Source organism: Nonomuraea sp. NPDC049129 (assembly GCF_040648495.1).
Classification (GTDB): Bacteria; Actinomycetota; Actinomycetes; order Streptosporangiales; family Streptosporangiaceae; genus Nonomuraea.
The window spans coordinates 285438-343108 of sequence record NZ_JBEZDU010000009.1 but is presented as its reverse complement, the minus strand read 5'-3'; the positions used below and the strand labels follow the sequence as shown (position 1 = coordinate 343108).

Below are 57671 nucleotides of genomic sequence, written 5' to 3'. Positions count from 1 at the left end.
ACTTCGGCGCCTGCTACCAGGGCTACCACGCCGACATGACGCGTACGGTCGCCCTGGGCGGCCCGGCCGCCTGGCAGCGGGAGATCTACGACCTGGTCGCCGAGGCGCAGCGCGCGGGCAGCCGGGCGCTGGCGCCGGGCGCGACGGCCAAGGAAGTGGACGCGGCCGCCCGCTCGGTCATCGAGGCGGCGGGTCACGGCGGCCACTTCAGACACGGCCTCGGTCACGGCGTCGGGCTGGAGATCCACGAGGACCCGTTCCTGGGCCCGTTGAGGACCGGTAGACTTGAGGATCGAGTTCCTGTCACCGTCGAGCCGGGGATCTATCTCCCGGGCCGGGGCGGTGTTCGCATCGAGGACACCCTTGTGACACGCACGGGCGGGCCGGAACTCCTCACGAAGACGACCAAGGAGCTGCTCGTCCTTTGAGCGGCCACACGCGGGAGAATACGAGTGGCGACGACCAACGACCTCAAGAACGGCATGGTGTTGAAGCTCGACGGCGGTGAGCTGTGGGCCGTTGTGGAGTTCCAGCACGTCAAGCCGGGCAAGGGCGGCGCGTTCGTCCGCACCAAACTCAAGAACGTGCTCTCGGGCAAGGTCGTCGACAAGACCTTCAACGCCGGCGTGAAGGTCGACGTGGCCAACGTCGACAAGCGCGAGATGCAATATTCCTACAAGGACGGCGACGACTTCGTCTTCATGGACACCGAGACCTACGACATGGTCAACGTGCCCTCCGCCACGGTCGGCACCGCCGCCAACTACATGCTCGAGAACACCCTGGCCACGATCGCCTTCAACGAGGGCTCCGCGCTCTACATCGACCTGCCCGCGGCGGTCGAGCTGATCATCTCCAACACCGAGCCCGGCCTGCAGGGCGACCGCTCCACCGGCGGCACCAAGCCCGCCACCCTGGAGACCGGCGCCGAGGTCAAGGTTCCGCTCTTCATCACCACCGGCGAGAAGATCAAGGTCGACACCCGCAGCGGCGAATACCTCGGCCGGGCCTGAGGTGTCGGCGCGAGGCAAAGCACGCAGGCGTGCGCTCGACATCCTCTTCGAGTCCGAACTGCGCGGCGAGGATCCACTGCGGATCCTCGCCGAGCGGGTCGAACGGCAGGAGCCCCCGGTCAACGAATACACCTCGACCATCGTCGAGGGCGTGGCCCGTCACCAGGCCCGCATCGACGAGCTGATCACCACCTACTCCGAGGGCTGGACCCTCGACCGCATGCCCGCCGTCGATCGCAACCTGCTGCGGGGCGGCACCTATGAGCTCCTGTGGATGCCCGGCGTCCCCGAGGGCGTGGTCATCAGCGAGTGGGTGCACCTGGCGGGCGAGCTGTCGACGGATGAGTCGCCCCAGTTCGTGAACGGGCTGCTGGCCCGCTTCAAGCAGCTGAAGCCAAGTATCACTCTTTAGACAGCCTCTTCGGATGCATCGGGTTCTACCTCCGGCGGATACCGGCCCCACCGAGTAGAAGAAGTTCCTACTTCTGATCCGAAGTCCGTCCATATTCGCGAGGTACGTTCCACATACGCGGCCTGCACGGCTTGCGCTAGGCGAGGGACGTGTATGCCGCACGGTCAACCGTTCGACGCCCGCCGGGCGCATGGTTGACCGTGCGGCTCGGCCAGGAGCCCACCCGCCCCGGTCCCGTCCCGAGCCAGGAAGACAGCGCCGGCCATGGGCGCCGACGCCCCACAAAAGGCCCCGCCGGACCATCCCAGCCGGCGGGGCACCAGTGTCCTACCAGGTCCAGTCGGAGTGCGCCTCGGCCCGCCACGTCTTGGGGAAATACTGCTGGATGGCGAAGGCCATGCCGATGCCCCGGGCGATGAACTGGTCGCGCTCCAGCTTCCTGGTGATCGGCTTGCCGGGCGCGCCCTGGTTGTCCCACCAGGACTCCCACTGCTTGACGCAGGTCTTCCGGCCGTACTTCGCGTTGGAGCAGGGCGCGGGCGGCGACCAGATCTGCGTGTGGCCGAAGTCGACCACCTTGCCCGAGGACTCCTCGGTGATGGTGCCCCAGGCCTTGAGGCAGTACGCCTGGCCGGGGATGTCCCACTTCACGTAGTGCTGCCGGCCGCTGGTGGCCAGCGTGCGCAGGTCGTCGCACTTGGCGTCGCCGATCTGCTCCTTGGTGACCCGCACGCGGTAGTAGGTGCCGTTGTCGCGCCAGCCGTCGAGCATGACCCAGTCGCCGTCGTGGACGAACTTCTCCGCGTAGTTCGGCGGCCACTTGGCGGGATCGCCCCAGCTGATCTCCGACGTGGTGTCCGACAGCGGCTTCCAGGCCCACTGCCCGGCGGCCTTGCCGTCGGCCCAGAACTGGCCGGCGCTGCGGGACATCATGCGCGAGTACGCGCCGTAGACCTCGCCCGCCGTCTCCGCCTGAGCCGGTACGGACGGCAGGAGCCCCAGGGCCACCACTGCCAGCGCAATATACCGAAAAGTCCTCATACGTCCCTCTGTGCATAGATCGTCGGCGGCAAGTCCATCGCAGCAGGTGGCACCCGTGGGCGCGCTTCGACGATCCTGGAAGCGAGGAGGCGGAGCGGGCGATCTCCCACACCGCGTAGGCTGGGGCGGGAGCTTTAGGGGACGGAGCTTTAGGGGCATGGTCGGGCGACATGGGTTCGTGGAGCAGAGGGAGGCGAGCCGAGGTTGCGTTCTGAAGGGCGTACCGCGGGCGTGACGAGGACTCCGGCGGTGCGGACCGCCGTGGTCTGGGCGGCGCTGCGGGCGGTGCTGGCCGAGCGGGCGGCCGCCACGGGGCGCGACGCTCTCGACATCGTCGACGCCGGCGGCGGGACCGGCGGGTTCGCGGTGCCGCTGGCCGAGCTTGGCCACACGGTCACCGTGGTCGACCCGAGTCCCGACTCGCTGGCCGCGCTGGAGCGCCGGGCCAAGGAGAAGGGCGTGGGCGTGCGCGCCCTGCAGGGCGACGCCGCCGACTTGGGCGACCTGCTCGACCACGACAGCGCCGACCTGGTCATCTGCCACAGCGTGCTCGAATACGTCGAAGACCCGATCAGCGCCCTCACGGCCGTCGCCGGAGTGCTGCGCGCGGGCGGCGCGGTCAGCGTGCTGGCCGCCAACCCGGTCTCCAGCGCCATCCACCGGGCGCTCGCGGGCCAGTTCGACGAGGCCAGGGCCGTGCTGAGCGACCCGAGGGGCAGCTGGGGCGACCGTGACCCCACCCCGCGCCGCTACACCGCGGAGACGCTCGCCCAGCTGCTGGCCGCGACCGGGTTCACGGTCGGCGAGGTGCACGGCGTGCGGGTGTTCGCCGACCTGGTGCCCAGCAGGCTGGTCGACGGCGAGCCGGGCGCCGCCGAGGCCCTCGTGGCGCTCGAACAGGCCGCTGCCGTCCATCCCGTGCTGCGTGACATCGCCACGCAGCTCCATGTCCTGGGCCATCGCGGCTGACCTGCCCCTACCATGGAACACGTGTTCGGATAGAATGGTGGCGTGTCTCGCAAGCAGATCACGGGCATCGGCCCCGCTCCTCAGACCGGGGCCGATGACGGCGGCTGCCCGATCCTGCACGTCGACATGGACGCCTTCTTCGCCAGCGTCGAGCTGCTCGACCGCCCGGAGCTGCGAGGGCGCCCGGTGATCGTCGGCTCGCCGGCCGGGCGCGGCGTGGTGCTCAGCGCCACCTACGAGGCCAGGGCTCACGGCGTGCACTCGGCGATGCCCATGAGCAGGGCCCGCCGGATATGTCCTCAGGCCACCATCATCCCGCCCAGCCACGGCAAATACTCCGAGGTCTCCAAGGGCGTCATGGAGATCTTCCACGCGATCACCCCGATGGTCGAGCCGATCGCCTCCGACGAGGCGTTCCTCGACGTCGGCGGCGCGCGGCGCCGGCTGGGCCCGCCCGCCGTGATCGCCGCGATGATCAGGGCCCAGGTGCTGGAGCGCTACGGCATCACGTGTTCGGTGGGGGTGGCGAGCAGCAAGTTCGTGGCCAAGCTCGCCTCGAAGCAGTGCAAGCCAGACGGCCTCCTGGTGGTCCCCGAGGGCGAGGTGGTGGATTTCCTCCACCCGCTGCCCGTCTCGGCCCTGTGGGGCGTTGGCGAGCGCACGGAGCAGTCCCTGACGCGCCTCGGCATCCGCACGGTCGGCGATCTGGCCAAGGTCCCCGTCAACACCCTGCGGCGCGAGCTGGGCCAGGCCGTGGGAGGTCATCTGGCGGCGCTGGCATGGGGGCGCGACGAGCGCCCGGTGACCGCGCACGTGCCCGACAAGAGCATCGGCAACGAGGAGACCTTCGCGGCCGACATCGACGATCCCGAAGTGATCAAACGCGAATTGCTGCGCCTGTCCGAGCGAGTGGCCGCCCGGATGCGTAAGGCCGGTCACGTGGGCAGGACAGTGAGCGTGAAGCTGCGCCGAGCCGACTTCTCCACGATCAACCGGTCCAAGACCCTCAGAGAGCCGACCGACGTGGCCCAGGAGATCTACGCGACCGCCTGCGAGCTCTTCGAGGCCGCCGGGCTCGAGCGGGTGCGGCTGCGCCTGGTCGGGGTCAGGATGGAAAACCTGCGCCCCGCCGATTCATCCTCCCGCCAGCTCGGTCTGGGCGAGCGGGAGACCGGCTGGCGAGAGGCCGAACAGGCGATGGATCGAGCAATCCGGAGATTTGGTCCCGATGCGGTGCTCCCGGCGTCGCTTGTACGCGGCAGACTTGATGAAATGGAGGCATGACGTCGATGTCACGATTTCTGAGGAGGGGCGCTGGATGACCCACAATGGAGTCATGACGTCACCTCCGGTTTGGTCTGCGTTGGGCGTTCGCTTTCGCCTACGTCTCCGGCCTCGTATTCTGGGGATAACCGACCGCGAGGTTCGGACACCCCGTGTCGTCCGTTGCCGTCTTCCCCGTCCTGGGGCCGTCCTTGGGAGGCGCCGTGCCGCTCTCTGACCACGAGCAGCGCTTGCTCGACCAGATCGAGCAGGCCCTCTACGCCGAGGACCCGAAGTGGGCCAACACCGTAAGGATCAGTGATCCGCGCAGCCATTACAAACGTCGCCTCATCAAGGCCTCCATCGGCTTTGCGCTCGGCGTCGTCCTGCTGATGGTCGGCGTAGTGATCAATTTGATTCCCCTCGGCGTCGGCGGTTTCGTGGTCATGCTCGCCGCGTGTCTGTGGGGTCTGTCCAGCTGGAAACGCATGAACGGGTTCGGCGACGCCGCGCCCGCCTCTGGTGCCTCCGTCTCGGGCAAGCCGGGCCGCCGGGGCAACCGAGGCAGCTTCATGGAGCGCATGGAGGAGCGCTGGCGCCGTCGTCACGACGAGCGCTGAGCGCCGGACGACCTCCAGACGACCGTGCGGCCGCCCCCGGGAAGGGGACGACCGCACGGTCGATTCGGACGTTCACGAGCCCTTGTGGGCCGCCGTCCGCCGCCACCTGATGTTCTCCAGCCGGTCGAAGCCGTCGAGCACTCCCTCGCCCATCCGACGCAGCCGCCGTAGCGTCGACGGGGGCAGCAGCAGGGCCCGCACCCGCCTCCAGCGCGACACCGTGGCCGCCAGCGCCTGCCGTACCTTGCGAAGGTCCTTCCTCATCGGCGCGATCTCTCCGGCGTCCCGAGCGAACAACGCCCGCTCGACCGCCGAGGCGATCGTCGCGATGGACGCGGCCGGCTCGGCCCCGAACTCATAGCGCTCGGTCAGCCGCCGCGCCAGCGCCCGGGGCGTCTCGCTGGGCTCGCGGGCCATTCCGTAGTCGAACAGCACGTCGTCCAGCTCCGCCCAGGCGGCCGCCACGGCCGGGTGGCTGCCCGCCACGACCCTGGCCGTCATGTCGTCCGACGGCTCGGACACCTTCCAGCCCAGCGCGCGGACCCGCCTGCTCCTGGTGATCAGCCGGATCCCCGCCGGGATCAGCAGGATGAGCAGGAGCACCCCCACGCCGATGCCGATCTTGCCGATCAGCGGCATCGAGTCGTCCACCGGCAGCCCGCTGTCGGCGATGGTGGCCTCGCGGTCGAGCGCGCGGGGGTTGTCCCGGTTCTGCGGGCCGAGCGGCGAGTCGTCGGTCGTGCTGGTCGCCCCGGGCGTCGGCGTCGAGCCGTCACTCGTGGAACGGGGGAGCGGCTGCGTGTAGGCGGGCACCCGGGCGCTGCCCTGGCCGAGCGAGCCCGTCGGAGTGGGCTCGAACGGCAGCCAGCCCACGCCGTCGAAGTACAGCTCCGGCCACGAGTGGGAGTCGTTCGTGCCGACCGTCCACCTGTCGCCCTCCTTCGTGCCGCCCGTGTAGCCGATCGCCACCCTGGCGGGGATGCCCCTCAGCCTGGCCAGCACCGCCATCGACGCGGCGAACTGCTCGCAGTAACCGGCCCTGCTGCGCAGCAGGAAGTCCTTCAGCGCGGAGTTGCCGGAGCCCTGCGTCTTGAGGCTGTAGGTGAAGTCACCGGTCTTGGTGAAGAACTCCTGGATCTTCACCGCGGCCTCGTAGCTCGTCCGGGCGTTCGCCGTCACCTTGGCCGCCAGGTCCCTGATCTCCGGGGGCAGGTTGTCGGGCAGCTTGAGGTAACGCGGGTCGCTCGCCGAGGCCCTGGCCTGCGGCAGCGCCTCGAGCAGGTCGCTGGTCACCGCGGGCTCGGTGGTGAAGACCTCGTAGCCGAGTCCGGCGGCCTCGTCCCTGGTGGAGAAGACCATCAGGGTGGTGGTGTCCGCGCGCCAGTCGCCGTCGATGTTGATCTGCCGCGGCGGGTACGGCAGGGGCAGGAACGACAGCCGCTCGATCTCGTCACTGAGCTGGATCTTGGTCGTCACGTTCGAGACCTTGGTCGCCGGTGACAGGCCGGGCGGAGTGGGCAGCGGGCCGTTCTCCGTCCTGTTGTCCGGCGAGCCTTTGGGCTCGGTCATGCCGAACTGCTCGCCGTCGAAGGTGTCGAGTGAGTAGATCCGCAGGTAGCGGGGCTTGTCGTCGGTGTTGGTGTAGGACAGGACGACGCGCCGCTCCGGCAGCTCCAGCTGGCCCTTCAGGCCGGCGATGGGGTTCGGGATGCTGATCGAATTGCCCCTGCCCGACCCGTTGCCGCCCACCCCGAAGGTGAAGAACGACACCGGCTCCATCGCCGGCAGCGCCGCGGGCACCAGGACCGCCAGCGCGATCGCGGCGAACCCGATGCGCTTGCCCGACAGGCGCAGCCCCCGGGTGTCGGCCGTCTCGCGCTCGGCGCCCGGCACCGGTGAGGTGGCGACGCGGGTCCGCCTGACCAGCACCGCGCGTCCCCAGTGGCCGACGCGTTCACGGCCGTCGGCGATCAGCAGACCGGTGAAGCCGAGGGCGGCGATGATGAACGCGGGCCAGCTGATCGGATCCGCCAGGATCGTGGCCGGCACCGTGGCCAGCGCCAGCATCGGCAGCCCCGCCAGCGCCGCCCGCCGCAACCGCGCGGCGAACAGGTCCACCACGAGCGCGATGAGCCCCACGCCGCCGGTCGTCAGCAGCGCGATGCCCTCGGTGGCGGGCACCGGCGCGGCGAAGCGCTGGATGTCGGCCCAGCCGGTGCCCAGCAGCTTGGCCAGCTCCACCACCGACCCCTTGGTCGGCACCACCCAGGCCCACGCCTTGTCCGAGGCGAAGGCCATGGTCAGATAGATCCACAGCGCGGCCACGTTCACCAGGGCCGCCGCCCACGCGGGCAGCGACAGCCGCCCGCTCACCAGGCCACCGCACATCACCGCGAGCACCGCGCCCAGCGACCCCCAGAACCAGGAGCCGCCCTGGAAGAGCGGATAGAGCAGGACGGCCGCGCAGAACGTGGCCACCGCGGAGGCGATCGACAACCTCATGCCGCACCTCCCGCCGAGTTGAGCGCGTACCTGCCGCGGTTGGCGGCGTCCTGCCAGACCGAGGCGATCGGGACGCCGGCGGGCAGCCGCACGATGCGCCACCCGTAACCGGCGAGGACCGCCTGCACCGCCTGGTAGTTCTCCGTGGAGCCCGGCTCGCCGCCGTCCCACGTGCCCACGTCGAGGAGTACGGCCACGCCGGTGATGCCGCTGTGCCTGAGCCTGGCCAGCTCCCTGGCCTCCTCCGGGTCCAGCGAGCCGAGCACGGCCACGATCAGCCCGTCGCCGCCGCCCTGACGCAGCGCGGACACGCCCAGCTCCAGCGAGCGGGCGGGGCTGTTCCGTACCACCGCGAGGGTGTCGAGCAGCGACCAGCTCAATCCGGTGTCGGTCAGGTGCTCGGCGCCCTGGTCGGTCACCAGCCGCAGGCCGAGGCCCTCATGGGCGAGATGCACGCCGATCGAGGCCGCGGCCGAGACCGCCACCTCGAAGGAGGAGCGCGGGCCCTCGCCGCGGTGGGCGTAGCGGCGCGTGTCGAGCAGCAGCGCGCCGCGGCTCTGCCACTGCTGCTCCTCCCGCCGCACCATCAGCTCGCCGTGGCGGGCGGTGGAGCGCCAGTGCACCCGCCGCAGGTCGTCGCCCTGCCGGTATTCACGCGGCGCCACGTCGTCGTCGCCGGCCGCCGCCACACTCCTGGTGCGGCTGTCGCCGCCCCCGGTCCACTCACCCGACAGCCGTACGTGGGGCAGCGCCACCACCTGCGGCGTCACCACCAGCGTGTCGCTGATGGTGAACCCCCGGGTGAGCTCCACCAGCCCGAACGGGTCGGTGATGCGCACGGACAGCGGGCCGATCGTGTAGCGGCCGCGCAGGTCGGAGCGGACCCGGTAGTCGATCTCCCGGATCCCGCGCGACTCCACCCGGTCCAGAACGAACCGGGGCCGCACGCCCAGCGCGTACGGCACGGTGTCCTCGATGAGCAGCAGCCCGGTGGGCAGCCGGGTGACGTTCTCCAGGCGCAGCGTCACGGTCGCCTCGCCGCCCACCTCCGCCCTGGCCGGGTCGAGGCGCCGCGCGCAGCTCAGCCGGTAGCGGGTGCGCGCCACCACCATCGCGGCGAGCAGCGGCAGCGCCGTCACCAGGACCCCGATCCTGAACAGGTCGTTCTCACCCAGGAGGAAGGCCATCAACATGGCGGCCACCCCGGAGGCCAGGAACGAGCGTCCCCGGGAAGTCAGCGCCCGCAGCCCGTCTCTCACGACGCTCGCGTCTCCGGCACGGGCACGCGCCTGACCAGCTCGGTCACCACCTGCTCGGGCAGGCGGCGCTGTCCCTGGGCCTCGACGCTGGGCAGCAGCCGGTGCGCGAGCACCGGCACGGCCAGTTCCTGCAGGTCGTCGGGGATGACGTAGTCGCGCCCGGACAGCGCCGCGTTGGCCCTGGCCGCCCTGACCAGCTGCAGCGTCGAGCGCGGCGAGGCGCCCAGCCGCAGGTCGGGGGAGTGGCGGGTGGCGACGGCGAGGTCGATGGCGTACTTCTTGACCGGCTGCGAGACGTACACGCCGCGGACCGCCTCGATCAGCGCGCGCACCTCGGCGGTCGTGGCGACCGGCTGCAGCTTGTCCAGCGGCGGGGTGCCGCCGTGCACGTCGAGCATCTCCAGCTCGGCCGAGGGCTCCGGGTAGCCCATCGCGACCCGGGCGGTGAAACGGTCGCGCTGCGCCTCTGGGAGGGGATAGGTGCCCTCCATCTCGATCGGGTTCTGCGTGGCGATCACCATGAAGGGCGCGTCGAGCGGGTAGGTCACTCCGTCGACCGTGACCTGGCGCTCCTCCATGCACTCCAGCAGCGCCGACTGCGTCTTGGGCGAGGCCCGGTTGATCTCGTCGCCCACCACGATGTTGGCGAACACCGGCCCCGGCTTGAACTCGAACTCCCGGGTCTGCTGGTTGTAGGCGCTCACACCGGTGATGTCGCTGGGCAGCAGGTCCGGCGTGAACTGGATGCGCCGGACCGGGCAGTCGATGGACCTGGCCAGTGCCTTGGCCAGCATGGTCTTGCCGACTCCCGGCACGTCCTCGATCAGCAGATGGCCCTCGGCCAGCAGGACAGTCAGGGTGAGGCGGACGGCGTCCCCTTTGCCCTCGATCACCGACTCGATCGCCTGCCGAATCCGGTGCGCGGTGGAGACCAGCTCGTCGAGCCGGCTAGGGACGTCATGGGTTACTGCCACCAGGCCTCCATGAGAAGTGCTACGGCAGTCCCGCGTGCCAGGGCGTGATTGCGGGAGCCATGCCATTCCTTTTCCATTGTGTGTACGACCCTACGACGCTGGGGGTTCTTGGGCGACTTTTACCGATATTCCAGAGAACCTGCCCCCAGTTGCGGTTCTTGTGCCATACGGGTGCGAATCCCGTGACAGTGGCCACCGCGATGCGCTCCACTTTCCACCACGCGGCGCTTCGTGAAGCGCTTGATCCGCTAATTCCATGGTCATTCCAACCCTCGACACGCCCATGAGGGTTGGACCGCGCCCCACCGCCCCCCACCCGACGGCATGGCTCTGACCTGCACTAACGCGCGGCGATCTAGTGACGAAGCGGCTGGGAATCAGTTGACGGTGGGGAGAAGTGGAGTATGGTGGTGCGCAGTGGAGGGCCCGGTGCGCCAGCGCTGAGCGCTTCGCTAGGCACGGGAGGTGGGGCCGATGTTCCTCGGCACCCATCAGCCGCGTCTGGACGACAAGGGACGGCTGTTCCTGCCGGCTAAGTACCGTGAGGAGCTGGCGGAGGGTCTTGTGATCACCAAAGGCCAGGAGCGATGCCTCTACGTCTTTCCCGTAGAGGAGTTCCAGCGCATTACCGAGGCTCTCAGCACCGCCCCGGTCACCGCCAAGGCGGTGCGCGACTACAGCCGCGTCTTCTTCGCCAGCGCGTCCGACGAGACGCCTGACAAGCAGGGGCGCATCACGATCCCGCAGAGCCTGCGCCAATACGCGGGCCTCGTGCGTGACTGCGCGGTCATCGGGGCCAACACCCGGTTGGAGATCTGGGACGCCCAAGCCTGGGACACCTATCTCGACGCGCAGGAGCAGGCATTCGCCGATCTGTCGGAGGAGGTGCTGCCAGGGATTCTGTAGAGCCACGGTCGATCCGTCGGAGATGTCGTTCGGCGAGGTCTCCACCCGCAACCACTGCCGGCCAGCTGATGCACCTTCCCCGGTGTCAGATGGCGGGCGTCCACGAAGAGGGTGCGGATGGGGACCTGGCCGGACGGCGCCGGGTGGGGGCCAGGTGGGCCGATGATCGTCCGGACGCGTCATCCGCGAGCAAGGACGCGAGAGGGGGGTTGGAGATGTACGACAACGCAGGCACGGGCGGTCACGTTCCGGTCATGCTCGACCGCGTTCTGGAGCTCTTGGCTCCGGCGCTGACCGGCCAGGAGCCCGTCGTCGTCGACGCCAACCTCGGCCTCGGTGGCCACTCGGAGGCCCTGCTCGCCGCTCATCCGTCTCTGCACCTGATCGGCATCGACCGCGACCCGTTCGCGATCGAGTTCTCCACGCGCAGGCTCGCCCCCTACGCCGACCGGACCACGCTGGTCCACGCCTCGTCCGACGAACTGGCCGACGTGCTCGCCCGTACGGGCCGCGCCACCGTCGACGGGGTGCTGTTCGACCTCGGGGTGTCCTCGCCGCAACTGGACGAGGCCGAACGCGGGTTCGCCTATTCCTATGACGCTCCGCTCGACATGCGGATGGATACGGATCAAGAGCTCACAGCGGAGAAGGTGGTCAATACCTACTCGGCCGCGGAGCTAACCCGCATCCTCCGCGATTACGGAGAGGAACGGTTCGCACCGCGTGTCGCGCGCCTAATTATCCAGGAAAGGGCCAAGGACCCCATAACGTCGACTAAGCGGTTGGCCGAGATCGTTCGTCAGGCGATTCCAGCCGCTACTCGGCGCACTGGGGGCAACCCCGCCAAGAGAACTTTCCAGGCGCTGCGCATCGAGGTCAACGCGGAGCTCGCCGCCCTGGAGGCGGCGCTGCCCGCGGCCCTCGACGCGCTGGTGCTCGGTGGGCGAGTCGTCGTGCTCTCCTACCACTCCCTGGAGGACCGGCTCACCAAGCAGGTCCTCGCGGCGCGAACCAAGGACACCGGCCCCCCTGGGTTGCCCGTCCCGCTGCCGGCTCATCAGCCGCGGTTCCGCCTGTTGACGAGGGGAGCCGAGCTCCCAAGTGAAGAAGAGTTGGCCCGCAACCCGCGGGCGACCTCGGCCCGGCTACGGGCGGCAGAGAGGATCCGTGTTGACCACCAGGACTGAGCAGGAGAGCAGGCGGGGCGCGGCCGTCCGCGGCGTCCCGCAGAAGACGGCGCCCAAGCCCGGCCCGCGCAGGCCCGGCGTGCCTCACCAGTCCAAGCCCATCCCGCGTTCGCGCCCCGACGGTCCCGAGACGACCGGTCCCGGCGGGACTTCGGCGAGCCAGGAGCGGGCGCGCCCGGCACTCAAGCGACGTCCGTCGCGGGGGCGCCAGCGGGCCCCGTTCGTGCTGCTGGTCGTCGGGCTGATGTGCGGCGGCCTGATGAGCCTGCTGCTGCTCAACGTCGTTCTGGCGCAGGACTCCAACACCGCGGCCAACCTGCGCAAAGAGATCGAGGTGGCACGGCAGGCCAACGAGGACGCCAAGCTCGTCAACGAGACGAACATGGGTCCCGGCCCGGTCGCCGACCAGGCCGAGATGCAGGGTCAGCACCGTGACTGGGACAAGCCCAACGTGCTGACCGAGGCGGGCGCCGACACCAGCCAGGTGGACCAGGGACGGTGAGAGACACAGGCGGCAGGGGGCAGGGTCCCGGCCGCGGCGGCGCCGGTTCCCAGGGAGGGCCCGGCGCCTCTCGCCGTACCCCCGGCGGGCCGGGGCGGCAGGGGCGGCAAGCGGGGTCGGCTCGCTCGGAGGGGGCGGGCCGGCCCGACGATCCACCCAAGGAGCCGAGAAAGCGGCCGGACCCGCTCGACCTCCCGTTCGGGCCGTTCGTCAGGGACGAAGGCCGCGACGACGGGGACGACCGCGGGGCCCGGCGCCCGCAGGACCCGGCTGACGGGCCCCGCGGCCGCTCTCGCGAGGACGAGCGTGACGGTCCGCGCGGTAGATCCCGAGAGGACGACCGCGACGGCCCGCGTGCCCGGCCTCGGCAGGGTGGTGACGGGCCGAGGGGGCGTTCCCGGCAGGACGGGGACGACGCCGCCAAGGAGCGTGCCCGCCAGCGTTCCGTGCGTCCGCGCCCGGAGGCCGGCCGCCCCAGGGATCGCATCCCCCCGGCCAGGGACGAGCGCTCCCGGGCCCGCCAGGACGACGGGCCGCTCCGCCGTACCCGCGAAGAGGTCCCCCGTGACGTGCGCCGGGCCCGCGACGAGGGTCCCGGCGACGGCGGCAGGCTTCGCCGTACCCGCGATGACGAGCACACGCGCGTGCAGCCCGGGCGGCGCGGCGGCGAGGGGCCGCCCCGCAGGCCCCCGGCCCCCCCGCGCCCGCCCAAGCCGTCGCCTGTGCTGCGCCTGGGCAACCCGCGCCGGCGCATCAACATCGGCCTGATCGGCATGACGTTCATCCTGTCGATCTTCGGCGGGCGGCTCGTCCAGATGCAGGGTCTTGACTCCAAGGTCTACGAGGCGCGGGCCGTGGGCCAGCGCACGCAGACTGAGGAGATCCCGGCCAAGCGCGGGTCCATCACCGACGTCAACGGCCACGCGCTGGCCGTCACCGTCGAGGCCCGCGAGATCGCCATCGACCCCAGCAAGATCAAGGATGAGGTGCGGCCGAAGATCACCGCCGTGCTCGCCGCGCAGCTCGGCCGGCCCCAGGAGGAGATAGCCGCCAAGCTGGCCAAGAAGGACACCCAGTACCAGCTCCTGGCCAGGGACGCCGACCCGCTCGTGGCCAGCCGCCTGCTCAAGGCGGAAGTGCCCGCGATGACCACGAAGAAGACCTACCGCCGCGTCTACCCGGGCGGTGACCTGGCGGGCAGCCTGATCGGGTTCGTCGGCGACGAGCAGAGCGGGCTGGGCGGCATGGAGCAGGCGCGGGACACCCTGCTGAAGGGGCGAGACGGCCAGCAGCGCGTCGAGACCGGCCGCGACGGCCAGCGCATCCCCATGACCAGCAGCCAGCGCACGGTCCCGGTCGACGGCCGCGACGTGCGGCTGACCATCGACCGCGACATCCAGTGGGCCGCCCAGCAGGCGGTGGCCAAGCAGGTGAGCGACTCCGGCGCGAGCAGCGGCACGGTCATCGTCATGGACGTGCGCAACGGGCAGATCATCGCCATGGCCAACGCCCCCGAGCTCGACCTGAACAACTGGCGCAAGGGCCCCGCGTCCCTCTACGTCAACCGGGCCGCCTCCGAGGTCTTCGAGCCAGGCAGCACCAACAAGGTGATCACCGCCGCCGCCACCCTGGAGGCCGGCGTGGTCTCGCCCGACACGGTCTTCCAGGTCAAGGACAACATCAGGTGCGCGGACCGGGTGCTGCACGACGCGCACCCGCACAAGCCGGAGCCGATGACCTACCGCCAGGCCGTGGCCGAGTCCAGCAACGTGGCCACCATCATGGCCGCGCGCAAGGTCGGCAGCCAGCGCCTCTACGAGATGCTGAAGAGCTTCGGCTTCGGCGCGCGGCCGGGCGGCGGCGTGCCCAACGCGGAGGCCGGCCTGCTGCCCGACTACAAGAACTGGTCGGGCAGCCAGAGCTGCACGATCGCCTACGGGCAGGGCGTGTCCGTGACCGCGCTGCAGATGGCCAGCGTCTACCAGACCATCGCCAACGGCGGCGTCAAGATCGAGCCGCAGATCGTCGCGGGCACGACGGACGAGTCGGGCAGGTTCGTACCGTCCGCTCCTGGTAAGGAGACCAGGGTGGTCAGCGACAAGACCGCCAAGGAGATCACCACCATGCTGGAGACCGCGGTGAGCGCCGAGGGCACCGGCGAGCTGGCCGCCATCCCGGGATACCGGGTGGCGGGCAAGACCGGCACCGCCAACCGCTACGACGCGCAGCTGGGCCGCTATGACGGCTACACGGCGTCGTTCGCCGGATTCGCCCCCGCCGACGCGCCGCGGCTGGTCGTGCTGTCCGTGCTGCAGAATCCCACGAAGGACCACTTCGGGGGCCAGGTGGCGGCCCCTGTTTTCAAGGACGTGATGACGTTCGCCATCAAGAGCAAGAAGATTCCGCCCTCCGGCTCGGCCGCGCCCACGGTGCGGACGCGCGCGGGACAGTGACCAGGGAAGGTACGCTGCGGCCGTGCGTCCCCCGTCGTCTATGCGTCCAACGACCAGTCCGCCCCGCCCGCTGACCGGGCTGGCGACCATGCTCGACGCCGATTCCGGCACGTCGCGGTCGCCGTACGCCCCGCTCACCGGTGTCACGATCGACTCCCGCCACGTGCGGCGCGGAGATCTTTACGTGGCCTTGCCGGGCAACCGGTCCCACGGCGCCGATTTCGCCGCCGAGGCCATGGCGCTCGGCGCCGTGGCCGTCCTCACCGATCCCGGCGGCCGCGCGGCCGCCGCCGCCACGGGCCTGCCCGTCCTCGTCGTGCCCGACGTCCGAGCCGTGCTCGGGCAGGTCGCCTCCTGGGTCTACGGCCGGCCGGCCGACGACATCCAGTTGCTCGGCGTCACCGGCACCAGCGGCAAGTCCACCACCTCGTTCCTGCTCGAAGCCGGCCTGCGGGCCGCGGGCCACACCACCGGGCTGGTGGGCGGCGTCGAGATCCGCGCCGGCGACCTGCGCTTCGAGCCCAGGCTGACCACTCCCGAGGCGACCGAGCTGCACGGCCTGTTCGCGCTCATGCGCGAGGCGGGGGTCACCGCGGCGGCCATGGAGGTCTCCAGCCACGCCCTGGCGCTCGGCCGGGTCGACGGCCTCCACTACGACGTGGCCCTGTTCACCAACCTGTCGCAGGACCACCTCGACTTCCACAAGGACTTCGACGACTACTTCGCCGCCAAGACCCGGCTCTTCCAGCCCGAGCTGGCCCGCGTGGGCGTGACGAACATCGACGACCCCTATGGCCGCGAGCTGCTGTCGGTGGCGAAGGTGCCGATGACCACGTTCTCCGCGCTGGGCGCGCCCGAGGCCCTCTGGCGGGCGCTCGACGTGCGGCTGGGCGCCGACGGCAGCACCTTCCGGGTGACCGGTCCCGGTGGCGTCGAGGCCGACGCGCAGATCTCGCTGCCCGGCCCGTTCAACGTCGCCAACGCGCTCGGCGCGATCGTCACGCTGGTCGAGGCCGGGGTGCCGCTGCAGACCGCCGTCCACGGCGTCGGCACGCTCGTCGGCGTCCCCGGCCGCATGCAGCGCATCACGCAGGCGGGCGACGAGTTCCAGGCGATCGTCGACTACTCGCACAAACCCGCCGCGGTCGAGTCGGTGCTGCGCTCGCTGCGCGAGGTCACCGCGGGCCGGCTGGTCGTCGTGCTCGGCTGCGGCGGCGAGCGCGACGCGGGCAAGCGGCCCGTCATGGGCGAGTCCGCGGCGAGGTTGGCCGATGTGGCCATATTCACGAGCGACAATCCTCGTTCCGAGGATCCTCTGGACATTCTGGCCGCGATGATGGAAGGAGCGCTGCGCGTTCCGCAGCACGACCGCGCTCATGTGATCATTGAGCCCGACCGCGCGTCCGCGATCGACCTGGCGATCGGCCGGGCCGGACGTGGCGACGTGATCGTCGTGGCAGGCAAGGGTCACGAGCAGGGCCAGTACGTTTCAGGTGAGGTGATCCCCTTCGACGATCGCGAAGTGGTCGCCGGAGCGATCGACGCACGCAAGGAAAGCAGGAAGCACGCATGATCCCGTTGCCTCTGGCCAGGATCGCCGAGATAACCTCGGGCGCCCTGTCGGGCATGGCCGACCCTCGCGCCGTGGTGCGCGGTCCCGTCGTGATCGACTCACGGGGCGTAGAACCGGGATCCCTGTTCGTCGCCCTGAAGGGCGCGCGGGTCGACGGCCACGACTACGCCGCCCAGGCCATCCGGGCCGGCGCCGTCGCCGTGCTGGCCACCAGGCCGGTCGAGGCCCCCACGGTGATCGTCCCCGACGCCGCCGCCGCGCTGGCCGACCTGGCCACGGCCCACGCCGCCGCGCTGCCCCAGGCCACCGTGATCGGCGTGACCGGCTCGGCCGGAAAGACCTCCACCAAGGACCTCCTGGCCAGGCTGACCGGACGGATCGGGCCGACCATCGCGCCCGTCGGCTCGTTCAACAACGAGCTCGGCCACCCGCTGACCGTGCTCAGGGCCGACGCCGACACCCGCTACCTGGTGCTGGAGCTCAGCGCCCGCAACATCGGCCACATCCAGGCCCTGGCCCGCATCGCGCCGCCGCGGATCGGCGTGGTGCTGAACGTCGGCACCGCCCACATCGGCGTGTTCGGCGGCAAGGAGGCCATCGCCAAGGCCAAGGGCGAGCTCGTCGAGGCGCTGCCGCGCACCGGCGTGGCCGTGCTCAACGCCGACGACCCGCTGGTCCTCGAGATGGCCTCGCGCACCGACGCCAGGGTCACGCTGTTCGGCCGCTCCGAGGCCGCCGCCATCCGCGCCGAGGACGTCGTCGTCGACGAGCGCGGGCGCGCCTCGTTCACGCTGAGCACCCCCTCGGGCTCCGGTCAGGTCCGCCTCAAGCTGTACGGCGCGCACGCCGTGGAGAACGCCCTGGCCGCCGCCGCGGCCGGTTACGAGCTCGGGCTGCCCGTCGCCACCATCGCCGCGGAGCTGTCGGAGGCCACGCCGCGCAGCCGGTGGCGGATGGAGGTCACCGACCGCCCCGACGGGGTCACGATCGTCAACGACGCCTACAACGCCAACCCCGACTCGATGCGGGCCGCGTTCGAGGCGTTCGGCGTGCTCGGCAAGGGCCGCCGCCGCTTCGCCGTGATCGCCGCCCTGCGCGAGCTGGGCGAGGACAGCGCAGCGCTCAACGAGGAGCTGGGCCGCCTGGCGGGCGGTTCCGGACTGGCGGGCCTCATCGTCGCCGGCCCCGACGCCCAGCCGGTGCTTCAGGGCGCCTACGCGGCCGCTCAGGCGGCCTCCGCCGCGGGTCCGCCGCTCGCGCTCGCGGGAGGCCCGCCGATGGCGGGAGCACCTGCGCAGCCGCCCCAGACGCTCATCCTGCACGTGCCCGACGCCGCCGCCGCGGCCGCCGAGCTGGCCGGTTGGCTGCGGCCGGGTGACGCGGTGCTGGTCAAGGGGCCCCGGGCGATGGGTCTGGAGCGCACGGCCGAGCAGTTGCTCGGGGGGGCCACGCAGTGACCGACATCATCATCGCCGGTGCGGTGGGGCTGATCCTGTCGATGCTCGGGACGCCCCTGGCCATCCGGCTGTTCTCCAGGCGCGGTTACGGCCAAGAGATCCGCGAGGAGGGCCCGTCCGGACACCACGGCAAGCGGGGCACGCCCACCATGGGCGGCACCGTGATCGTGCTGGCCTCGCTGCTCGCCTACGGCGCCTCCCGCCTGGCGACGCTGTCGGCGCCGACCGTCTCGGGGATGCTGGTGCTGTTCCTGATGACCGGACTCGGCGCGGTCGGTTTCCTCGACGACTTCATCAAGATCTACAAGCAGCGCAGCCTCGGCCTGCGCAGCGGCGCCAAGGCGCTCGGCCAGCTCGTCATCGGCGCGGTCTTCGCGGTGCTGGTGACCCAGCAGGCCAACGTCTACGGCATCACCCCCGCCGAGCCCAGGCTGTCGTTCCTGCGCGACTTCGGGCCCTCGCTCGGCATCGTGGGCTTCACCATCTGGGTCCTCATCATGATCGTCGGGTTCTCCAACGCGGTGAACCTCACCGACGGCCTCGACGGCCTGGCCAGTGGCGCGACCGGGGTGGTGCTCGGGGCGTACGTGCTGATCGGCAACTGGCAGCTGCGCAACAACTGCATCGACCAGCTCGGTCCCAACTGCTACTGGGTGCGGGACCCGCTCGACCTGGCGGTGGTGGCCGCGGCCGTGCTCGGGGCCCTGATCGGGTTCCTGTGGTGGAACGCCCCGCCCGCGAAGATCTTCATGGGCGACACCGGCTCGCTGGCCCTGGGCGGCGTGCTGGCCGGGCTGGCCATCGCCACCCGTACCCAGCTGCTGCTCATCATCCTGGCCGGGCTGTGCGTGATCATCACGATGTCGGTGATCATCCAGGTCGGCTTCTTCAAGATGACCGGTAAACGGGTGTTCAGGATGGCGCCGCTGCAGCACCACTTCGAGCTCAAGGGCTGGGCCGAGACCACGATCGTGGTCCGCTTCTGGCTCATCGCCGGTCTCTGCGCGGCACTCGGGCTCGGGCTGTTCTACGTCGAATGGATGCCCAAGTAATGGCCCTCACCTGCGTGGCCGGGCTCGGCGTCTCCGGCACCGCCGTGGCGCGGGTGCTGGCCGCGCGGGGTGAGCCCGTCGTCGTGGTCGAGGCCGCCGAGGACGACCGCCGGCGCGCCGTGGCGGCCGAGCTCGCCGGGCTCGGCGTCGAGGTGCGCTTCGGCCCGATGGAGCTGCCGGCGGGCGTCACCCGGCTCGTCACCACCGGCTGGGCGCCGCACCACCCGCTGATAGCCGCGGCCCTGGAGGCGGGCGTGGAGGTGGTCGGGGAGGTGGAGCTGGCCTGGCGGCTGCGCCCCGCCCAGGCGGCCCCCTGGCTCGCGCTGACCGGCACCAACGGCAAGACGACCGTGGTCCGCATGCTCACCTCCATCCTGCTGGCCGCCGGGCGCAAGGCGCTGGCCGTGGGCAACGTGGGCCTGCCCGTGGTCGAGGCCGTGGGGGAGCTGTACGACGCCCTGGCCGTCGAGCTGTCGAGCTTCCAGCTGCACTGGTCGAGCACGCTCGCCCCGCACGCCGCCGCGATACTCAACGTGGCGCCCGACCACCTCGACTGGCACGGCTCGATGGAGGCGTACGCCGAGGCCAAGGGGCGCATCTTCGAGCGCGCGGGCACCGTGGTCTACAACGCCGACGACCCCGAGGCGTCGCGGCTCGCCGCCCCCTACCCGGACAAGGTCGGCTTCACGCTGCGCGTGCCCCGGCCCGGCCAGCTGGGCGTGGTGGAGGACCTGCTGGTGGACCGGGCGTTCGTGGCGAACCCCGCCGAGGCCGCCGAGGAGCTCGCGACCCTCGCCGACGTGCGCCCCCTCGCGCCGCACAACGTGGCCAACGCGCTCGCCGCCGCCGCGCTGGCCCGCACGCTCGGCGTCACCCCCGACGACGTACGCAAGGGCCTGCGCGACTTCGTGCCCGACCCGCACCGCATGGCGCACGTCGAGCGGGTCGGCGAGGTCGACTACGTCGATGACTCCAAGGCCACCAACCCGCACGCCGCCGCCGCGGCGCTGTCGTCCTACCCGTCGATCGTGTGGATCGCGGGCGGCCAGCTCAAGGGCGCCGACGTGGACGACCTGGTACGCCAGGCGACGCCCAGGCTGCGCGGCGCGGTGCTGCTCGGCGTGGACCGCGCCCGGATCGCCGAAGCTCTGGCGCGACACGCGCCGAATGTCCCCGTCGTGGACATCTCCGGCCAAGACACTGGTGCGATGGATCGTGTCGTCATCGAAGCCGCCAGGCTCGCCTCCCCCGGAGACACCGTGTTGCTGTCGCCGGCCGGCGCGTCGCTGGACATGTTCGCCAACTACCCGGCCCGAGGGGAGGCCTTCGCGCGAGCCGTACGCGGCCTGGAGGCGGCCACGTGAGCACGACCACCTCTCCACAGGCTCCGGAGCGGCCACGGCAGAGCGCGGTCGAAGGGCCGACCGGCTGGATCCGCGACCAGCTCGCCGTGCTCAAGGAACTGCTGGACAAGCCGCTGGCGACCTACTACCTCATCATCGGCTGCAGCGGGCTGCTGCTCGCGCTCGGGCTGATGATGGTGCTGTCGGCCTCCAGCATCGAGGCGATGCAGAAGACCGACAACCCGTTCACCTGGTTCATCAAGCAGTCGTTGTCGGCAGGTCTGGGCCTGACACTCATGTGGGTCTGCTCCCGGTTGCCGCACAAGTTCTTCCGCTGGGCGGGCTACCCGCTGATGGCGCTGTCGTTCATCGGCCTGGTCATGGTGCTGTTCATCGGCTCGTCCCAGCTGGGCGCGCAGCGGTGGATCGACGTCGGCTCCTACAGCATCCAGCCGTCGGAGCCCGCCAAGCTGGCTCTGGCGCTTTGGGGGGCCGACCTGCTGGCCCGCAGGGCGCGGCAGGGCCGCATCGAGTGGCGGCAGCTGCTCATCCCGCTCATGCCGGGCACCGCGCTCCTGGCCGTCATGGTCATGTTCGGCCGGGACCTAGGCACCACGCTGGTGCTGTTCATGGTCTTCCTGTCGCTGCTGTGGGTGGTGGGCGCGCCGGTGAAGCTGTTCGGCGGCATCCTGGCGCTCGCCGTGCTGGCCACGCTGATCATGATCAAGGTGGAGCCGTACCGCATGGCGCGCATCGGCGCCTTCCTCAACCCGTGGGCCGACGCCCAGGGCGACGGCTACCAGGCCGTACAAGGGCAGATCGCGATGGGCTCCGGCAGCTGGTTCGGGCTCGGGCTGGGCAGCAGCCGGGCCAAGTGGAGCTGGCTGCCCCACGGCGAGAGCGACTTCATCTTCGCCATCCTGGGCGAGGAGCTCGGGCTGATGGGGACCCTGACCGTGGTGGTGCTCTTCGGGCTGCTCGGCTACGCGGGCCTGCGGGTCGCCGCCCGGGTCAAGGACTCCTTCGTACGGCTGGCCGCCGCGGCCATCGTGGCCTGGATCGTCGGCCAGGCCATCATCAACATGGGCGCGGTGCTCGGCGTGGTGCCCATCACCGGCATCCCGCTGCCCCTGGTCTCCTACGGGGGCTCGGCCCTCCTGCCGACCCTCGCCGCCCTGGGGATGCTGTTGTCGTTCGCGAAACGTGAGCCGGGCGCGCGCGAGGCTCTGGCCGCTCGTGGCCCCGGACCGGCCGTACGGGCCCTAAGCTGGCTTGGCCTGGGGGGAACGACCAAAGGCCGAGTGAGACGTTAGGGAGTGACCTAGATGAGGGTGGTCCTCGCCGGTGGCGGGACGGCCGGGCACATCGAGCCGGCTCTCGCCCTTGCGGACGCGCTGCGCCATTATGACCAGCGCATCGGCATAACCTGCGTGGGCACCGAACGCGGCCTCGAAACCCGCCTGGTCCCGGCCAGGGGATACGAGCTGGAGCTAGTGCCGGCGGTGCCGCTGCCGAGGGCGATCACGCCCCGGCTGCTGACCGTGCCCGGACGGCTGGCCGGGGCGGTCAACGCGGTGGCGGCGATACTCGACCGCGTCCAGGCCGACGTCCTGGTGGGCTTCGGCGGCTACGTGGCGACGCCGGCCTACCTGGCGGCCAAGCGGCGCGGCCTGCCGATCGTGGTGCACGAGGCCAACCCGCGGCCTGGCCTGGCCAACCGGCTGGGCGCCCGGCTCACCGAGCACGTCTTCACCGGCTTCCCCGACCACGTGCTGGGCAAGGCCGAATACATCGGCACCCCGCTGCGCCGGGAGATCGTCTCGCTGGACCGGCTGTCGATGGGCGACAAGGCCCGTTCCTGGTTCGGGCTGCAGACCGACCGGCCCACGCTGCTGGTGTTCGGCGGCTCGCAGGGGGCCAGGTCGCTCAACGAGGCCGCGCTGGCCGCCGCGCCGGTCCTGCGCTCGGCCGGCGTGCAGGTGCTGCACGTGCTCGGCCCCAAGAACACCGTCGAGCGCGAGCCGCCGCCCGGCGACCCCCAATACGTCCTGCTGCCCTACGTCGACCGCATGGATCTCGCGTACGCCGCCGCCGACTTCGCGCTGTGCCGCAGCGGCGCGCTGACCTGCGCCGAGCTCACCGCGGTCGGGCTGCCCGCCGCCTACGTGCCACTGCCGCATGGCAACGGCGAGCAGCGGATCAACGCCGAGCGCATCGCGGCGGGCGGTGGCGGGTTCGTGGTCGGCGACGCCGACCTGTCATCTGATTGGATCGTCAAAAACGTCCTTCCCGTGCTCCACAGTCCCGAGCGGGTCGTGGCCCTGTCGGAGGCCGCCTCCAGACTGGGACGGAAGGACGCCGATATCATTCTGGCCAGGAAAGTGTTGGAGATAGCCCGATGAGTCTCGTCAAGCTGGTCGATCCCGTCGCCGCAGAAGAGCTGGGGCGCGTGCACTTCATCGGCATCGGCGGCGCGGGGATGTCCGGGATCGCGCGCATCTTGCTCAAGCGCGGCGTGCGGGTGTCCGGCAGCGACGCGCGCAGCACCGATCAGGTCAACGAGCTGCGCGAGCTCGGCGCGATCGTGCACATCGGCCACGCCGCCTCCCACATCAGGGACGTCGACACCGTGGTGGTGTCCACCGCGATCCGTGACTCCAACCCCGAGCTGGGCGAGGCGCTCAAGCAGGGGCTGCGGGTCATCCCGCGGGCCGCCGCGCTCGCCTCCGTGATGGCCGGGCGCAACGGCGTCGCCGTCGCGGGCACCCACGGCAAGACCACCACCGCCTCGATGATGACCGTCGCGCTGCAGAAGTGCGGGGCCGACCCGTCCTACTGCGTGGGCGGCCAGCTCGTCACCACCGGGCTGGGGGCCGACGAGGGGTCGGGGGAGGTGTTCGTCGCCGAGGCCGACGAGAGCGACGGGTCCTTCCTCATGCTCGCCCCCGACATCGCCGTGGTGACGAACGTCGAGGCCGACCATCTCGACAACTACGGCGATCCGCGGGCCGTGCACGACAGCTTCGCCCGCTTCGCCGACCGCGTCGGGTCGCTGCTGATCGCCTGCGCCGACGACCCCGGAGCGGCGGAGCTGGCCGAGGTGGCGCGGGCGCGCGGCATCAAGGTCATCACGTACGGCGAGACGGGCGACTACCGCGTGCGCGATGTCAGGCCCGATGGGTTCGGCACCACGTTCACCGTCGAGGGCCCGGGCATCGAAGGCATGGGTGAGGTCCGGCTGGCCGTCCCCGGGGCGCACAACGCGCTCAACGCCACCGCCGTGGTCGCCGTGGCCGTGGCGCTGGGGCTGCCGTTCGAGGAGATCAGAGACGGGCTGGCGACCTTCACCGGGGCCAAGCGGCGCTTCGAGGCCAAGGGCGAGGCGGGCGGGGTCGCGGTGTTCGACAGCTACGCCCACCATCCGACCGAGCTGGCCGCCGACCTGAGGGCCGCGCGTGACGTGGTGGCCTCCTACTCGGGCGACGGGCGGGTCATCGCGATCTTCCAGCCGCACCTCTACTCGCGCACCAGGTTCTTCGCCGAGGAGTTCGGGACGGCGCTCGGGCTGGCCGACGAGGCGATCGTGCTCGACGTCTACGGCGCCCGCGAGGACCCCGAGCCCGGCGTGTCGGGGGCCATGGTGGCGGGCCGCGTGCGACTGCCCGCCGAGCAGGTGGTCTACGCCCCGGACCGGGCCTCGGTGCCGGCCCTGGTGGCGGCTCGGGCCCGTGGCGGCGACATCGTGCTGACGATGGGCGCGGGCGACGTGACGGAGCTCGGACCGCAGATCCTTGAGCAGCTCTCCGCGGGCTGATTCGGCGGCCGGCCACATCGGGTGTGGCTCGGTGCGGGATGGTTCTGCGGTCGGCTATGTGTGGCGCGGCTCTTTGCGGGTCGACTCCGCGGTCCGCTGCGCCTGGTGTTGCTTCGCGCGGGACGGCTCTTCGGTCGGTTCTGCGTGGCGTGGCTTCGCGCGGGACGACGCCGTGGTCCGCTACGCGTGGCGTGGTTCTTCGCCGTATGACCCCGCAGTCCCTCACGCCCGGCGGCCACAGGCGGCCGGGCGGCGGGGGTTCTGGCGGTGGGACTCTGGCGTGGCGCCGTGGGCGGTGGCCGGACGCGGCGTAGGTTCAGTGGCGCGCGGCGTGTGTGGCGGTGACTCTTGCGGCGTTGGTTCGATGGCGCACGGCGTGCCGGTTGCGCAAGGTGGGCGACCCTGGGAGGGCGATGAAGGCGCGCAACGCTTTTCTGGTACTGCTGACCGCCGGAGTGGTGGGCTGCGCCGTCTGGCTGATCTTCTTCTCGCCCGTGCTCGGCGTACGATCGATCGACATCGTGGGAAATGTCACAGTGCCTGCTGAGCGCATCGAGCAACAGGCCGGAGTGCCCGAGTTGCACCCACTGGCCACCGTCGATCTGGCCGGCGTCGAGGCCCGGGTGATGCAGATCAGGCAGCTCGCCTCGGCCAAGGTCGACCGGGTCTGGCCGGGCACGCTGAAGATCGAGGTGGTCGAGCGCGAGCCGATCGCCGCGATCACGGCCGGGGGCAAGGCGGCGCTGATCGACAAGGGGGGCGTCGTCATCGAGATCCAGGACACGGTCCCGCCCGGCCTGCCCACGCTCAAGGTGGACCGCCCGGCCGCCGGCGACCCCACGACCATGGCCGCGCTGCGGGTGATCCAGTCGCTGCCCGACGATCTCGCGGCCAAGGTACGGGGGGTCCGGGCCTCCTCGCCCGAGGGCGTGTCGCTGGAGCTCTCCGACGGCCGCAGCGTCGTCTGGGGCGGGGCGGACCGGGGCGCGGACAAGGCTCGCATCCTGAAGACCCTCCTGCGCCGCAAGGCCAGCGTCTACGACGTGAGCTCGCCCGACGTGGTGACGCTCAAGTGAGCCGGATTCCATATGTGGTGACGCTCGAGTCCCGCACCCACCGACGTGGTGACGCTCAAGCGTTGGAGCTGGACCCCACCGAGGTGGTGGCCGCCAAGTGCTGGAGCTGGACCACACCGACGTGGTGACGGTCAAGCGCCCGGATTCCACCGTGCCGCCAACAGAGCCGTCGTATGGCGTGATCCGGGGGTGGGGCTGGCGCGTCCTATGGGATATGCGTCGCATAAAGGGCGGCGCACCCGTCAGAGCGCGCCGATCACGCCGCCCGCCGATGGCCGAGTCTGTCCGGGATGGGGCTTCCGGCGTGAGAGCCTGTAACACGGCGCGTGGCAGAGGAGGGTTCCGACCTGGCGGGACGACGGAGCGAAACGGACAGCCCGCGACACGCCGGACGTGCTTGCGGCGCGGTTAGTTGACCCGCCCGGAGCGTAACTCCTACTGTCCGTATCAATCCTCAGGTTGACATAAATCTGAATCTCAACTTGAGGTTGAGAGTTAACGAAGCAGAGAACGCGGAGACGATCCGCACCGAAATGGCAAGTCAACGAGCGGAAAGGCCCCTCGTCGTGGCAGCACCGCAGAACTACCTCGCGGTCATCAAGGTCGTCGGCATTGGCGGCGGCGGAGTGAACGCCGTCAACCGGATGATCGAGGAGGGACTCAAGGGCGTCGAGTTCATCGCGATAAACACCGACGCCCAGGCGCTGCTGATGAGTGACGCCGACGTCAAACTCGACGTGGGCCGCGAGCTCACCCGCGGGCTGGGAGCCGGCGCCAACCCCGATGTGGGGCGCAAGGCGGCCGAAGACCATCGTGAGGAGATCGAGGAGGTCCTCAAGGGGGCCGACATGGTCTTCGTGACCGCGGGCGAGGGAGGCGGCACCGGCACCGGCGGCGCGCCCGTCGTGGCGAACATCGCCCGATCGCTCGGCGCGCTCACGATCGGTGTCGTGACCCGGCCGTTCAGCTTCGAGGGCCGTCGCAGGGCCTCGCAGGCCGAGGCCGGCATCGAGACCCTGCGCGACGAGGTCGACACGCTGATCGTGATCCCCAACGACCGGCTGCTGTCGATCTCCGACCGGCAGGTGAGCGTGCTCGACGCGTTCAAGGCGGCCGACCAGGTGCTGCTGTCGGGTGTGCAGGGCATCACCGACCTGATCACCACGCCCGGCCTGATCAACCTCGACTTCGCCGACGTCAAGTCGGTCATGTCGGGCGCCGGTTCGGCGCTGATGGGCATCGGCCACGCGCGCGGTGACGACCGCTCGGTCGCCGCGGCCGAGATGGCGGTCTCCAGCCCGCTGCTGGAGGCCAGCATCGACGGCGCCCACGGCGTGCTGCTGTCGATCGCCGGCGGCTCCGACCTCGGCCTGTTCGAGATCAACGAGGCCGCCCAGCTCGTATCGATGGCGGCCGCGCTGGACGCCAACATCATCTTCGGTACGGTCATCGACGACGCGCTCGGCGACGAGGTCCGCGTCACCGTGATCGCCGCCGGGTTCGACGACGTGCCGCCGCCGGCGGAGAAGCCGCTCCCGCGCCCGCAGAGCCGTCCCGCCGCCGCGTCCACGGCTCCGCCCGCGTCGTCGCCGGTACGCCCCAGCGTCTCGGCGCCCAGCGTGAAGGCCGAGCCCGCGCCGCAGCGTTTCGACCAGCGCCCCGAGCCCCGGCCCGAACTGCGTCCCGAGCCGCGCTCCGACTTCAGGCCGGAGCCTCGCCCTGAGCCGCGCTCCGACTTCAGGCCCGAGCCTCGCCCTGAGCCCCTGCCCGAGCCGCGCGCCGACCTCCGTCCCGAACCGCCGCGCCCGGACCAGCGGTCCGACTTCCGCTCCGACCATCGGCCCGAGCCGGTGCGTCCGGTGGAGAGCGCGCCCGAGCCGGCGGCCCACGAGCCGATCGCCGACGAGCCCTCAGGCCCCGTCTCGATCCCGCGGCCCACGCCCGAGCCCGCCAATCCGCCCACGCCCATCACCTCCCGCATGTCGGAGCCCGCCAAACGCCGTCCGGTGGTTTTCGAGGAGCAGGAGGAGGAACTCGACGTCCCCGACTTCCTCAAGTAGCCCGACTCTCCGCCGCTCCTTCCTCACCGGGCCTCGACGGCCCTTCACCGGGGGAATGGAGCGGCGCAGCCGCGTTCGGGGCCGGTTCCTCCAGCCGGGTGATCTGGCTCGCCGGGCCGGGGTGATCTCACTCACGTAGCCGCGATGGCCGAACCCACGTGGCGGGGGGCCGAGACTCATGCGGCCGGGGGCGGCTGGACCCACGTAGCGGGGGTGGCTGGACTCGCGTGGCGAGGGTGGCCGGACCCACGTGGCGGGGATGGCCGGACTCACGCGGTCGGGGGTGGCCGGACTCACGTAGCGGAAGTGATCGGACTCACGCGGCCGGGGGTGGTAGGAGTCGCGCGGCCGGGGCCCGGGACCTTCCGTAGCCGGGGTGGTTGGACTCGCATGGAGCCGGGGTGGTCGGACTCAGGTGGCAGTGGTGGCCGGGAGTCGTGTAGAGCTGGGGTGACCGGACTCACGTGCCTCGTCACGGCGGCCGGCCCCGTGCGGGATCAGCGGCCGTCTTCCTGGAGGCCCCGGCCCCGTGCGGCGGGTGGGGCCCACCGGGCTTGCCGTACCAGAAAAACAGTGCCGCACCACATGGGAGGCGCGCCCTGCGGCAGAGAGATACCCGAGCGGAGCGAAGAGGTGGACGTGAGCGTGAGTACGGACGAGACCGGCCGGACGCGGCAAGCCGCAAGTGATGGGACGCGCCGTGACGAGACGGACAGAGCGCGCCGTGACGAGGCCGACCGGACACGGCGAGACGAGAGTGATCGGACACGGCGAGACGAGAGTGACCCGGCGCGGCGAGACGAGACCGATCGGGCGCGGCGGGATGAGATCGCGGCGGGGCTGGCGGAGGTGGAGCGGCGGATCTCCGAGGCGTGCCGGGCGGCCGGGCGTGATCGGAGTGAGGTGACCCTGATCGCCGTGACCAAGACCTATCCCGCCTCCGACGTCCGCCTGCTGTGCGAGCTCGGTGTCCGCGAGGTCGGCGAGAACCGCGACCAGGAGGCCGCCCCCAAGGCGCGCGAATGCCGGGATCTCCCCCTGACCTGGCACTTCGTCGGCCAGCTGCAGACCAACAAGGTCCGTTCAGTGGTCTCCTACGCCGATGTGATCCACTCCGTCGACCGGCCCAGGCTGGTCGAGGTGATCAGCCGGGAGGCCGGGAAGCAGGGGCGCCAGGTCGGCTGCCTCGTACAGGTGGCGCTCGACGACGACCCGGCCAGGGGCGGCGCCAGGCCCGCCGACGTGCCGGAGATCGCCGACCTGATCGCCGAGGCCGCGCACCTGTGGCTGGGCGGGGTGATGGCCGTGGCGCCGCTGGGGGAGGACCCGGGCAAGGCGTTCGCCCGGCTGCGAGAGTTGGCCGCTGCCGTACGCGAGCGCCACCCCCGTGCCACGATGCTGTCGGCGGGCATGAGCGATGACCTCGGCGCGGCCGTCGCGCACGGCGCGACACACGTTCGGGTCGGTACGGCGTTGCTCGGTCGTCGCAAGCCCTTCGTCAGGTAATGTCCCGTCAAGTGGGTCTTACAGGCCCGCTACCACCAGTAGAGGTCGATCAGCGGTGAGCTCCAAGGGGGTACGGCTGCCGCCTCGGACCCGGCGACAGGCCCGAGCGAGTGCGACCATGAGCAGGAGGACGACGTAGCGATGGCCGGCGCGATGCGCAAGATGGCGGTCTACCTCGGTCTCGTGGAGGACGACCGCTACGAGAGGTATGAGACCTACCCGGACGAGTACGCCTACGAGGACGAGCCCCCGCGGACCGGCGAGGAGCGGGCCGTAGCGGTCCAGGAACGCGACGACGAGGCAGACTCCGGGGTCCCCGCGCCGAGGCCATCCACGACCGTCCTGGAGCGCCGTACGACCGATCTGGCGCGCATCACCACCCTCCACCCCCGGACCTACAACGAGGCCCGGACGATCGGCGAGCACTTCCGCGACGGCACCCCGGTCATCATGAACCTGACCGAGATGGTTGACAGCGACGCAAAACGCCTGGTCGATTTCGCGGCAGGTCTGGTCTTTGGCCTACATGGCAGCATTGAACGTGTTACCAACAAGGTGTTCCTGTTGTCCCCAGCCAATGTCGAGGTGACCGCCGAGGACAAGGCTCGAATCGCGGAACGCGGGTTCTTCAACCAGAGTTAGAGTCTCTGTATGTCTATCGCACCCAACCAGGCCTCACCGAGGCCCGGCGGGCACATCAGAAGTGGAGGCGCGGCCAGACCGTGGGGATCGTAAGCCAGATCTTGGTCGTAGTCCTGTCTCTCTATTTGGTGCTGCTCATCGGCAGGATGATCTTTGAGACGGTCCAGGCGTTCGCCCGTCAGTGGCGCCCTTCGGGCGTCGTGCTCGTGCTCGCCGAGGCCACCTACACCGCAACCGACCCACCTCTCAAGTTCCTCCGCCGTTTCATTCCCCCGCTCCGGTTGGGTACGGTGGCCTTTGACCTAAGCTTCACAGTCCTCTTCATCATCGTTCTGCTCTTGATCCAGATCGCCGGATCACTGGGCCCGCGGTGATGGAGGCCGTGGTGCACCGGTCGTGATCCAACTCGTGTCCGCGCTGAAGTGATTCGGGTTAACCGTCCCTCCGGACAGACTCCAAGCGCGCCAAGGAGACCAAAAGATGCCGCTGACGCCCGCTGATGTGCGGAACAAGCAGTTCAGTACCACTCGGCTACGGCCGGGCTACGACGAGGAAGAGGTCGACGCTTTCCTCGACGAAGTCGAGGCTGAGCTCGACCGCCTGATCCAAGAGAACGAGGAGCTCCGCGCCAAGCTGGCCGAGTGCCTGCGCGGTAAGGTGCCCGGGGGCATGAGCATGCCCATGGCCTCCGCTCCGGTGCAGGAGCAGCCGAAGCCCGAGATGATGATGCCGCCGCAGCCGGAGCCGATGAAGGTTCCCGAGCCGCAGCAGCAGCCTCAGCCGGTCCCCGTCATGAACATGCCTCCGGCCGAGGACAACATGGACACCGCGGCCCGCGTGCTCGCGCTGGCCCAGCAGACCGCCGACCAGGCGATCTCCGACGCCCGCCGCGAGGCGGACGAGACGGTCACCCGCGCCCGCCGCGAGGCCGACGAGATCCTCACCAAGGCTCGCCGCCAGGCCGAGCAGGTCATCGGCGACGCCCGTGCCCGCGCCGAGACGCTCGAGCGCGACGCGCAGGAGCGTCACCGTCAGGCCATGGGTTCCCTCGTCCAGACCCGTGACGAGCTGGAGCGCAAGGTCGAGGAGCTGCGCAGCTTCGAACGCGAATACCGCAGCCGTCTCAAGCTCTACCTGGAGAACCAGCTCGCCGAGCTGAACGTCTCCGCGGAAGGCAGCGGTGGCTTCCCGGTCATGACCGGCGGCGGTCCCTCGGCGGCGGCTCCGGCCATGTCGCACGCGGTGCCTCAGGGTGGTCAGCAGCCTCTCCCCGGTGGTCCCAACCCGTTCGGCGGTGACTCCCCGCAGGGCGCTTTCCCCGGCGGTGACGGTCCGCACAACGACCGCCGGTAAAGTAGCGGGTCATCAAGGACCCGTCACTCGAAAGAGCCCTTTGTGATCCTAATCAGTGCTGGTTTGGTGCTCGCGGCGGTTGTCTTGCTGATCGCGGGCTTCGTTCTGGCAAAGCCGTTCCTGATCATGTGGTCCATCGTGGTCAGCGTGCTGTCCGCGCTGTTCCTGGTGATCGGGGCGCTGCTGCGGCGTCACGAGCTGTTTCCCGGTGGTGGGCGGGCCGCTGCGCCGGCCACCCCGCCGGTGGGGCACGCGCCGGCCGGCCTGCCGCATGGCCAGACCCAGCCGGGTCCCCTGGGGGCCCCGATGGGAGCGCCGCCGTCGCCGCGTCCACAGACGCTCCAGCAGACGGCCACCGCGCCGACGCAACGCCGTCCCGCGGTGCGCGGGATCTCCCCGGACGCGCTCGTCCTGGTGATCCCCGGACGCAAGCGCTATCACGTCCCGGGTTGCCGCCAGCTGATCGGACGGGATCAAGAGGAGCTCACGTACGAGGAGGCGCGCGAGGAGGGCTTCACGCCCTGTACGGCGTGCCTGCCGGATGCAGCGCTCGGCGGACGGCAGCTGCCGCCTGCCGCTGGCCCCGAGCCCGCTGCCGCCTCCAAGCCCGGCGGCGTTGAGCCCGCCGTCACCCCCTTGGCCGGCGCTTCTGGCCCCGGTTCTGCTACCGGCGCCGCGTCCGCTTCCGGCCCCGTTACCGGCTCCGTGTCCCCCATGGGCCCCGCGCCGGTCGGCGGTCCCAAGCCCGGATCCGCGCCTTCATCGGCCCCCAAGCCTGGTTCCGGCCCTTCATCGGCTCCCAAGCGTGGCCCCGAGCCTTCGCAGACTCCCAAGGTCCCCGCGGACCTCCGGGCCGAGGCGCCCGGCGCCACGCGCGACCTGCGCCCCCCGGTGTCCGGCGGCCCGGCGAAGCCGAAGCCCGACTCGAAGGCCGCCACCCCCGCCCCGGACCCCGCCGATGCCCCGGCCGAGCCGACCGGCTGGTTCGCCCGCCCCGCGGAGCCCGCGCCGTCGTCCAGCGCCACGACCAAGCCGGCCGCCTCAGGGCCCGGCAAGGACCGCACGGAACCCCCGTCGTCCGACCCTTCCGCCGGCCCGAGGCTGGCCCCGTACATCACCACCATGCCGTCGTCCGGCCCGTCCGGCATCGGCCGTACCGAGACCGGCAAGCCCGGAAGCCGCCAGCCTGGGGCGACCGACAAGCCGGAGACGCCCGGAAGGCCGGAGACGCCCGGAAAGTCGGGAGCAGGTCGGCCCGGAGAGCGCCCCTCGTCCGTCGCGGCAGAGGCCGCCGGTCAGAGCCGTGGCGGACCGGACCGAGGTGCGCCCGAGCGCGGCGGACCGGCCCAAGGGGCCTCCGAGCGTGGCGGTCAAGGCCTTGGCGGTCAGGAGCGTGGCGGTCAGGGCCGTGATGCTCAGAGCGGTGGTGCTCAGGGCCGTGATGCTCAGGGCCGTGGTGCCGCGCCGGACCTCGACGACTCTGGGCCCGCGACGGCGCCTCAGCGTGCCGTACAGGCGGGAGATCCCGCGCCGCAGCGTCCCGGCCCCGGCAAGGCCGGCTGGAGTCCCTCGTCGGACCGGCCTGAGCGCCCGGCCGTGGCGCCCGAGCGTCCCGCCTCGTCGGCCGAGTCCGCGGCCAAGCCCAAGGGCCCCCTGCCGACGGGGCCGGCCGCGTCCGGTAAGCCGGGGCGGCCCGGATCCGGAGGGGAGACGTCCGGCTCGGAGGGAGAGCGGTCCGGGGCCAAGGGAGAGACGTCCGGGGCCAAGGGAGAGCGGTCCGAGTCGGTGGGCGGGACCGTGATCATGCCGGTGCAGTCCGGAGCCGCTTCCGAGGCTGCGTCCAAGGCAGAGAGCGCTGGGCCGCCGAGTGGGTCGCGCCCGGCCAGTGGGAGACCCGCTGCCGGTGCGACGCCTGCGACGAGCAGACCCGCGGAGAGCGCCAAGGCAGCGGCCAAAGCGCCCGAGCCCGCATCCGGGCCCAAGCCGCCCAGGCCAGACAGCGGCGCGTCCGGCAGGCCCGACAGCGCAGCATCCGCCAGGCCAGGCAGTGCCTCGTCCGCCAGGCCGGACAGTGCCGGATCGGCCAAACCGAGCAGCACCGCATCCGCCAAGCCGGATAGCGCCGCGTCTGCGAAGCCGGATAGCGCCTCGTCCACTAAGTCGGACAGCGCCGTGTCTGCCAAGGGGTCCTCTGGCGGGGGAGACGCCGACCCCGCCAAAGAAGCGACAGCCAAGGGCGGCAAACCCGACAGTGAAGGCGCGGGGAAGAGCGGGCGGTCGGCCACGGTGAAGGTCATCGTCGGCACCCGCCGCTACCACAGCACCGCCTGCCCCCTCATCCGGGGCGCGGGTGAAACGGGTGTGGAGACCATGACGATTTCGCAGGCCGAGTCGGCCGGTCTGACGAGCTGCTCGGTCTGCCAGAACGATCGCGAGTCCGTCAGCTAGGTGAGCCCGGGCGTAAGTCTCGACGTTGGTTCAGCGGCCAACGCAGAGGTTGTCCGGGTGCTGGGCACTGCGGTTTGTCGGGCCGCCGGTCGTGGAGGCCGGACCGGCGGGCAAGTAGATCGCAGGCGGGCTGGCCAGCGAGAGCGTCGGCGGGCCGGGCTGGCCACCGAGGCCCTTCGCCTGGGAGATCATCCCGGCAGCCCTTGAGGATCGCACGGCCCAGGCCGAGCGGGGGAGCGAGCGGCCGGGTTCAGCGGCAGAGCGAACGGACCGGGTCGAGTTGCGGTGCGAGCGGACCGGGTGAGGCCCGGTTAGGCGGGGTGCGGTGCGAGCGGACCGGGTGAGGCCCGGTCAGGTGAGGCCCGGTCGGGCGGGGTCCGGTCAGGTGTCCGTGGGTGATTCGGGCCAGCCGGATTGGAGGAGGTCGAAGATGGCGTGCATCGCGGCCAAGGGGTCTGCTTCCGTGCCTGCGAGCTCCGGGATCTCCAGGACGTAGCGGGCGAGCGCGCGGACCGTCATGTCGGCGGGGTCGCGGCCGCTCTCCGTGGCGATCGCCTCGGCCAGGGCGCCCTCGCTCGCTATCCAGAGCTTGCGTGAGTATTCCCGCAGGGCGGGCGTGCTCACGATCAGGTCGCGTTTGCGCCGAAGGTCGGGCGGGAGGTCTTCGGTGAAGGGTCCCCGGCCGGCCAGGCAGCGGCGCAGGGCTTCCAGCACCGACTGACCGGCGGGGCGGTCGTGGATCGCGGTGACCAGCCACACGTGTCGTTCGGCGCCGTCGTCGAAGATCAGCGCTTCCTTGCCGTCCGGCACGTGCGCGAACAGCGTGGCGATCGAGACGTCCGCCTCGTCGGCGATCTGAGCGACGGTGACGCCGTCGTAGCCATGCTCGGAGAACAGCCGCAACGCCGCGTCCGACAACGCCCGGCGGGTCTGTGCCTTCTTGCGCTCGCGGCGCCCCATCGTCGTCGCCATGCCCCCACTGTATCCCAAAACTAGAATGCATCTGAAACTATAGTGATTATAGTTTCTTGGTCGGTACGCGCCTGGCCGTGCCAGCCGACACGACGACCTCCCCATGTAAGGAGCCGGACATGACCAACCCCCACAGCCCAGACCCCTGGGACGTGCGCCGCCTGCCGCGCGCCGACGGTAAGAACTTCCTGGTCACCGGTGGCAACGCGGGCATCGGATACTTCGTCGTGGAACAACTCGCCGGCACCGGTGCCACCGTCATCCTCGGCAGCCGGGACACCGCCAAGGCCGAAGCGGCTCAGGTCTCGATCCGCGCCCGCGTCCCCGGCGCGCGCGTCCGTCACATCCCGCTGGACCTCGCCGATCTCTCCTCGCTCAAAGCCTCCGTGGACGCGCTGGAGCTGGAGAGACTCGACGCGGTCGTCTGCAACGCCGGAGTGCTGCTCGATCAGCCGCCGCGGCGCGAGACCAAGGACGGCAACGAGTTGATGTTCGCCACCAATCACCTGGGGCACTTCGCCCTGACCTGGTGGCTGGCGCCCCTGCTGACGGCCGCGTCCGCGAGCCGGGTGGTCACCACCGGCAGCTTCACGGCCAAGTCCGAGAGCCTGGATCTCGACGATCTCCAGAGCACGCGCGATTATCGGCCGAAACGAACGTACGCGCGATCGAAACTCGCGCAGATGCTCTTCGGGCTCGAACTCGACCGCCGCCTGCGCGCCGCCGGCAGTACGACGCTGAGCGTGCTCACCCACCCTGGCGGCGCGCTCGACTCCCTCACCCCATCACGCCCGCCGGTGCACCTGAGGACCACCGGTGAACGGCTGCGTGGTCTGCCGGCCGGCCTCCTCCTCCAGGGCAAGGAGGCCGCCGCCTGGCCCGCCGTCCGGGCCGTCCTCGACCCGTCCGTGCGCGGCGGCCAGCTGTGGGGGCCGCGGGTGTTCGGGATCCGCGGCTTGCCCACCCTCGAACCCCTGCGAGGCCACCTGGCCGACGCCGATCTCGCGGCGCGCGTGTGGACCGCCAGCGCCGACCTGACCGGCCTCGATCCGAGCTTCGGCCTCGGGTGAGCCCGATGGTCGATCGGCCCAGAGGGGCCACCAGGCGCGAAGCCGAGTGGGACGCGGCCAGGCGGGTAGCCCGTCAGCCGAGTGGGACGCGTCCAAGAGACACGTCCCACCCCATACGGCTCGTCAGGCGCGGCGCAGCTGGAACGTCAGCCCCAGGTCCGTCTCCGAGTGCGACGGCAGCCCATCCTCGGTCCCCTCCGTGACGGTCGTGGCGAGTACTTCCTCCGCCACCGCCTGCCACCCCGACCGCAGCGCCTGCGCCAGGTCCGGGTCGGCGGCCGACCACCACAGGGAGATCCGGTCCGTGATGGTCAGGCCCGTCGACTTGCGGGCCTCCTGGACCAGCCGGATGACCTCGCGCAGCAGACCGGCCCGGAGCAGCTCGTCCGTCAGCTCCAGGTCGAGCGCCACCGTCTCGCCGGTGCCCGTGTCGACGGCGCCGGTCTCGACGGCCCAGCCCGAGCGCGGCTGCTCGGTGACGATCACGTCATCGGGGCCGAGCGACACCGCGCCGAGCTCCGGTACGTCCACCGTGACAGAGGCGCCGGAGCGGAGGGTGGGCGCCAGGGAGGCGGCCTCCGCCGCGCCGACGGCCGCCGCCACCAGCTTGGTCTGCGAGCCGAACCGCTTACCGAGGGCCCGGAAGTTGGGCTTGACGGTGTAGGACACGAGATCGGCGCTGAAGCCGGACATGTCCTCGAGAGCCTGGACGTTCAGCTCGTCGGCGATCAGATCCCGCAGTTCGGACGGGAGCGAGGGCCAGCCGTGCGCTCCGACCAGGGCCCGGCCGAGCGGCTGCCGGGTCTTGACGCCGGAGGAGGCACGGGCCGAGCGGCCCAGCTCGACCAGCCGTCGTACCAGCGCCATCCGCTCCGACAGCGTGGGGTCGAGCAGGTCCTCGCGTACGGCGGGCCAGGAGGTCAGGTGTACGGAGGAGGGCGCGCCCTCGCCGCGCAGCACGTCCCACAGGTAGTCGGTGACGAACGGCGCGATGGGCGCCATCAGCCGCGTGACCGTCTCCAGGCACTCGTACAGCGTCGCGAACGCGTCCGCCGACCCCTGCCAGAAGCGGCGGCGCGAGCGGCGCACGTACCAGTTGGACAGGTCGTCCAGGAACTCGGCCAGCCGGCGCCCGGCCCGCTGGGTGTCGTACTCGTCCAGCGCGCCCGTGACCTCGGCCACCGTGCGGTGCAGCTCGGCCAGCGCCCAGCGGTCGAGCAGCGGCCGCTCGGCCGCGGGGGTCGCCTGCGCCAGCCGCTCGGGCGTCCACGACTCGGCGTTGGCGTAGAGGGTGAAGAACGAGGCCGTGTTCCAGTACGTCAGCAGGACCTTGCGGACGATCTCCTCAAGGGCGTTGTGCCCCACGCGGCGGGCCGCCCACGGCGAGCCGGAGCAGGCCATGAACCAGCGCAGCGCGTCGGCGCCGTGCTCGTCCATCAGCGGCATGGGCTCCAGGATGTTGCCCAGGTGCTTGCTCATCTTGCGGCCGTCCTCGGCCAGGATGAGCCCGAGGCAGAGCACGTTCTCGTAGGACGACTGGCCGAACACCAGCGTGCCCACGGCCATCAGCGAGTAGAACCAGCCACGCGTCTGGTCGGTGGCCTCGCAGATGAACTGCGCCGGGTAGAGGCCCTCCGGCTTGCCCCGCTCGCCCCACTGGGCGAACGGCATGGACCCGGAGTCGTACCAGGCGTCGATGACGTCGGGCACGCGGCGGGCCTCGGCCGAGCAGGTCGGGCAGGGGAAGGTGACGTCGTCGACGTACGGGCGGTGCGGGTCGAGCGCGGACACGTCGCGGCCGGCCAGCGTGCCCAGCTCCTCCATCGACCCGACACACGTCACGTGGGACTCGTCGGCGGAGCAGACCCACAGCGGCAGCGGGGTCCCCCAGTAGCGCGAGCGCGACAGCGACCAGTCGACGTTGTTGCGCAGCCACTCGCCGAACCGGCCCCACTTGATGGTGTCGGGGTACCAGTTGGTCTTGGCGTTCTCGGCCAGCATCTGGTCCTTGACCGAGGTGGTCCGGATGTACCAGGAGGGGAGCGCGTAGTAGAGCAGCGCCGTGTGGCAGCGCCAGCAGTGCGGGTAGCTGTGCTCGAAGTGAGTGCCGCGGAACAGCAGGCCGCGGGCCCGCAGGTCCTCGGTGAGGCCCTCGTCGGCGTCCTTGAAGAACTGGCCGCCGACCATCGGCACGTCGTCGAGGAAGCGGCCGTCGGGGCCGATCGGGTTGACGACCGGCATGTCGTAGCGCTTGGTCACCGCAAGGTCGTCGGCGCCGAACGCCGGAGCCTGGTGGACCAGCCCGGTGCCGTCCTCGACCGTCACATAGTCGCCGAGCACCACGTAGTGGGCGCCGGGGATGTCGACCAGCTCGAACGGCCGCGTGTAGGAGGTGTGCTCCAGGTCGCGGCCGGTGAAGCGGGCGACCTCGGTGGCGCCCTCGCCGAGCACTGACAGCAGCGGCTCGGCGACGACCAGCACCTCGCCGTCCGTCGTACGGGCCGCGACGTAGGTGACCTCGGGGTGTACGGCCACGGCGGTGTTGGAGACCAGCGTCCACGGCGTCGTCGTCCACACCAGCAGGGCGGCGCCGAGCTCGCTCAGCGGGCCGGAGGTGACGGGCATGCGCACGTAGACCGACGGGCTGGAGACGGTCTCGTAGCCGCCGGGCTGGCCCAGCTCATGGTCGGACAGGCCGGTGCCGCAGCGCGGGCAGTAAGGGGTGATGCGGAAGTCGCGGAACAGCAGGCCCTTGTCGAAGATGACCTTGAGCGACCACCAGACCGACTCGATATAGGACGGGTCCATGGTCCGGTAGGCGGTGGACAGGTCGATCCAATAACCCATCCGCTCGGTCATCTGCTCGAAGGCGTCGACGTGGCGCAGCACCGACTCGCGGCATTTGGCGTTGAATTCCGCGATGCCGTACGCCTCGATGTCCTTCTTGCCGCTCAGGCCGAGCTCCCGCTCGATGCCGACCTCGACCGGCAGGCCGTGGCAGTCCCAGCCCGCCTTGCGCGGCACGCTGAAGCCCCGCATCGACTTGTAGCGGGGGAACAGGTCCTTGAACACCCGGGCCTCGACGTGGTGGACGCCGGGCAGGCCGTTGGCGGTGGGCGGGCCCTCGTAGAAGGTCCAGGAGGGGTTGCCGTCGTTCTGCTCGACGGAGCGCTCGAAGATCTTCCCGTCCCGCCAGCGGTCGAGGACCTCGCGCTCGAGCGCGGGCAGGTCGACCTGCGCGGGAAGAGGGCGGAAAGAAGGGGAAGACATCTCGGGCGGGCCTCCACGCGATCACTGGCTGACAGGTGAGCGTGAAGGGACGAAGCCGTGCGGCCCCGCGGTACCACCCTTCTTGACCTCAGGTGAGGCCCTCTTCGTTTGGTCTGCGGCCGGGTCTAGTGAGCTCGCGAGAGCCGTTCTTCCGGCGGCTCCGGGGTGATGTCCGTCACAGACGGGCCCCATCAACGCCTTGCAGCTTCACACCATAACGCAGAGTGGACCGCAAAGCTTCCGGGTTCGCGGTCGGCAGGTAGTGAACTCGTAAACCCCGACAAAGTTGTGGGAATGGGCGCCTCTGAGGAGGAGTTGAACGAGCGGGGCGGGATATTACGGGAGAGGTAAATCGTCCGGCGGGTCGTTTGCTGTTCTGTTATGGGGGACCTAAGCTGCCCGCACCATTTACGGCCTTGTTCCAGCATGGGGAGGTAGCCATGGCGCCAGTCACGCAGACCGCTACACCGTCGATGTGGTCTGAGGAGGAGCTCGCCGACGTCCGCGGCCGGCTGCAGAGCGAGATCGACGAGCTCAACACCGACATTCTTCGCCATGAGTCCGAGATCGCCTCGGGTGACGTCACCCAGGGGGCCGGTGACGACCAGGCCGACGCGGGTGCCAAGACGTATGAGCGCGAACGCGAGATCGCCCTTACCCTGAATGCGCGCGACCTCGTCGCGCAGAACGAACGTGCGATCGCCCGGATCGACGCAGGGACCTATGGAGTGTGCGAATCGTGCCACAAGCCGATCGGCAAGGAACGTCTGCAGGCGTTCCCGAGGGCGACGCTGTGCGTGGCCTGCAAGCAGAAGGAGGAGCGCCGGTAGGGGGGCGACGCGGCCGCCTCTTCGCGGTCCTCGTCGTGCTGGCGGTCGTGATCTATGCGACCGATCTGATCACCAAGACGCTTGTCCTGCGGACGCTTGAGGGCAAGGCGCCCATGGTGGTCATCCAGGACGTCCTGCAGTTCCGGGTGATCTTCAATTCCGGTGCCGCCTTCAGCATCGGCACCGGAATGACGATCATCTTCACGTTCATCGCGGCGGGTGTGGTGGTGGCCATCCTCCGCACGGCCCGCAAGATGCGCAGCCTACCGTGGGCGATCACGCTGGGGCTGCTGCTCGGCGGGGCGCTGGGCAACCTGACCGACCGGCTGCTGCGCTACCCGTCCGGGATCGGCAGGTCCGTGCAGTTCCAGGGGCACGTGGTCGACTGGATCGAGGTGCTGCCCGGACACTTCCCGGTGATCGACTACTTCCCGGTGTTCAACGTGGCCGACTCGGCGATCGTCTGCGGCGGGATCCTCGCGGTGATCCTGGCCTGGCGGGGCTACCAGATCGACGGCACCAGGGAGGGCGGCAAGCGTGGCTGACCAGCGTAGCCTCCCGGTGCCCGACGGGCTGGAGGGCGAGCGGCTGGACGCCGCGATCTCCCGCCTGTTCGGCTTCTCCCGCACCCGCGCCGCCGAGCTGATCGTCGCGGGCGAGGTGCTCGTGGACGGGCACGCGCCCGCCAAGTCCGACCGGGTGCACGCGGGCGCCTGGCTCGACGTGACCCTCCCTCCGCCGGTCAGTACGCCCATGCCGGTCGCCGAGCCGGTGCCCGGCATGTCGATCGTGTACGAGGACGACGACATCGTCGTGGTCAACAAGCCGATCGGGGTGGCCGCCCACCCGACCGTCGGCTGGACCGGCCCGACCGTGATCGGCGGCCTGCTCGGCGCCGGCCACACGATCGCCACCAGCGGCGCGGCCGAACGTCAGGGCATCGTGCACCGCCTCGACGCCAACACGACCGGCGCCATGGTCGTGGCCAAGAGCGAGCACGCCTACTCCCACCTCAAGCGCGCCTTCAAGGAGCGCACGGTCGACAAGCGCTACCACGCGCTCGTACAGGGACATCCTGACCCGTTCAGGGGCACTGTCGACGCGCCCATCGACCGGCACCCGTCGGGCGACGGCCGGTTCGCCGTGGTCGCCGGGGGCAAGCCGTCGGTCACCCATTACGACACCATCGAGGCGTTCCGGGCGGCCTCGTTGCTGGACATCAAGCTGGAGACCGGCCGTACGCACCAGATCCGGGTGCACATGTCCGCGCTGCGTCACCCGTGCGTGGGCGACCTGATGTACGGCGCCGACCCGACGCTCGCCGCCCGGCTGGGCATCACCCGGCAGTGGCTGCACGCGGTGTCGCTCGGGTTCGAGCACCCTAGCTCGGGCGAGTGGCTGACGTTCACCACCGACTACCCCGCCGACCTCCAGCGGGCCCTGGACGCCGTACGCGACGAGTCCTGACCGGCGCCCTTCCCCGGTGTGGGACGGCGCCCTAGTCGGCGTTGTCGGCCGGAGGGACGTCGACGGGCTCGTCGGGCTCTTCGCTGGCCTTCGCCGAGGTCTTGGTGCTCTTCTTGGGGGTCTTGCTCTTGGCGGGCGTGGCCGAGGGCTTCTTCGTCGGCTCCTTCTTTTTCGTTGGCTCCTTCGTGGGCTCCTTCTTCGTCGGCGTTCCGGTCGGGGCCGGGGTGGGCTCGCCGGTCCGGTCGCTGGAGGGCGGGGCGCTCTGCCGTACCTGGTTCTGGTCGGTGGTCGGCTCGTGCGTCTCGGTCTGCGTGGGCGTCGCCGAGGGGGTCGGGCCCGAAGGCTGGACGCTGGTCGTACGCACCACGGCCGGGACCGTCGTCACCGGCTGGCGGGCCTGGGACTGCCGGTTCGTCCACCACGCCGCGCCCGCGGTCAGGACGACGAGGGCGAGCGTGCCGGCCGCGACCGCGGTGAGCGGCGGTCTGCGACGCCACCCGGATGGCGCCGGGCCCGCGTCGGATCCGGCTGCCGCGACGGGCGCGGCTATGGCTCCTGTTTGCGGCATCGGGTCCCGTTTGGGCACCGTGGGCGGCGCCGGGACGTTCACCGGCGCGGTCTCCTCCGGTGAGCTGCCGATCAGCAGCCGGTGGATCCGCTGCTCGGCCTCGTCCAGCGTCATCCGCTCGGCCGGGTCCTTGCGCAGCAGCCCGAGGATGACCGGGGCCAGCATGCCCGCGCGGGCCATCGGGGCGGGCTCGGAGTGCAGCACCGCGCCCAGCGTGGCCAGCGCGTGAGGGCGTTGGAACGGCGACTCGCCCTCGACGGCGTAGTACAACGTCGCGCCCAGCGCCCACAGGTCCGAGGCGATCTGGGCCCCACCGCCGGCCGCCCGCTCCGGCGCCATGAACGCGGGCGTGCCGACCAGCACCCCGGTCCTCGTGACAGGCGCCTCGCCCTCGGTGGTGGCGATGCCGAAGTCGGTGAGAACGGCCCGGCCGTCCGGGGTGAGCAGCACGTTGTCCGGTTTGACGTCGCGGTGCAGGACCCCGGCGGCGTGCGCGGCCCGCAGCGCCTCCAGTAACTGCAGCCCGATGTCGGCGGCCTCGGCCGGTGCCATCGGGCCGTCCTCGCGCACCAGATCGCCGAGGGTGCGCGAGTGGACGAGCTGCATGACGATCCACGGGTGGCCGTGCTCTTCGAGCACGTCGTAGACGGTGGCGACGCCGGGGTGCGCCACCCGTCCCGCGGCTCTGGCCTCGCGGAAGGTACGCACCGAGAAGACGTCTCGCTCGGGGTCGGTCAGGTCAGGAGGGGGATGGATCTCTTTGACCGCCACGTCTCGGCCGAGTACTTCGTCGTGGGCCTGCCAGACGGTTCCCATCCCACCCTGGCCGATGGTTCTGATCAGTCGGTAACGTCCGCCGACCAGCAGCGCAGAATCGGACATGCTCCGCCGTCTACCCGATAAAAACCCGGACAAGCGCGGTCACTATTGCTGCTGTCGCCAGAATCACCAGGAATGGGGCGCGCAGCAGGAGCGCGACGACGGCCGCGCCCAGCCCGGCCGTGCGGGCGGCGTCGAAGTGGAGCTCGCCGTGCTCGGTGAACATCTGCACCGCGATCAGGGCGGCCAGCAGCGCCACGGGCACGAGTTCGGCGAAGCGGCGGACCCGGGGATGGTCGAGCACCCGGCGCGGTGCCGCCAGCCCGGCCAGCTTGAGGGCGTAACACCCGGCGCACACCGCCGCGATCGCCCACCACAGCGTCATCGGAGCAGCACCGCCAGAACGACGACCGCCGACAGCAGCACGGGCACGCCCGGAGGGAAGAACGGCGTCGCGCAGAGCGCGACCGCCGCGCCGGCCACCGCCAGCCACCTGATCTGGGCGCTGCCCGTCAGGCGCGGCCACAGGATGGCCAGGAAGGTCGCCGGGCCGACCGCGTCCAGCCCCAGCGCGCCCGGATCGCCCAGGAACGACGTGCCGAGCGCCCCGGCCAGCGTGGTGAGGTTCCAGGTGACGTACAGGCTGGCGAAGGTGGTCGCGAACGCGGTGCGTGCCGCCTCGGGCGAGGGCTGGGCGAGCGTGACGGCGGTGGTCTCGTCGATCACGCCCTGCGCGGCGAGCAGCCGGCGCGGGCCGCGTACCCGGAGCAGGTCGGCCAGGCGCAGCCCGTACAGGGTGTTGCGGCCGCCCAGCAGCAGCGCGCCCGCGGCGGCCGCCACCAGGTCGCCGCCCGCGCCCACCGCTCCGGCCAGCGCGAACTGCGAGGCGCCGGTGAAGGCCAGCAGGCTCAGTACGCACGCCTGCGCCACGCTGAGGCCCGCGGTGATCGCCGCGGCGCCGAAGGCGAGCCCGGACAGCCCTACGGCCAGGCCCACGCCAAGACCGTCCCGTATCGCGGCGGAACGGTGTGTTGTCTGTCCCATGAGATGTGAGGCTAGGTGAAGAGGAAATCGCCGGTCTTGTACGTTCCTGCTGACCGTTGGTAGGCCGCGGGTGGCACGCCCACGATGCGTTTGAAGTGCCGGTTCAGGTGGGCTTGGTCGGTGAAGCCCAGTTCGGCGGCCACCTGCGCCGGCCTTACGCCCGAGTCCAGGAGCCGGCGGGCCCGCTGGATCCGCATGGAGATCAGGTAGGCGTGGGGCGGCAGGCCGGTCGCGGCCTTGAACGCGCGCAGCAGCGGGAACGGCCGCGCCCCGACGGCCTGCGCGAGATCGTCCAGGGACGGCGGGTCCACCAGGCTCTCGTGCAGGACCTCCAGCGCCTCGGCGACCGCTCGTCCGCCTTCGGCGGGCAGGACGGCGGACGGGCGCGGCGTGGCGTGCCGGATCAGCAGGCGGGAGAAGAAGCCGCGCATCAGCGACGAGGCGGCCAGCGCGTCGCCCCGCTCGGCGGCCAGGTGCGCCCGGCCGAGCAGCGCCGCGACCGCTTGGTCCCGCACCACCTGCTCGGGGAAGTACGGCGTCGTGTACGGCAGGCCGAGCTCGGCCGCGAGCCCCGAGAGCGCCTCCACCGATGGGTAGAGCATCCGGTACGACCAGCCGTCCGCCGTGCCCGCCTGGCCGGTGTGCACCGCCTCCGGGTTGACCAGCACCACCTCGCCCGCGCCCGCCCGGTGCAGGTCGCCGCGATACTCGAACTCCTCCACGCCGTCGAGGATGAGTCCGATCGCGTAGCCGTCGTGCACGTGCCGGGTGAAGCGGTGGGTGACGTAGTGGGCCTTGAGCAGGTCCAGCTGGGGCAGCGCCGGGTGGCGCCAGAAGCGCGCCCGCTCCTTCGCCGCCTCGTTCACCGGGTCGTTCACTGGGTCATTCACTGGGGCCTGAATGTCTTGACGAACTCGTCGAAGTAGTGCCGGTCCTGGTCCCACCATGAGTCGGCCGTGTCCCAGTAGAGGGCGAAGTGGCGGCCGTCGGCGGTGCGGAAGCCGCGGTTGATCACGTGGATCAGCATGCTGCCGCGCTTCCTGGTGAACTCCCAGTCGGCGGCCGGCCGGCCGAGGTAGGACGTGGCCCGGATGCCGATCCGCTTGTAGCCGTCGAACTCCCCCTTGGCCTGGATCTCCTTCTCCAGCTCCACCCAGCGGCGCTCGGGGTCGGCCGAAGGCTTCTCGGGGACGGTCCACTCGACGATCATCTGGCCCGGTGTGCCGGGGCCGGTGATGGTGATGCTGTCCCTGTCGGGGTTCTTCTTGGCCTGCCAGTCCTTGGGGAGGCCGATCGAGAAGTCCCCGGCGGAGTTGACGAGCCGGCGCCAACCGGCGGGCAGCCGCGGCGGGCTGGGCGTCGCGGTCGGCTCGGCGGTGCGGGTGGGGGATGGCGTCGTCGTCCCGCTGGAGGTGGGGGTCGGAGTGGCGCTGGGGGTGGGGGTGGGCATGCCGGTGGGGGACTGCTGGGAGGTGACGACGTACCAGCCGCCCGTGCCCAGCGCCGCGACGGCGATCACGACCGCGGGGACGGCCATGAGCCACCCGCGCCGACGGGTCCGTACGGGCATGGTCCCCGCGGGCCCGAATCCGCCGGGTACCTGGGTTCCCGCGGACGCGAACCCGCCGGGTACCTGGGTTCCCGCAGGCCCGAATCCGCCGGGTACCTGGGCTCCCGCGGGCCCGAACCCCCCGGCTACCGGGCCGCCGGGTTGCGGGGTCTGAGGTCCGGCATATCCGTACACCATGGGTTCGGCGGCGGCGGTCCGGAGCAGGTGGGCGGCCTCGTCGGCGGGCATCCTCGCGGCCGGGTCCCGCTGCAGCAGGCCCATGATCACCGGGCCGAGCACGCCTGCCCTGACCGGCTGCCCGGGCAGGTCGCGCAGCACCGCCGCGACCGTCGCCGCCCACGAGTCGCGCTTGAACGGCGGCGCGCCCTCGACGGCCGCGTACAGCGTCGCGCCCAGCGACCACAGATCGGACTCGGGCCGGGCGGGCTCGCCGTTGAGGCGTTCGGGCGGCATGTAGGCGGGCGTGCCCACCAGGCCACCGGTGGCGGTCAGACCGGCCTCGGCCTCCAGCGAGGCGATACCGAAGTCGGTGAGCACCACCCGGCCGTCATCGGCGAGCAGCACGTTCTCGGGCTTCACATCGCGGTGCAGCACCCCGGTCGCGTGCGCGGCCCGCAGCGCGTCGAGCACCCTGCCGCCGATCGCCGCGGCCTGCGCGACCGGCAGCGGGCCGTGCTCGCGGATCACCTCGGCCAGCGACCGCGAGCGGATCAGCTGCATGACGATCCACGGGCGGCCGTCCTCCTCGACGACGTCGTGGATGACGATCACCGAGGGGTGGTCGAGGCGGCCCGCCGCCCTGGCCTCCCTGATGGTCCTGCGGTTGAGCTCGGCCCGCTTGTCCTCACCGACGCCGGTGTAGCGGACCTCCTTGATCGCTACCGTACGGTCGAGCAGCTCGTCGTAGGCACGCCATACCACGCCCATCCCGCCCTCGCCAAGCGGTTCGATGAGCCTATATCGGTTGCTGACCTGCCTTTCCACGCAGGGAAGCCTACTTGGCCGGGGTGAAGGTCGCGGCGAAGGTGTCGAAGAAGTGTTTGTCCTTCTTCCACCGGCTCTCGAGGTTGTGCCAGTAGATCGCGTAGCCGCGGCCGTTGGCGACGAAGCCGCGGTTGCGCACCTTGGTCGGGCCGGTGTTCGTGTTCCAGGTGAAGTCCCAGTCGGCGGCCGGCCAGCCGCGGAAGTCGACCGCCTTGATGCTGATCTTGTCGTAGCCGCCGAACCCGTATTTGGCGGTCTTCTCCTGCCTCTTCCAGTCCTTGAGCGGGTCCTTGCCGGGGTTCGTCGTCATCTCGAACATGATGTACGCGTTGCTGCCCGCCCCCTTGCCATGGAAGGCGATCTGGTTGCTGTTGTGCCGGTACCTCGTCCAGCCCTTCGGCAGCGCGACGGAGAACTTCAGCTTCTTGTTCGTGTACTTCCTCCAGCCGTCGGGCACCGCGGCGGCCGTCTCGGTGGGCTTCGGCGTTGACGTTGGCGTCGGCGCGGCGGACGGGCTGACGGTCGGCGTGGCGGATGGAGCCGCGCTGCTCGGCGTGGTCTTCGGCGGGTCGGCGGTCGCCGCGGTCGGCTTGGCCGAGTCCTTGACAGGAGGCGTGACGGACGCGGACTTCGTCCCGTCCTCCGGGCTGTCCTTGGCCGAGCGCAGGCCGAGATAGCCGCCCAGGCCCGCCACGAGCACGACCGCGACGATCACGCCGACGATCGGGCCCCACCGTCGGCCGTCGGGCCGGACGGCGTTCTGGGTGGACTGGGGAGGCTCCTCGGAATGCGCGCCGGTCGCCGGGGTGAGCCGCGCACCGGTCTCGGGCGGGGCGTCGGCGGCCGCCGCCAGCAGGTTGGGGTCGGTCGGGGTCTCGTCCACGGCCGGCGGGATCACCGCGGTCGGCGCGGGCGCGGACGCCGAGGACTTCCGTGACCGTTGCTGCGTGATGACGGCCCGCAGCAACTCCCCGGTCTCCTCGTAGCCGAGGCGCTGCACCGGCTCCTTGGTCAGCAGGCCGCTGATCACGCCGCTGAGCGGCCCGGCGTGGGGAGCCGGGTCCGGTTCGTCGGTTAATACGGCGTGCATGGTCGCGAGCGCCATGCCGCGCTCGTGTGGCGAGCGGCCTTCCACCGCCGTGTAAAGGGTCGCGCCGAGCGACCACAGGTCCGACTCGCGCCGCGCGGGCAGCCCCTTGAGCCGCTCGGGCGCGATGAACGCCGGAGTGCCCGCCAGCCCCGTCACCGTGAGCTGCGTCTCCGTCTCCAGCGTCGCGATGCCGAAGTCGGTGAGCACCACCCGGCCGTCATCGGCGAGCAGTACGTTCTCCGGCTTGACATCCCGGTGCAGGACGCCGGACTCGTGCGCGCGATGCAGCGCGTCGAGCACGGCCAGGCCGATCTCGGCCACCCGCTTGGGCGGCAATGGCCCATCCTGCTTGATCACTGCTCCCAGGGAGCGTGACTGGACGAGCTGCATGACGATCCAGGGCCGGCCGTCCTCCTCGATCACGTCGTGTACGACGATCACGTTCGGGTGCTCGAACCTGGCCGCTGCCCTCGCCTCACGCATCGTGCGCCGGTTCAGCAGCTGCACCTCGTCACCCAGCGCGGCGGCGTATCTGACCTCCTTGACCGCGACCGTGCGGTCGAGAAGCTCGTCATGGGCTCGCCAGACGATGCCCATGCCACCTCTGCCGATGGGTTCCTGCAGCTGGTAACGACCGGCGATGCGGCGTCCGTCCCGCTTGCGATCCGACATCAACGGCCTCGTACCCTCCTCTAGGCCAGGAAATACTCCCATAGCGAGGGATCAACGGCGACTCGCCTGAAGGCTAGTCCGCTATGTGAGAGGGGGAGTCCAGCAGGTGGAGGGCCGGTGTAAAGTCTAGACATGACTTGTCGCTACGCGTTTACCGAGCCGGCTCCGGGAGGGCCGGTCGTCGGCTAGCGACCACCCGGAGTCGGCAACAGGCAGAGACGCCATCGTCTCTGCCTTTTTGATTTCCTGCCGGTTCCAGGGGAGCCGGCCGATGTGGGGAGCCGAGATGTCATCGACCTTGGAACGGCACGTGGTGACCGTGGGCGGCCTGCGGGTGGGCGACGGCCCGGCGGTGGTGATCGACCGCCGGATCAGCCTGCGCGGGCCGGGCAACGGCGCGACCGGGCTGGGCGGCGCGACCGGGCCGGTCGGGCCGGGCGGGGCGACCGGGCCGGGCGGGGCGACCGGGTGGGACCGGGTGGAAGCCCGGCGTGACGGGGTGACGCTGGTCGAGCCGGGCTCGGCGGCCGACCTGCCGGCGATCGCCGGGGCGGCCGACGGCGTGGTCATCGGGGCGGCGTGGACGCGCGACATCCCGCTGGTGCGGGCCGTGGCCGGGCTGGGCCTGCCGGTGGTGGTCGAACGCCGGGCGTCGGCGACGCTGGAGGAGTGGCTGGGGCTGGCCGACTACTGCGCCCTGGAGTGCGACGACCGGGTGATCCTGTGCGAGACGGGACGGCTGGACCTGGGGCTGCTGCGGGCCGCGCGGGCGGCGTCGGGGCGGCCGGTGCTCGCCGACGTGAGCGCGGACCTCGGGCTGTCGGCGGCGGCGGTGGCGGCGGGCGCGGACGGCCTGATCGTGGGCGGCCCCGTCGGGGGTACGGGTGACGCCCGCCGGACGGAAGAGCACGGGGAGGCCGATGTACGGCTGGCCGAGGAAGCGGTGGCGCTCGTCGGAGCGCTGGTCCGTCCCGAGGCGCCCGCCACGCTGCCCGAGTGCAGGCAGGCGATCGACCGGGTGGACGCGGCGCTGGCCACGCTCCTGGAGCGCCGCGCCGCGCTCGCCGGGATCGTACAGACCCTCAAGCCGGTGGGCGGCTTCGCGGGCCGCGACATGGCGCGCGAGCGGGCGCTCGTCGCCCGGATGGCCGAGCACGCCCCCGAGTTGGGCGAGGCCCGGCTGGTCCCCATCATGAACGCCGTCATAGAGGCGGGCCTGAGCCTGGCCGAGGAACGATCGGCCAACGGCCGGAGCCACCGGCCGGAAACGACGGCGTAGGGGCGACGAAGGCTCGCTGGGTGTTCATACACCCCCGAAGGGGCCTCTGCCACGTTGCTTGCGCCCTCCTGGAGGGCCGTCCGAAGGGGCCCCGGGTGTTTCGTCACATGACCGCCTCGATCCCTGTGCCGATCCGTCGCGGCTGATGTCCCTTGAGGGATGCCCCCTGCGGGGGAGGGGAGAAGGCGGTCCGTTGTGGCTGGTGTCCTTTTGGGGGATTCCCTCTGCGAGGCTAGAAGCGGCCGTCGCCGGTGCTCGGGGTCGTGAGGCGGAAGTTGTTCATCGGGCGCCCAGGCCCGGCGGCGATCCGGGCGTTGATCAGTTCGGCGAACCGCCGGTAGCCCGCGCCCGTCGGATGGAAGCTGCGGCTGTTGACGACGAACTCGTCCAGGTTCAGCGCCAGCCCGTTCACGTACGGGTCGGGCTGCCCGACCTCGTGCCCGGCGAACGCGTCATAGGCGTCCACGTACTCGATGCTCCCCGTCCCCCCGAACGCCACGATCTCCCGGTCGAACTCCCCGGCCACCCGCGCCACGACGTCGTTCAGCTGCCGCGTCATGCCGTTGAGCCACCGCTGGTCCTCCACGGTCAGGTTGTCGACCCCGTCCGGGGGCGCGGCGGGAAACGGCCGGGGATAGCCGAGCACGATGATGCGCGCGTTCGGCGCCCGGCTCCTGAGCTCCCGCAGCACCTTCGTCATGCTGGGCCGCAGCCCCGCGATCCGCTTGGCCACCTCCGACTGCTGGTCGACGCACGCCGAGGACCAGGGCAGCTTGACGATGCAGCCGGTGAGCACGCTGGTGAACCCGGCGTCGTTGCCGCCGATGCTGAGCGTCACCAGGCTGGCGGCCGCGCCCACGCGCTCGATCTGCGGTTGCTGACCGTACTGGCCGGAGAAGAGCTGGCGGGTGGTGGCGCCGCTGCAGGCCCAGAAGGCGCTGCCGCCGCCGAAGCGGTGGGCGCCCGCGACGAGCGGGACGTAGGAGCCCGGCGAGCGGTGGCAGCGGTCGGCGCCGCTGTTGATCGGCCGCGCGGCGCGATCGTAGACGCCCTCGCCGGAGGAGTAAGAGTCGCCGAGCGCCACGTACGTGCCGCTCTGCGCGGCCTGCACCGGAGACAGGCGGGTCAGGACCGGGAGCCGGCCGGGCGACGGCCCTCCGGCGGGGCAGCCCGCGCCGATGGTGGCGCAGGCGAGCGAGGTGTACAGACCCAGGGGAGCGCCTGCGAGAGCGAGCGTGGCGCCGAGCAGAGCGGCCGCGGCGATCTGGACGATCTTCCCTTTCGTCCCGTTCAGCGTGGCCTCCCCCAAGTGGTGACAACTCCGCCAGGAAGCGTCTTCGGTTCCCTGTGTTTACCTCAGTAAAACGGACGTCGGCGTAGTCTCGTCGCACCCAGCCGAGGCCGGGCAGTGATCCGGTGGAAGCCGAAGCCGCGTCCGTCCGGCAAGCCGGGCGGACCGTGGGTGAGAACCGCGTTGTCAGGGCCTGACTGCGCACTGCTGGAGGAAGTGCGCCTCTTGGGCCACCGCCCCGCCGGACGCTGTCCCGTTGATACGGACACCAACAGGGGCGGGGACCGAGCGCCAGTCAGGCGCCCGGCTGTGACAGAAAATTGCCCCACGATTACCATCCGTCGCAACCAAGCGAGTCGAAGAAATCCAACAACAGTTCTAACCGCCTCGCATGGCGAACGCCAGCAACAGTTCGTACCCTAATCGACCGGTGATCGCCGCGACCTGCCTTCACGGTGAGGACGCCCGTTCTGTACGACTCCAGGACTGTCGGTGGCGGCTACTAAAGTCGGAGCGCACGCCACGATGCAGAGGGGAGGCGCCGCTCCATGTCGTCCAGCGACTCGTTCGTGCATCTGCATGTCCATACCGAATACTCGATGCTCGACGGGGCCGCGCGCCTGGAGCAGTTGGTCGGCCGGGCCGGCGACCTGGGGATGCCGGCGATCGCGATCACCGATCATGGCAACCTGCACGGCGCCTACGACTTCTACCGGCGGGCCACCGCGGCGGGCGTCAAGCCGGTGATCGGGACCGAGGCATACCTGGCGCCGGAGTCGCGCCACACCAAGCAGCCGGTGCTGTGGGGCGAGCCGCACCAGCGGCGCGACGACGTCTCCGCCGGTGGCCACTACACCCACCTGACGATCTGGGCGCGCGACAAGGTCGGCCTGCACAACCTGATGCGGCTGTCCTCGCGCGCCTACACCGAGGGTTTCGTCCGCAAATGGCCAAGGATGGACGCCGAGATCCTCGCCGAGCACGCCGATGGGCTGATGGCCACCACCGGCTGCCCGTCGGGTGAGGTCCAGACCAGGCTGCGGCTCGGCCAGTACGACGAGGCGCGCGCCGCCGCCGCGAAATATCAGGAGATCTTCGGCAGGGACAACTTCTTCCTGGAGATCATGGACCACGGCCTCGACATCGAGCGCCGGGTCCGCGACGGGCTGAGCGCGATCGGTCGCGACCTCGGCCTGCCGCCGCTGGTCACCAACGACTCGCACTACACCTACGCCTCCGACGCCGCCTCCCACGACGCCCTGCTGTGCGTCCAGACCGGCAGGCAGCTGTCCGATCCCGACCGGCTGCGCTTCGACGGCAGCGGCTATTACCTCAAGAGCGCCGCCGAGATGCGCGCGGTCGACTCCTCCGACCTGTGGGCCGAGGGCTGCCGCAACACGCTGCTGGTGGCCGAGAGGGTCGATCCGACCGGGTTCTTCGCGTTCAAGAATCTGATGCCGGTCTACCCGGTCCCCGAGGGGATGACCGAGCGGGAGTTCTTCCGTAAGACGGTCTGGGAGGGCATGGACCGGCGCTGGCCGGAAGGCTTCGACGACGAGCATCGCCGTCGGGCCGCGTACGAGATGGGCGTCATCGAGCAGATGGGCTTCCCGAGCTACTTCCTCGTGGTCGCCGACTTCATCATGTGGGCCAAGGAGAACGGCATCCGGGTCGGTCCGGGGCGAGGGTCGGCGGCGGGCTCGCTGGTGGCCTACGCGATGGGCATCACCGACCTCGACCCGCTGCCGCACGGCCTGATCTTCGAGCGGTTCCTCAACCCCGACCGGGTCTCCATGCCCGACGTCGACATCGACTTCGACGAGCGGAGGCGGGCCGAGGTGATCCGTTACGTGACGGAGAAGTGGGGCGCCGACAAGGTCGCCATGATCGTCACGTTCGGCACCATCAAGGCCAAGGCCGCCATCAAGGACGCCGGCCGCGTCCTCGGCTTCCCCTACGCGCTCGGCGACCGGGTGTCCAAGGCGTTCCCGCCCGCGGTGATGGGCAAGGACATCCCGCTGGCGGGCATCTTCGACGAGGGTCACCCCCGCTTCGCCGAGGCGGGCGAGCTGCGCCGGCTCTACGCCGAAGAGGCCGACGTCAAGGCGGCGATGGACCTCGGCAGGGGCCTGGAGGGCCTGATCAGGCAGACCGGCGTGCACGCAGCGGGCGTGATCATGTCGGCCGAGGTGATCACCGACTACCTCCCGGTCATGCGCCGCGAGTCCGACGGCGCGATCATCACGCAGTTCGACTACCCGGCCTGCGAGGCGCTCGGCCTGCTGAAGATGGACTTCCTGGGCTTGCGCAACCTCACGATCATGGACGACTGCCTCAAGATGATCGAGGCGACGGCCGGTGAGCGGATCGACCCGCTGACGCTGCCGCTCGACGACCGCAAGACCTACGAGCTGCTCGGCCGGGGCGACACGCTGGGCGTGTTCCAGCTCGACGGCGGCGGCATGCGCTCGCTGCTGCGGCTGATGAAGCCCGACAGTTTCGACGACTGCTCGGCGCTCATCGCGCTCTACCGCCCTGGCCCGATGGGCGCCAACTCGCACACCAACTACGCGCTGCGCAAGACCGGCCAGCAGGAGATCGCGCCGATCCACGCCGAGTTCGAGGAGTCGCTGGCCGACATTCTCGACACGACCTACGGCCTGATCATCTATCAGGAGCAGGTCATGGCCATCGCGCAGCGGGTCGCCGGGTTCTCGCTCGGCAAGGCCGACCTGCTGCGGCGGGCGATGAGCAAGAAGAAGAAGTCCGAGCTGGCCGAGCAGTTCGCCTCCTTCGAGAGCGGCATGCGGGCCAACGGCTACTCCACTGCGGCGATCACGACGCTGTGGGACATCCTGCTGCCCTTCTCCGACTACGCCTTCAACAAGGCCCACTCCGCCGCTTACGGCCTCATCGCCTATTGGACCGCCTACCTCAAGGCCAACCACCCGGCCGCCTACATGGCCGCGCTGCTGTCGAGCGTCAAGGACGACAAGGACAAGTCAGCCCTCTACCTCCACGAGTGCCGCCGGATGGGCATCAAGGTGCTCCCGCCCGATGTCAACGACTCCGACTTCGACTTCACCCCGCGCGGCGCCGACATCCGCTTCGGCCTGTCGGCGATCCGCAACGTGGGCGGCAACGTCGTCGACGGCATCATCGCCGCGCGCAGGCAGAAAGGCCGCTTCACCGACTTCACGGACTTCCTGCGCAAGGTCCCGACGCCCGTCTGCAACAAGCGCGTGATCGAGTCGCTGATCAAGGCCGGGGCCTTCGACTCGCTCGGCCATGAGCGCAAGGGGCTGGTCCTGGTGCATGAGCAGGCCGTCGAGGCGATCGTCGACATCAAGAAGCACGAGGCCATCGGCCAGGACTCCCTGTTCGGCGCCGTCGAGGACCAGACGTTCGAGGTGCGGATCCCGGTGGGGGAGTGGGACAAGCGCACGCTGCTGCAGTTCGAGCGGGAGATGCTCGGCCTGTACGTCTCCGACCACCCGCTGTTCGGCCTGGAGCACATCCTCGCCTCGGGTGCCGACTGCTCCATTGCCGCGCTCCAGGACGACAGCCGCGCCGACGGGCAGATCGTCACGGTCGGCGGCATCCTGAGCGGCCTGCAGCGCAAGCGCACCAAGAAGGGCGACACCTGGGTGCTCACCCAGCTCGAGGATCTCGAAGGCGCGATCGAGGTGCTGATCTTCCCGTCGGCCTACCAGCTGAGCTCGACGATCCTGGCCGAGGACGCGCTCGTCTTCGTCAAGGGGCGTCTCGACAAGCGGGAGGACGTGGCCAAGATCATCGCGATGGAGGTCACCGTGCCCGACTTATCGCGGGAGCCGCGCGGGCCGCTGCTGGTGAGCCTGCCGCTGACCCGCTGCACGCCGTCGGTGGTGGGGCGACTGAAGGAGATCCTGGCCGCGCATCCCGGCACGTCGGAGGTGCATCTGCGGGTGTACGACGGGTCCAGGGCGACGGTCATGCGGGTCGGTGACGGGTTCCGGGTGGCGCCGTCGGCGGCACTGATGGGCGACCTCAAACAGCTCCTCGGTCCCGCCTGCCTGGGCGCGTGAGCGACGACCGGAACGGTGACCGCCTGGGCGCGGGATCGACGACCGGATCGTGACCGCCGGGGGGTGTGAGCGACAATCGGATCGTGACCGCACCGCACTACCTGACCGCGACCGAGATGGCCCACCTGGTCAGGACCCGCCAGGTGAGCGCCGTCGAGCTGCTCCAGGCCCACCTCGACCGCATCGAGCAGGTCAACCCCCAGGTCAACGCCATCGTGACGCTGGTCGCCGAGCAGGCGCTCGACGCGGCCAAGGCCGCCGACGCCGGTGAGGCGACCGGGCCGTTGCACGGGGTGCCGGTGGCGCACAAGGACCTCGTCGACACCAAGGGCATCCGCACCACCTACGGGTCGCCGATCTACGCCGATCATGTCCCCGACAAGGACGACGTGATCGTGGAGCGGCTCAGGTCGGCCGGGGCGATCCTCGTGGGCAAGACCAACACACCGGAGTTCGGCACCGGCTCCCACACGGTCAACGAGGTGTTCGGGGCCACCCGCAACCCCTACGACCTGTCCAGGTCCGCCGGGGGCAGCAGCGGCGGGGCGGCGGCGGCGCTGGCGTCCGGGATGGTGCCGCTCGCCGACGGTTCCGACATGGGCGGGTCGCTGCGCAATCCGGCCTCGTTCTGCAACGTGGTGGGGCTACGGCCGACGCCGGGCCGGGTGCCCGCCCTGTCGGACCAGGCCGCCTGGTACACGCTCTCCGTTCAGGGGCCGATGGCCAGGACGGTCGACGACCTGACCCTGATGATGTCGGTTATTTCGGGATTCGATGCTCGTTCTCCGTACTCGATCACCGAGGGCTTCACCCCCGACGAGCGCGACGTCGCCGGGCTGCGCGTGGCCTGGAGCCCCGATCTGGGCGGGCTGCCGGTGGACCCCGAGACGGCGGCGGTCACCGCGACGGCGCCCGATGTGTTCGAGCGACTGGGCGCGCGCGTCGAGCAGGTCGAGCTGGACCTGTCGGACGCCGACGACGCCTTTCGCATCTACCGGGCGTGGTACTACACGCTCGCCTTCGGTGAGCTCGACGGGCTGGGCGCCAACACCGCCTGGAATGTCGAGCAGGGCCGCAAGCTCACCGGCGCCGACCTGGCCAGGGCCGAACGCCTGCGCAGCGGCCTCTACCACCGCATGGCGGCCTTCTTCGACACCTATGACGTGCTGATCGCCCCGGTCAGCCAGGTGCCGCCGTTCCCCGTCGAGCACCCCTACGTGAGCGAGATCAACGGGGTCAAGCTGCCCGACTACCTGGCGTGGATGCGCTCCGCGTACTGGATCAGCGTCCTGCACGCGCCCGCCGCGTCGGTCCCGGCCGGATTCACGCCGTCAGGGCTGCCGGTCGGCGTGCAGATCATCGGCCGGCCGTTCGCCGACGCCACGGTGCTGCGCGTGGCCTGCGCCTTCGAGCGGGCCACCGAGCACGGCCTGCGCCGCCCGCCCCTCTGACCAGCCCTTTCGACGGCCGGCCCTTCCGACGGCCGGCTCGTCCGAGGACCTGTCCGTCCGCCGACCTGGCCCCTCTGACCAGCGGCCCCTTGAGGGGCCCCGTCAGCCGATCCCGTACGGCTTGCGCAGCGGCGACTCGCGATACCCGTGCATGCCCTCCAGCAGCCCGAAGAAGCCCACCGCGACCAGCGGCCAGGACACGATCACGCCCGTGGCGGTCAGTGCCAGCGACCCGGGGACGACCTTCACCCCGGGCTCGGCCGCGGCCTCCACGGCCACCACGCCGAACGTGAACGTCGAACCCACCCAGAGCGTGAGGAACGCCGCCAGCACCCCGCCGACGCCGAGCCCCAGCAGCACGGCGAGCTGGTGCCGCCGGCCGAGGAACCACGCGAGCGCCCCGCAGGCCAGCCCGAGCCCGCCGGTGATCACCGCGTACCATCCGTCGGCGGCGATCAGCGCCTGCGTGGTGGGGTCCGCCAGCACCGGCCCCTGCGCCGTGACCTGGTACGGCGCGCGGGGGGACAGGTGGGACCACAGCAGCCCGGCCAGCACTGCCAGAGCGGCGAGGATGAGGACAGTAACCGCAAATGCGCGAACATGCCTCGCCACGCCGCTCCCCCTCACATTTACGTCTTAATCAGCTCGATCGTATCTCCCGGCTAGGCTCGCTTCGTGAATGAAGACAAGGTCTGGCTGATCGAACCTTCCGGTCCCCTCAGGGGTGACGTCGAAGTACGCGGCTCCAAGAACGCGGTGTCCAAGCACATGGTCGCCGCCATGCTGGGCACCGGGGAGAGCACCATCCACAACGTCCCCGAGGTCGGCGAGGTCGGCATCACGGCGGCGATGCTCGACGCGCTGGGCATCAACGTGGAGATCACCCGGACGGAGATCCGCATCGGTCAGGGGCCGGAGATCAGGCCGCGGGTGCCCGACGCGTTCACCGGGCTCAACCGCATCCCGATCCTCATGCTGGGCCCGCTGCTGCACCTGGCGGGGGAGGCGTTCGTGCCACTGGTCGGCGGCGACCCCATCGGCCGGCGGCCGGTGAACTTCCACGTCGAGGCGCTGCGCGCGATGGGCGCCGAGGTCGAGGTGGGCGACACCGGGATCTTCGCCAAGGCCAAGCGGCTGAACGGAACCCGGCTGGAGCTGCCATATCCGAGTGTCGGTGCGACCGAGACGATCCTCATGTCCGCGGTGCTGGCCGAGGGCAAGACCGTGGTGAAGAACGCGGCGATGGAGCCCGAGGTCGTGGAGCTGGCGCTGTTCCTGCAGCGGATGGGTGCCAGGATCGAGCTCTCGCCCGATCGCAGGATCGTCATCGAGGGCGTGGAGCGGCTGCACGGCGCCTCCATCTGGCTCGCGGGCGACCGCATCGAGGCGTTCTCCTATCTCGCGGCGGGCCTGATCACCGGCGGCGAGGTGCGGGTGCACGGCTGCCCGCAGGACCGGCTGGTCACCGCGATCACCACGCTGGCCAGGATGGGCGCCCAGTTCGACATCAACGACGAATACCTGTGCGCCACCGCGCCGCCCGAGGGGCTGCGCGCGGCGGCCGTGCAGACCGACACGCATCCCGGGTTCATGACCGACTGGCAGACGCCGCTCATGGTGCTGTTCACGCAGAGCCAGGGCATGTCGGTGCTGCACGAGACCGTCTTCGAGAACCGCCTGGTGTACGTTCCGGCGCTGCAGAAGATGGGCTGCGAGATCGAGGTGTTCGACCAGTGCCTGGGCGGCCCGGCCTGCCGCTACCACGACACGAACGCCAGGCACTCGGCCGTCGTACGGGGCGT

The 57671-nt window shown here is 70.8% G+C and carries 46 protein-coding genes (2 of these 46 cut by a window edge); 32 read left to right on the top strand and 14 right to left on the bottom strand.

Annotation, left to right across the window (positions count from 1 at the left end):
• The 3 genes in view from AB0B64_RS29295 to nusB are tightly spaced (at most 24 nt apart) and all read left to right on the top strand, a layout consistent with a single transcriptional unit that may run on beyond the window.
• Positions 1–428: the end of a Xaa-Pro peptidase family protein gene (locus AB0B64_RS29295; RefSeq protein WP_358181105.1), read on the top strand. 622 nt of this gene lie to the left of the window's left edge; the window shows 428 of its 1050 coding nt (coding positions 623–1050); its start codon lies beyond the left edge, outside the window; its stop codon occupies positions 426–428.
• 24 nt (positions 429–452) lie between these two features.
• Positions 453–1013 carry an elongation factor P gene (gene efp, locus AB0B64_RS29290; RefSeq protein WP_358181102.1) on the top strand — a complete coding sequence of 187 codons (561 nt, stop codon included), beginning with the start codon at positions 453–455 and terminating at the stop codon, positions 1011–1013.
• Between the two features lies 1 nt (position 1014).
• On the top strand, positions 1015–1425 hold the full coding sequence (nusB, locus tag AB0B64_RS29285; protein ID WP_225291799.1) for a transcription antitermination factor NusB: 411 nt from the start codon (positions 1015–1017) through the stop codon (positions 1423–1425).
• A 327-nt stretch (positions 1426–1752) separates the two neighbouring features.
• Here the strand turns inward: nusB and AB0B64_RS29280 are convergent, their stop codons facing one another.
• The gene (locus AB0B64_RS29280) at positions 1753–2433 is read right to left on the bottom strand and encodes a hypothetical protein (protein WP_357945369.1); all 681 of its coding nucleotides are present in this window, start codon (positions 2431–2433) and stop codon (positions 1753–1755) included.
• A 282-nt stretch (positions 2434–2715) separates the two neighbouring features.
• On the opposite strand from AB0B64_RS29280, the gene AB0B64_RS29275 reads away from it, so the two are divergent.
• The 3 genes from AB0B64_RS29275 to AB0B64_RS29265 all read left to right on the top strand — a co-directional run bounded on the left by AB0B64_RS29275 (position 2716) and on the right by AB0B64_RS29265 (position 5318).
• A complete protein-coding gene (locus AB0B64_RS29275; RefSeq protein ID WP_358181098.1) occupies positions 2716–3435 on the top strand; it encodes a methyltransferase domain-containing protein in 720 nt (239 codons plus the stop codon).
• A gap of 42 nt (positions 3436–3477) precedes the next feature.
• The gene (gene dinB / locus AB0B64_RS29270) at positions 3478–4719 is read left to right on the top strand and encodes a DNA polymerase IV (RefSeq protein WP_357945375.1); all 1242 of its coding nucleotides are present in this window, start codon (positions 3478–3480) and stop codon (positions 4717–4719) included.
• Between the two features lie 203 nt (positions 4720–4922).
• A complete protein-coding gene (locus tag AB0B64_RS29265) occupies positions 4923–5318 on the top strand; it encodes a DUF3040 domain-containing protein (RefSeq protein ID WP_358181095.1) in 396 nt (131 codons plus the stop codon).
• A 72-nt stretch (positions 5319–5390) separates the two neighbouring features.
• Here the strand turns inward: AB0B64_RS29265 and AB0B64_RS29260 are convergent, their stop codons facing one another.
• From AB0B64_RS29260 to AB0B64_RS29250, 3 genes are read right to left on the bottom strand one after another with little or no spacing between them, the layout of a single operon-like run.
• Positions 5391–7820 carry a DUF3488 and transglutaminase-like domain-containing protein gene (locus AB0B64_RS29260; protein WP_357945379.1) on the bottom strand — a complete coding sequence of 810 codons (2430 nt, stop codon included), beginning with the start codon at positions 7818–7820 and terminating at the stop codon, positions 5391–5393.
• Positions 7817–9079, bottom strand: coding sequence for a DUF58 domain-containing protein (locus AB0B64_RS29255; RefSeq protein ID WP_357945380.1), 1263 nt, complete (start codon positions 9077–9079; stop codon positions 7817–7819). Before AB0B64_RS29255 ends, AB0B64_RS29260 begins: the two co-directional genes overlap by 4 nt.
• Positions 9076–10053, bottom strand: coding sequence for a MoxR family ATPase (locus tag AB0B64_RS29250; RefSeq protein WP_357639605.1), 978 nt, complete (start codon positions 10051–10053; stop codon positions 9076–9078). Before AB0B64_RS29250 ends, AB0B64_RS29255 begins: the two co-directional genes overlap by 4 nt.
• 474 nt (positions 10054–10527) lie before the next feature.
• On the opposite strand from AB0B64_RS29250, the gene mraZ reads away from it, so the two are divergent.
• From mraZ to AB0B64_RS29160, 18 genes are all read left to right on the top strand, one after another.
• Positions 10528–10959 carry a division/cell wall cluster transcriptional repressor MraZ gene (gene mraZ / locus AB0B64_RS29245; protein ID WP_214637671.1) on the top strand — a complete coding sequence of 144 codons (432 nt, stop codon included), beginning with the start codon at positions 10528–10530 and terminating at the stop codon, positions 10957–10959.
• A gap of 215 nt (positions 10960–11174) precedes the next feature.
• Positions 11175–12146, top strand: coding sequence for a 16S rRNA (cytosine(1402)-N(4))-methyltransferase RsmH (rsmH, locus tag AB0B64_RS29240; RefSeq protein WP_357945382.1), 972 nt, complete (start codon positions 11175–11177; stop codon positions 12144–12146).
• Positions 12130–12648: a hypothetical protein gene (locus AB0B64_RS29235; RefSeq protein WP_358181092.1), complete on the top strand. Its 519-nt coding sequence runs from the start codon at positions 12130–12132 to the stop codon at positions 12646–12648. The genes rsmH and AB0B64_RS29235 overlap by 17 nt, the downstream gene beginning before the upstream one ends.
• On the top strand, positions 12645–15101 hold the full coding sequence (locus tag AB0B64_RS29230) for a penicillin-binding transpeptidase domain-containing protein (protein WP_358181089.1): 2457 nt from the start codon (positions 12645–12647) through the stop codon (positions 15099–15101). The genes AB0B64_RS29235 and AB0B64_RS29230 overlap by 4 nt, the downstream gene beginning before the upstream one ends.
• A 40-nt stretch (positions 15102–15141) precedes the next feature.
• Positions 15142–16674, top strand: a complete 1533-nt coding sequence (locus AB0B64_RS29225; protein ID WP_357945388.1) for a UDP-N-acetylmuramoyl-L-alanyl-D-glutamate--2,6-diaminopimelate ligase — start codon at positions 15142–15144, stop codon at positions 16672–16674.
• Positions 16671–18131: a UDP-N-acetylmuramoyl-tripeptide--D-alanyl-D-alanine ligase gene (murF, locus tag AB0B64_RS29220; RefSeq protein ID WP_358181086.1), complete on the top strand. Its 1461-nt coding sequence runs from the start codon at positions 16671–16673 to the stop codon at positions 18129–18131. The genes AB0B64_RS29225 and murF overlap by 4 nt, the downstream gene beginning before the upstream one ends.
• Positions 18128–19183 (top strand): phospho-N-acetylmuramoyl-pentapeptide-transferase, encoded by a 1056-nt coding sequence (gene mraY, locus AB0B64_RS29215; RefSeq protein ID WP_357945394.1) that lies wholly within the window; start codon positions 18128–18130, stop codon positions 19181–19183. The genes murF and mraY overlap by 4 nt, the downstream gene beginning before the upstream one ends.
• A complete protein-coding gene (gene murD / locus AB0B64_RS29210; RefSeq protein WP_358181083.1) occupies positions 19168–20547 on the top strand; it encodes a UDP-N-acetylmuramoyl-L-alanine--D-glutamate ligase in 1380 nt (459 codons plus the stop codon). Before mraY ends, murD begins: the two co-directional genes overlap by 16 nt.
• Entirely contained in the window at positions 20544–21839 is a 1296-nt protein-coding gene (gene ftsW, locus AB0B64_RS29205; RefSeq protein ID WP_358181081.1) for a putative lipid II flippase FtsW, read from the top strand. The genes murD and ftsW overlap by 4 nt, the downstream gene beginning before the upstream one ends.
• Positions 21840–21851: 12 nt before the next feature.
• A complete protein-coding gene (gene murG, locus AB0B64_RS29200; protein ID WP_357945402.1) occupies positions 21852–22928 on the top strand; it encodes an undecaprenyldiphospho-muramoylpentapeptide beta-N-acetylglucosaminyltransferase in 1077 nt (358 codons plus the stop codon).
• Positions 22925–24340: a UDP-N-acetylmuramate--L-alanine ligase gene (gene murC / locus AB0B64_RS29195; protein WP_357945405.1), complete on the top strand. Its 1416-nt coding sequence runs from the start codon at positions 22925–22927 to the stop codon at positions 24338–24340. The genes murG and murC overlap by 4 nt, the downstream gene beginning before the upstream one ends.
• Before the next feature lie 413 nt (positions 24341–24753).
• Complete coding sequence (locus tag AB0B64_RS29190; RefSeq protein ID WP_357945407.1) at positions 24754–25416, top strand: FtsQ-type POTRA domain-containing protein; 663 nt, start codon at positions 24754–24756, stop codon at positions 25414–25416.
• A 566-nt stretch (positions 25417–25982) separates the two neighbouring features.
• On the top strand, positions 25983–27476 hold the full coding sequence (gene ftsZ / locus AB0B64_RS29185) for a cell division protein FtsZ (protein ID WP_357945409.1): 1494 nt from the start codon (positions 25983–25985) through the stop codon (positions 27474–27476).
• Between the two features lie 828 nt (positions 27477–28304).
• Positions 28305–28982, top strand: coding sequence for a YggS family pyridoxal phosphate-dependent enzyme (locus AB0B64_RS29180; RefSeq protein WP_358181225.1), 678 nt, complete (start codon positions 28305–28307; stop codon positions 28980–28982).
• Positions 28983–29123: 141 nt separating this feature from the next.
• Complete coding sequence (gene sepF, locus AB0B64_RS29175; protein ID WP_225291780.1) at positions 29124–29624, top strand: cell division protein SepF; 501 nt, start codon at positions 29124–29126, stop codon at positions 29622–29624.
• Between the two features lie 80 nt (positions 29625–29704).
• Positions 29705–29998, top strand: coding sequence for a YggT family protein (locus AB0B64_RS29170; RefSeq protein WP_357945412.1), 294 nt, complete (start codon positions 29705–29707; stop codon positions 29996–29998).
• Positions 29999–30104: 106 nt separating this feature from the next.
• Complete coding sequence (locus AB0B64_RS29165; protein ID WP_357945415.1) at positions 30105–30977, top strand: DivIVA domain-containing protein; 873 nt, start codon at positions 30105–30107, stop codon at positions 30975–30977.
• Between the two features lie 42 nt (positions 30978–31019).
• Complete coding sequence (locus AB0B64_RS29160; protein ID WP_358181078.1) at positions 31020–33425, top strand: hypothetical protein; 2406 nt, start codon at positions 31020–31022, stop codon at positions 33423–33425.
• Positions 33426–33806: 381 nt separating this feature from the next.
• Here AB0B64_RS29160 and AB0B64_RS29155 read toward each other — a convergent pair whose 3' ends face one another.
• A complete protein-coding gene (locus tag AB0B64_RS29155; RefSeq protein ID WP_358181075.1) occupies positions 33807–34397 on the bottom strand; it encodes a TetR family transcriptional regulator in 591 nt (196 codons plus the stop codon).
• Positions 34398–34516: 119 nt separating this feature from the next.
• On the opposite strand from AB0B64_RS29155, the gene AB0B64_RS29150 reads away from it, so the two are divergent.
• Entirely contained in the window at positions 34517–35467 is a 951-nt protein-coding gene (locus tag AB0B64_RS29150; RefSeq protein WP_358181072.1) for an SDR family NAD(P)-dependent oxidoreductase, read from the top strand.
• Positions 35468–35590: 123 nt separating this feature from the next.
• On the opposite strand, the gene ileS is transcribed toward AB0B64_RS29150, so the two are convergent.
• Positions 35591–38737 (bottom strand): isoleucine--tRNA ligase, encoded by a 3147-nt coding sequence (gene ileS / locus AB0B64_RS29145; protein ID WP_358181069.1) that lies wholly within the window; start codon positions 38735–38737, stop codon positions 35591–35593.
• Between the two features lie 440 nt (positions 38738–39177).
• Here ileS and AB0B64_RS29140 point away from each other — a divergent pair, with 440 nt between their 5' ends.
• From AB0B64_RS29140 to AB0B64_RS29130, 3 genes are read left to right on the top strand one after another with little or no spacing between them, the layout of a single operon-like run.
• Positions 39178–39567 (top strand): TraR/DksA C4-type zinc finger protein, encoded by a 390-nt coding sequence (locus AB0B64_RS29140; RefSeq protein WP_357945428.1) that lies wholly within the window; start codon positions 39178–39180, stop codon positions 39565–39567.
• The gene (gene lspA, locus AB0B64_RS29135; protein ID WP_357946346.1) at positions 39540–40112 is read left to right on the top strand and encodes a signal peptidase II; all 573 of its coding nucleotides are present in this window, start codon (positions 39540–39542) and stop codon (positions 40110–40112) included. Before AB0B64_RS29140 ends, lspA begins: the two co-directional genes overlap by 28 nt.
• Positions 40105–41034: an RluA family pseudouridine synthase gene (locus AB0B64_RS29130; RefSeq protein ID WP_358181066.1), complete on the top strand. Its 930-nt coding sequence runs from the start codon at positions 40105–40107 to the stop codon at positions 41032–41034. The genes lspA and AB0B64_RS29130 overlap by 8 nt, the downstream gene beginning before the upstream one ends.
• A gap of 31 nt (positions 41035–41065) precedes the next feature.
• Here AB0B64_RS29130 and AB0B64_RS29125 read toward each other — a convergent pair whose 3' ends face one another.
• Genes AB0B64_RS29125 through AB0B64_RS29100 form a run of 6 tightly spaced genes read right to left on the bottom strand, consistent with a single transcriptional unit; the run spans position 41066 to position 47781 of the window.
• Positions 41066–42484 (bottom strand): protein kinase, encoded by a 1419-nt coding sequence (locus AB0B64_RS29125; protein WP_357945433.1) that lies wholly within the window; start codon positions 42482–42484, stop codon positions 41066–41068.
• Positions 42485–42494: 10 nt separating this feature from the next.
• Positions 42495–42806 carry an AzlD domain-containing protein gene (locus tag AB0B64_RS29120; protein WP_357641961.1) on the bottom strand — a complete coding sequence of 104 codons (312 nt, stop codon included), beginning with the start codon at positions 42804–42806 and terminating at the stop codon, positions 42495–42497.
• Positions 42803–43465, bottom strand: coding sequence for an AzlC family ABC transporter permease (locus AB0B64_RS29115; RefSeq protein ID WP_357945435.1), 663 nt, complete (start codon positions 43463–43465; stop codon positions 42803–42805). Before AB0B64_RS29115 ends, AB0B64_RS29120 begins: the two co-directional genes overlap by 4 nt.
• An 11-nt stretch (positions 43466–43476) precedes the next feature.
• Entirely contained in the window at positions 43477–44355 is an 879-nt protein-coding gene (locus AB0B64_RS29110; RefSeq protein ID WP_357945437.1) for an AraC family transcriptional regulator, read from the bottom strand.
• The gene (locus AB0B64_RS29105) at positions 44352–46019 is read right to left on the bottom strand and encodes a serine/threonine-protein kinase (protein ID WP_357945439.1); all 1668 of its coding nucleotides are present in this window, start codon (positions 46017–46019) and stop codon (positions 44352–44354) included. The genes AB0B64_RS29110 and AB0B64_RS29105 overlap by 4 nt, the downstream gene beginning before the upstream one ends.
• A gap of 10 nt (positions 46020–46029) precedes the next feature.
• The gene (locus AB0B64_RS29100) at positions 46030–47781 is read right to left on the bottom strand and encodes a serine/threonine-protein kinase (protein ID WP_358181063.1); all 1752 of its coding nucleotides are present in this window, start codon (positions 47779–47781) and stop codon (positions 46030–46032) included.
• A 286-nt stretch (positions 47782–48067) separates the two neighbouring features.
• Here AB0B64_RS29100 and AB0B64_RS29095 point away from each other — a divergent pair, with 286 nt between their 5' ends.
• Positions 48068–49060 (top strand): chorismate mutase, encoded by a 993-nt coding sequence (locus tag AB0B64_RS29095; protein ID WP_358181060.1) that lies wholly within the window; start codon positions 48068–48070, stop codon positions 49058–49060.
• A gap of 232 nt (positions 49061–49292) precedes the next feature.
• Here the strand turns inward: AB0B64_RS29095 and AB0B64_RS29090 are convergent, their stop codons facing one another.
• On the bottom strand, positions 49293–50369 hold the full coding sequence (locus tag AB0B64_RS29090; protein WP_357945446.1) for an SGNH/GDSL hydrolase family protein: 1077 nt from the start codon (positions 50367–50369) through the stop codon (positions 49293–49295).
• Positions 50370–50899: 530 nt separating this feature from the next.
• Here AB0B64_RS29090 and dnaE point away from each other — a divergent pair.
• Positions 50900–54418, top strand: coding sequence for a DNA polymerase III subunit alpha (gene dnaE, locus AB0B64_RS29085; RefSeq protein ID WP_358181057.1), 3519 nt, complete (start codon positions 50900–50902; stop codon positions 54416–54418).
• A gap of 83 nt (positions 54419–54501) precedes the next feature.
• Positions 54502–55869, top strand: coding sequence for an amidase (locus AB0B64_RS29080; protein ID WP_357945452.1), 1368 nt, complete (start codon positions 54502–54504; stop codon positions 55867–55869).
• 102 nt (positions 55870–55971) lie between these two features.
• On the opposite strand, the gene AB0B64_RS29075 is transcribed toward AB0B64_RS29080, so the two are convergent.
• The gene (locus AB0B64_RS29075; protein WP_357945454.1) at positions 55972–56481 is read right to left on the bottom strand and encodes a hypothetical protein; all 510 of its coding nucleotides are present in this window, start codon (positions 56479–56481) and stop codon (positions 55972–55974) included.
• 63 nt (positions 56482–56544) lie between these two features.
• On the opposite strand from AB0B64_RS29075, the gene murA reads away from it, so the two are divergent.
• Positions 56545–57671, top strand: the 5' portion of a protein-coding gene (gene murA, locus AB0B64_RS29070) for a UDP-N-acetylglucosamine 1-carboxyvinyltransferase (protein ID WP_358181054.1). It continues 184 nt past the right edge of the window; the window shows 1127 of its 1311 coding nt (coding positions 1–1127); its start codon is at positions 56545–56547; its stop codon lies beyond the right edge, outside the window.

What these genes read in the sequence shown, in the direction of transcription:
- AB0B64_RS29260 (WP_357945379.1), bottom strand. Translation starts at nt 7,820, where the DNA reads ATGAGGTTGTCGATCGCCTCCGCGGTGGCCACGTTCTGCGCGGCCGTC.
- mraZ (WP_214637671.1), top strand. Translation starts at nt 10,528, where the DNA reads ATGTTCCTCGGCACCCATCAGCCGCGTCTGGACGACAAGGGACGGCTG.
- rsmH (WP_357945382.1), top strand. Translation starts at nt 11,175, where the DNA reads ATGTACGACAACGCAGGCACGGGCGGTCACGTTCCGGTCATGCTCGAC.
- AB0B64_RS29225 (WP_357945388.1), top strand. Translation starts at nt 15,142, where the DNA reads ATGCGTCCAACGACCAGTCCGCCCCGCCCGCTGACCGGGCTGGCGACC.
- murF (WP_358181086.1), top strand. Translation starts at nt 16,671, where the DNA reads ATGATCCCGTTGCCTCTGGCCAGGATCGCCGAGATAACCTCGGGCGCC.
- murD (WP_358181083.1), top strand. Translation starts at nt 19,168, where the DNA reads ATGGATGCCCAAGTAATGGCCCTCACCTGCGTGGCCGGGCTCGGCGTC.
- murG (WP_357945402.1), top strand. Translation starts at nt 21,852, where the DNA reads ATGAGGGTGGTCCTCGCCGGTGGCGGGACGGCCGGGCACATCGAGCCG.
- murC (WP_357945405.1), top strand. Translation starts at nt 22,925, where the DNA reads ATGAGTCTCGTCAAGCTGGTCGATCCCGTCGCCGCAGAAGAGCTGGGG.
- AB0B64_RS29190 (WP_357945407.1), top strand. Translation starts at nt 24,754, where the DNA reads ATGAAGGCGCGCAACGCTTTTCTGGTACTGCTGACCGCCGGAGTGGTG.
- sepF (WP_225291780.1), top strand. Translation starts at nt 29,124, where the DNA reads ATGGCCGGCGCGATGCGCAAGATGGCGGTCTACCTCGGTCTCGTGGAG.
- AB0B64_RS29165 (WP_357945415.1), top strand. Translation starts at nt 30,105, where the DNA reads ATGCCGCTGACGCCCGCTGATGTGCGGAACAAGCAGTTCAGTACCACT.
- AB0B64_RS29155 (WP_358181075.1), bottom strand. Translation starts at nt 34,397, where the DNA reads ATGGCGACGACGATGGGGCGCCGCGAGCGCAAGAAGGCACAGACCCGC.
- AB0B64_RS29150 (WP_358181072.1), top strand. Translation starts at nt 34,517, where the DNA reads ATGACCAACCCCCACAGCCCAGACCCCTGGGACGTGCGCCGCCTGCCG.
- ileS (WP_358181069.1), bottom strand. Translation starts at nt 38,737, where the DNA reads ATGTCTTCCCCTTCTTTCCGCCCTCTTCCCGCGCAGGTCGACCTGCCC.
- AB0B64_RS29140 (WP_357945428.1), top strand. Translation starts at nt 39,178, where the DNA reads ATGGCGCCAGTCACGCAGACCGCTACACCGTCGATGTGGTCTGAGGAG.
- AB0B64_RS29125 (WP_357945433.1), bottom strand. Translation starts at nt 42,484, where the DNA reads ATGTCCGATTCTGCGCTGCTGGTCGGCGGACGTTACCGACTGATCAGA.
- AB0B64_RS29120 (WP_357641961.1), bottom strand. Translation starts at nt 42,806, where the DNA reads ATGACGCTGTGGTGGGCGATCGCGGCGGTGTGCGCCGGGTGTTACGCC.
- AB0B64_RS29115 (WP_357945435.1), bottom strand. Translation starts at nt 43,465, where the DNA reads ATGGGACAGACAACACACCGTTCCGCCGCGATACGGGACGGTCTTGGC.
- AB0B64_RS29100 (WP_358181063.1), bottom strand. Translation starts at nt 47,781, where the DNA reads ATGTCGGATCGCAAGCGGGACGGACGCCGCATCGCCGGTCGTTACCAG.
- AB0B64_RS29095 (WP_358181060.1), top strand. Translation starts at nt 48,068, where the DNA reads ATGTCATCGACCTTGGAACGGCACGTGGTGACCGTGGGCGGCCTGCGG.
- dnaE (WP_358181057.1), top strand. Translation starts at nt 50,900, where the DNA reads ATGTCGTCCAGCGACTCGTTCGTGCATCTGCATGTCCATACCGAATAC.